The organism is Variovorax paradoxus, from assembly GCF_902712855.1.
Taxonomy (GTDB): Bacteria; Pseudomonadota; Gammaproteobacteria; order Burkholderiales; family Burkholderiaceae_C; genus Variovorax; species Variovorax paradoxus_Q.
This window is the reverse complement of the sequence record NZ_LR743508.1, coordinates 227,504-282,724: the sequence shown is the minus strand read 5'-3', so window position 1 is coordinate 282,724 and position 55,221 is coordinate 227,504. Positions and strand designations below refer to the sequence as shown.

The following is a 55,221-nucleotide window of genomic DNA, read 5'->3' as shown; positions in this document are numbered from 1 at the left end:
GCGGGCAGCAGCACGTTCTCGAGGATGGTGCGCCACTTCAGCAGCAGCGGCTGCTGGAACACCATGCCCACGTCGCGGCCCGGGTTGAAGCCGCGGCCATCGGGGCCTCCGATCTCGAGCGTGCCGCCGTCATGGCCGTGCAGGCCCGAGAGGATCTTCAGCAAGGTCGACTTGCCGCAACCCGAGGGCCCGACCAGCGAGATCATGTCGCCCTCGTTCACGTCCATCGTGACGTCGGACACGGCGAGGAATTCCTGGTTGCGCTTGCGGTAGACCTTGCGCAGCTGGCGCATGCGGATCAGCGGGGGCGCCATCTGCGGGGCGAGCACGGCGCTCATGCCAGCCACCTTGCGAGGTTGCCGCGCACGAAGGCGTCGTCCGCCAGGTCGCCGTGCTGCCGGTAGACGCGATCGATCTCCTCCGACTGCCCCGCGCCCAGGCCTTCGTGCGGGTCGAGGCACCATGTGCCTTCGAGCAGGCCCTGGCGCCGCAGCACCTCGTGGCAGCCGGCGATGCAGCCGTGGAAATTGTTCGCCACGTCGAAGAAGGCGGCGTTGCAGTCCGTCACGCGAGCATCGAGCGCGAGCAGGGCGGGGCTCAGCGTGCCGCCGCCTTCGGCGAGCTCGGCCTTGATGCGGCGCAACTGCGCCACGGCGCTCGAAGTCCACACCGACCAATGGCCCAGCAGGCCGCCTCGAAAACGCACCTGCACCGGCGCGCCGTCGCGCACGGCGGCGAAGGGCAGGGCGAGGTCGAGCACGATGTGGTCGTCGTTGCCGGTGTAGAGGAACACGCGTTCCTCCGCGCGAGCATCCACCAGCCCGCGCACCACGTCGATCGTGCGGTAGCGGTTGAAGGGCGCGACCTTGATGGCCAGTGCGTTGGGAATGAGGGCGAAGCGGCGCCAGAAGTCGCTCGACAGCACCGGGCCGCCGACCACTGTCTGCAGGTAGAAGCCGATCAGCGGCATCTCCTGCGCCACCGCCTCGCAATGCGCGATGAGTTCGTCCTCGCCCGACCCCGCGAGCGCGGCGAGGCTCAGCAGTCCCGCGTGGTAGCCCAGCGAGACGGCGGTGCGCGCCTCGGCACGCGCCTGCGCGGTCGGCCCGCACAGGCCGGCGATCATCGCCACCGGCCGGTCGCTCCAGGCCAGGCGGTCCTGCATGGCCGCTTCGAGCACGGTGGCGTACAGACCGCGTTCGCGGATCGCGAACTGCGTGGTGTGCACGCCAACGGCCAGTCCGCCGGCACCGGCGTCGACGTAGTAGCGCGTGAGCGCGCGCTGCCGCCGGCGATCGAGCTGGCGCGAAGCGTCGAGCGCGAGCGGATGGGCGGGAATCACCGTTCCTTGCGACAGCAGCGCAAGAACATCGGCGGGCAGGTCGGATCGGTTCAATGGCATGGCGGTGTGTTCCTCAGCCGAACTCGGGGCCGGCGATGGCGTGGATGAAGGCGGGTTGTCCGGTGGGAGCGGCTTCGTTTGCGTAGCCTTGCGCTCGCGTGTCCAGGGCCATGCGCACAAAGCCGCGCCGGGGTGTGAAGCCCGCGTCGCGCAAGGCTTGCGCCATCGCGAGGCGGCCGTCGGGCACATCGACGACGATGCGCCCTGCGGTGCCGTGCGCAGCCTGGGCAAGCAGCGTGGCCGCAGCGCGTTCGTCGGCGGCCAGCAACGGCCCGATGTGGTGGGCGACGCGGCCGGCGCGCACGAGCCCGAGCGCAGCGCCGTTGCGCACGCAGCGGCTGCCTTCGCGCTCGAACAGGTCGCCAAGCACGGCGGGTCGGGCGATGCCGAGGGCCTGCGCGTCGAGTGCGGCAAGGCCTTCGAGGCCGCCGCGGTGCTGGTCGTGTCCGTGCACGGCGTCGGCAACGGGCTCGCGTTGCCAGCGCGTGAGCCGCCACAGCGGCACGAAGCCGAAGCTCGCGTACAGCGGCTCGCCTTGGGGCGTGGCGTCGAGCATGGCGACTTGCCCGGCGCGTTTCACCTGATCGAGGCAGTGCGCGAACACCGCACGGCCCAGGCCCCGGCCGCGCGCCTCGGGCATCACAAGGATCATGCCGATCCAGGCCACTCTCTGCATGGGCAGCACCGCGCCGCTGGCGATCGCGGTGCCCGTGCCGTCGCGCACGACGTGCAGCGCGCCGAGCCGCGCGAACAGCTGCCAGTCGCGCGCGGTCTGGTTCCAGCCGCTGGCGGCCACCAGTGCATCGAGCATCGGCGCGACCTGCGGCGTGATCGATGCGAGCGTCTCGACGACGGGCGCGGCCATGATGTCAGTACTTCCCGTCGCGCGACTCGAACTTGGTCGGCTTGCCATACTGGCGCTGCTCGCGCGAGATCCAGTCGGCCACCCAGCGGATCTGCTGCGCCAGCGGCACGCGCGGATAGCCGAAGAGGCGCTCGGCCTCGCCGGTGTTCATCAGCCAGGCGGTCGGCGCCTCCTGCCCGGCGATGGTCACCGGCTTGCCGAACTGCCGCGCGAACTCCTCGGCCAGCCAGCGGATCGACGTGGTCTCCGGCCCGCTCACGTTCAGCGGCGAGGTCGGCACGGTGGCGGCCGCGAGGCAGCGCAGTGCCTGCGAATTGGCATCGCCCTGCCAGATCACGTTGACGTGGCCCATGGTCACGTCCACCGGCTCGCCGCGCCACACCTTCAGGGCCACGTCGGCCAGCACGCCATAGCGCAGGTCGATGGCGTAGCTCAGGCGGAACAGGCGGCCCGGCGTGCCGTGCTGCTGCGAGAAGTACTCGAACATGCGCTCGCGCCCCACGCAGGAATTGGCGTACTCGCCTGGCGGATTGGGGGCGTCGCTCTCGCTGGCGCCCTGGCTGGTCACGGGAACGAAGGGGTACACGCACGCAGTCGAGAAGGCGACGATGCGCGAGCCCTGGAAGTGCTGCGCCACGAGCGCGGGCACGTGCGCGTTCATGGCCCAGGTCAGCGGGTTGTTGGCGTCGGCGCCGAACTTGCGTCCCGCCATGAACACCACGTTGGCGCACTGCGGCAGCGCGGCGATGGCCTGTCGGTCGAGCAGGTCGCAGGCGATGGTCTCGATGCCGTGCGCCTGCAGGGCCTCGCGCACGCCGGCTTCGCTGAAGCGCGCGACAGCGATCACGCGGCGGCCGGGCATGGCGTTCTTCGCCAGGCGTGCGAGCGTCGGGCCCATCTTGCCGCCGACGCCGAGGATCATCAGGTCGCCGTCGAGGCGCGCCATGTCGCGCACGAGGTCGCGCGAGGGCGTGGCGAGATAGTCTTCGAGCGCGGCTTCGGTCTCGAAGCGGTCGGGAAAGGGCAGGTCGTCGAGCACAGCAGGGGTTGTCATTGGATTCTTGCGTCCTGGGTGATGAAGAGGCGCTCCAGCAGCAGCACCAGCAGATAGAGCAGAACGCCCAGGCCGGTGATGAGCAGCACGGCCATGAAGACCGCGGGCGTGTCGAGGGAGGCCTGGACCTGGATCATCAGATAGCCCAGGCCTCGTTCCGAGGCAATGAACTCGCCCACCACCGCGCCCGCCACGGCGAGGATGGTCGCGACCTTCATGCCCGAGAACACATAGGGCAGCGACCCCGGAAGCTGGATGTAGCGAAAGAGCTGCCAGCGCGAGCCCTTGAGCGCGCGCACCAGGTCGAGCAGTTCGGGCTCGGTCTCGTTGAGCCCGCGGATGGTCGTCAGCAGGATCGGGAAGAAGCACAGGCTGAACGTGATGAGGATGTTCGGCCCGATGCCGTAGCTGAACCACACGATCACCAGCGGCCCCATCGCCACCTTGGGAATCATGTTGAGCGTCACCAGCAGCGGAAAGACCAGCAGCATGAGCCGGCGGCTGGTGATGAACAGCAGCGCACAAAGGATGCCCAGCACCAGGCCCAGCGCGTAGCCGCCGAACACCTCGAGCGCGGTGACGCCGGTGTTCTTCAGCCAGCTGTAGTTCGGGTTGGTCAGCGTGGCGAGCACCTTGGACGGCGCGGGCAGGATGAACGGTTGGATCGCAAAGACCCGCACCACTGCTTCCCAGAGCAGCAGACCTGCAAGGTGCACCGCGGCCACGAGGGCCCAGCGATGCCATTCAGGGCGTTCGCCGCTGGCGTGGCCCGCGTTGTCGTTGCGTGCGACTGCCGTTGCGATTGCAGGAGGCGCCAGTGCGCCTTCGGGTGCCGTCATGTCTGTTCCCGGGTGTGAGGAAGCGATGCCATGAATCTTAGGATTCACGGCCACCCGAGTCAACCAACCAGTTGATAAATTTTTTGCGTCAGGGTCGCAGGGCGTTCAGCGCGAACTCGATGACATGGCGGCGCCTCTGCAGCAGCGCGCCGCGCGCGTCGAGCGGCTTGCCAAAGATGGCCGACAGCGTGTGATTGTTGGAGAAGAAGAAGTACGAGATGCCCGCGATCGAGATGTAGAGGTTGATCGCGTCGAAGTCGGGCCGGAATACGCCCGCGGCCACGCCGCGCTCCAGCGTGGCCTCTAGCATCTCGATGAAGGGCGAGTGCATCTTGCGCAGCCGCTCGGACTCGCGCAGGTGCGTGCCGTGGTTGCGGTTCTCGTCGGTCAGCAGCGCGATGAATTCGGGGTGCTCGGCCAGGTAGTCGAAGGAGAAGGCCACCAGCTGCTTCATGGCCTCGAGCGGCGCGAGCTCGCCGAGCGTGAGCCGCTGTTCCTTCTCGCGGATCTCTGCATAGACCGACTCGAGCGCCACCAGGTACAGACCCTGCTTGCTGTCGAAGTAGTGATAGACGAGCTGCTTGTTCACCCCGGCCTCGGCCGCGATCACATCGACGCGCGCACCTGCGAAGCCCTTGGTTGCGAACTCCGCGACAGCGGCGGCGATGAGCGCCTGCTTGGCGGCGGCGGGGTCGCGCTCGCGCTTGGTGGTCGATGCGGCTGCGGCGGAAGAAGTGGATGCGGGCATGGCGGATGGTCCCTGTCGAGGCAAGGCGCGAGTCCAAGGGATCGCGTCGATTGCGTGTCAACCAAACAGTTGGTAATATGAATTTCAGGTTCTGTTTGTACCTTCTTTTGGAATGACCCGCATGAAAAAGCTGTTGTCGGCCGCCGGTGCCGCTGCCTTGCTGATGGCCTCGGCCGCCAGCGCTCCGACGGCCTTCGCGGCCGATGCCATGAGCCTGGTGCTCAACTGGACGCCCACCGCCGACCATGCGCCGCTGTACTACGCCAAGTCGAAAGGCTGGTACGGCGAGGCAGGGATCGACCTGAGCATCGAGGCGGGCAAGGGCTCGGCCGTGTCTGCACAGCGCGTGGGCACGGGCGGCAGCGACCTCGGTATCGCCGACTTGCCCACCACCATCCAGGCCAAAGGCAAGGGCGCCGACGTGAAGGCGGTGATGGTCATCTACGCCAACAGCCCGCAGGGCTTCTACTGGCTGAAGTCATCGGGCATTACCGGCCCGAAGGATTTCGCGGGCCGCAAGATCGGCAACCCGCCCGGCGACGCGGCCCGCCTCATGTGGCCGGCCTTCGCCAAGAAGGTGGGACTCGATCCGGCAAGCGTCACATTCGTGAACGTGAGCCCGCAGGCCAAGGTGGCCGCGCTGAAGAGCAAGTCGGTGGACGTCATCAGCGACTTCTACAACGAGCACGACCTGAAGGCGCGCGAGTTCGGCGCGGATCTCGGCTTCCAGCCATGGCGCGACGTGGGCGTGAACGTCTACGGCAACTCGCTGATCGTGAACGGCCCCTACCTCGCGAAGAACCCGGCGCAGGTGAAGAAGTTCGTGGCCGTGACGCAACGTGCCTACGAGGCCTGCGTGAAGGACTTCGAACCTTGCCTGCAAGCGCTGCAGGCGAGTGTGAGCGGCCTCACGCCCGACAACCAGCGCGACCAGTGGAACCGCATCAAGCAGCTGATGCGCGACGACACCACCACCAAGGTGGCGCTCGGCGCGTTCGATGGCCAGCGCGTGAAGAGCGACTATGACCTTGTCTCTTCGCTCGTCGGCATCGACAAGGCTTACGACCCTGCAACGCTGTTCACGAACGAGTTCCTCGACAAGACGGTGCGCATGTCGGGCAACTGAATACCCGGCGACCCGGCACTGCTGCCTGGGTTCCTGCAGCGCGACAAACGGTCAGCCGGCAAGTTTTGATCGCATGACGCCGGGGCCTCTGCGATGTCCCGGCAGCCCTACCTGCTGTTGACCGCCTGCGGTTCGCAGGGGCGACTTTGCCCCCTTCGCCTTGCCCGTTTCTGCAGCGCACTGCAGTCGATGGTTGCTCATGATGAGCAACATCCCCGTGATCGCTGAATCGCCTCGGCATCGCTGGCGGTTCATCACATGTTGCCGACGCTCGAACGTGTTCACGTGGGTTCGGCTGCTCTTCGCGCAGCCGACCCATCCGTCAGCGCTCCGCTGGGCTTTCAAGGTTCGGGCGCCACGAGCCCGATCTGCGGCTCCTCACAAACCATACCCCGCTATAGGCGTTGCGCTGGGTTCCGAATGCGGGCTTGAGCGTCGAGCGATGCTTTTTCGTCTGTGCAGCGCCTGACGTGCGGCCCATGTTGCAACACAGAGTGCATGTTCGTGCAGCTTGGATAAAGAAATAGGATCACTCCCAAATTTCTTACGAAATTGCGGAAGTGAGGAAAAAATTCACGTCTGCGGCGGATTCGTTCAATTTAGTCCTGGTCTTATTTTGTTTGAACGTATGCATCGGTAAATTTGTCTTAAAGGACCTGCCGATGACCACCATTAACTCAATTTCTCCACAAGATAAATCATTCGATTTGCCGAATTTATTCATACTGATCTACCGTGCTGAAAAATCTGTAGATCTTGAGCCGGAGGCTTCGAAATGACGCCGCGCTCGCAATTCGCGTCGATCTGCTTCATCGGGAAGCGGGACCGCGATCAACGATTGGCCGAGGAATTGACCAGCGCAGGTTACGAAGTATGTACCTTTGCCAATTCAGTGGATGTGGTGGTGCAACTTGCAGGCAACAAGAAATATTCGTTGATTCTGGTGTCGAGCGAGGACGAAGCCGACTTGAAGTTCCTGCCAAAAATATGCGCGGCAGTGAAGATTCCTGTAATTTTCCTGACTCATCGTGGGCAATGGGAAATCTTGACCGCCCCCGAACTTCCTTTCCCCTGGATGGAAGTCATTGCCTTTCAGAATTTGAATCCAGGGGAGTTGTCGTGGCGAGTTCAGACCCTGCTTTTGCGCAGCGCGTCGGCCGGGTTTTGCGCAGAGTCAAGCGACTTCACCTGGGGCGGCTATCGATTCATCAATGGCTCGCGCGCTGTCGTGTTTGACAAAGGGCGAGAGGTTCGCCTTCAGGAACGACAATTTCTTTTTGCTTTGATGCTTTTTAAAAACATGGGTGAATTGGTTTCGCGCGACGATTTCCTGAATTCATTGGGTGAGCCGCCTCAGGCAAAATCGCGCGCCATAGACGTCTGCGCGGCCAATGTCCGGCGGAAGCTCGAGTTGCGTGAGGAAAACGGATTGGTGCTGCGTTCAATTTATCGAAGGGGCTATCTCCTGATCCCGCTCAATTCCCTCGCCGGGTCCGATACGGCGGAAACAGTTCAATCACGCGGATCGTTTCAGCGAGCCGATTTTTCGGGGCAACCGGCTTTGGAGATATGAAGCGCAACAGATTCGGAGATCGACCTATACTGCCCGCTGAAACCATGTTTCGAACGTTGCGCGGGGTGGTCCAGTGCCTATGAAACGCTTACGCATTGCTTTATTGGACGATCATGCGATCGTGCGACACGGGCTCGTCAGTCGGCTTCAGGACGAGCCTGACTTCCTGGTCGTCGGGGTTTTCGGGACGAGCGGCGAGGCGGTGCGCGGACTGGCGGAAACCCCTGCCGAGCTCCTGCTTCTGGACTTCGCGCTGGGCGCCAACGAACTGGATGGTGTTTCGCTCATTCGCGCACTGCGGGCAAAGTTTCCTGAATGCCGCATCCTCGTGCTGTCGGCACACCACGATCCTGCAACCGTTGCGCTGGCGCTCCGCGTCGGCGCTCGCGGGTTCGTTGGCAAGGGCGAGGGCATGGCCGAGCTGATCAAGGCAATACGAACCGTAGCTACAGGTGCTGTCTACCTGAACTCGGACATGTCCTATCGCGTCCCGGAGGCCGCCATCGACGCGGTCAACGACGCGAACAACGCCAGTGCGCTCAAGAGCGCTTCACTGACGGCGCGAGAGCAGGAAGTCATCCGTTGCTATCTTGCCGGCATGACGGTCACCGAGATCGCGGAAAAATTCAATCGCAGCATCAAGACAATCAGCACGCAGAAAGCCGCGGCGTTCCGCAAACTGGGTGTCACCTCTAACAACGGACTGTTCAAGATCAAGCACACCTTGGACTTTCAGTGATCAGCCGCGCGACCGTGCGCGGGCCGCGTCGTCGCTGGCCTTGGTAGCTCCTGCTCGCGCCGAGGCTTGGCAGGCGCTTGTCGCACAGGCTCGGCAATCGAGAAGATGAGCTGTGAAGGTGGCAAGCAGGTCGCCGCAGTAGGTCGGCCCCGTGTCGCAAATCATCTTGAAGATGTCGTTTACGACCGTTGGCCTCACCCCCGGCTGTGCCTAGACTGACCGTTCATCATCGAGCAGGCAGGCAACCAATGAACCAGGTCACGCATCAGGATCGAAGCAGCCTCGACAACCCTGTGTGGGCGGCTCTGACGACCCGGCAGACCGCTCTGGGCTACGCCACGAGCACGGCGGCGCGCTACTTTCCGGACATCGCGCCTTTCGCCGGAGTGGCGCACACGGCCCCCGACGCACTTCTGGAACTCGCAACACTCGTTGTGCCGGGCGGGTATGCATTGATCCTGAACGTCGAGCCGTTGCCGCCGATGGAGGGGCTGCGTGCGGAGCACCTTTTTCTCATTCGCCAGATGGTGGACGAGCACTCGCCATCAAGCGGAACCGGGCATGACGTGATACGCCTGGGCGCAAGCGACGCGTCGGACATGCTCGAGTTGGCCCGTGCGACGCAGCCCGGTCCCTTCGGTGCTCGCACGCACGAGATGGGGAACTACATCGGCATCCGCGACAACGGCCGCCTCGTCGCGATGGCTGGCGAACGGATGCGGCTCGACGGCTTCACCGAGATCAGCGCTGTCTGTGTAGAGGAGGGGTACCGTGGCAGGGGATTCGCCGCGCACCTCATGAACGCCCTGCGCCGTGAGATGCGGGAGCGCGGCGAGACACCTTTTTTGCACGTCCGCGACGACAACGCATCGGCCATCGGTCTCTATCAACGTCTAGGCTTCGAAACGCGGAAGGTGTTTCATCTTTACCGTGTTGCGCGCTGACGAAGGCGCAGACATCGCGCGTCCCATCGGTCGGGCTCGCCGGCGCCGGACCTCGGCACGCTAGAGGAGCTAGGCGGCGGGCGCCTGCGATGACAGCCGCTGTACCGCGCGCGCTGCAACCATGATGGGGCGCACAGGTTCTTTCGCGGGTCGCTTCGTGCCGATGTGGACCACGGTGCTGGTAGGTGCAACGAACTTGCCCTGCAATTCGGCAAAGCGCGCAGCCGCTTCCACGCGCAGCATTGCGATCTTTTCGATCTGCGCAGCAGATGCCTGTTTCCGCCCGCCGCAGGTGAACTGGTGGAGGCTGTGTATGGCGGTGTAGGCGGCCGATTCGGCGGCCACCCATGCCGCGAAAGCGGGATCACGGTTCTCTTGCATCGTGCAGTTCCCAGACGGTGTCCGATAGTGGAGCGACAGTCTCCATTTGTTGCACGACAGGGCTTGTAGGTCGAAGACCCGTCCGGAGGTGCATCGGGCCCCACATCGCTTCGATGCCGGTTCGCACGTGCGCCGGGCTACACGACATGAACGACACGTCGATGACAACGCCCGGGCATCTGCCGTGGAGATGAGGGCACCCATGTGCCAAAAGCTGAATGGACCGATGCGCGCCACGTGGTCGGGCCAACCGCGGAGCGCATCGAGCGCGGCAAGGCGTGCAGCCTGCCGCCCTGTGGCGATGTCGACACTCGCCCAGACGTCCCACCGACTTCGCGGTTTGTCCTTGGAACAGCGGCGTGTCGGTCTGGGCCGTCATCACGCAGGCGCCGAGCGCGACAGGCGGCGCTACCAGGGCGAGCGCTCTCAGCCCTTCCGCACACGCGCAATGCCGCGATCGCCCCGCCAACGGCGGACGTACGGCTGCACGAACAGGCAGAGCCCCGTGAACAGGAGCAGCGCGAGAGGAAGAAGCGGCGCATACGTCACCCACTGCGGGGGCGCGTCGGTTCCTATCGCCATGGCGGCGAAGTTGGCGACGACGGCCAAGGTGAAGACGATCGAAACCCAGCGATGAAACGACCGGACCCAGGTGCCGCCACGCATGTCGGTCATGCCGCTCATGCCTGCCCGGGCGCCTGGATCATCTTCCAGCCGTTGCCCGCCGGATCGCGAAAGCTTGCGTCGACGCTGCCGAACCGGCTCACCGGCTCCTGCGTGAATTCGACGCCGCGCTCGCGCATCTTCAGGTAAGCGGCGTTGCAGTCGGCCACATTCAGCACGAGCGGCGGCATCGCGCCCTTGGCCACCATGCTGCGCAGCGTCTGCGCCGTTGCTTCGTCGTGCACGGGCGGCCCCGGCACGAACAGGCCGAGCTCGAAAGACGGCTGATCGGGATGCTGCACGGTCAGCCAGCGGTAGCTGCCATTGCGCACGTCCGCCTTCACGCGGAAGCCGAGCTTGTCGACATAGAAGGCCAGCGCCTCGTCCTGGTCGTCCACATAGATTCCCACCACACCGATACCCTGGCTCATTGCGTCTCCTTGATTGAAAGAAGCCGATTTGTACCGTTGGCCACGCGGCGGCGCTTCTCCGAAACTGCTTCGACGAGATCGGGGCGTTGCGCGGCCTTGAGAAAACACGGCGGCACCTGCTCGAGCTGCCGCGCCTCGGCCCGCAGGCGCGGGCGCAGCGCGCCGGGGCTTTCGCCAGTCACGTCGCGGAAAGTGCGCCCGAAGGTGCCGAGGCTCTCCCAGCCCGTCGCAAAGGCGATCTCGGTGATGGACAGGTCGGTGTCGCGCAGCAGCGTGGTGGCCTGCTCGATGCGGCGCGTCAGCAGATAGCGGTGCGGCGGAATGCCGAAGGCCTGTTTGAACGAGCGCGCGAAATGCGCCTCGGACACCCCGCTGACCTTCGCCAGCCGCACCACGGGCCATGCCTCGTGCGAAGCGGCGTCCATGCGGTCCTTGGCGCGCAGCAGGCGACGCAGCAATCGGGGGTCCTGTGCGATGGCGCTGTCCGCCGGTTCGACGGGCGCCCTGGAGGCGAGTGGGATGGTGCGAAGGGGCATGGGCGGGAGAGCTTATCCGGGCGTGGGGCTGCTGGACACACGGCGCGGCGCATGCATGTCGATTCGACAATAAAAGTCAAAAAGACTCGAATTTATGCAATGTCAATTTGACGTTCCATAATGCCAAGTCGTTGATTTGAAAAGGATTCCGACGCGGCACGCCTGTTGCAATGCAAATGGCACTTCCAACAACGACCACCGAGGTTCCATGATCACCGCCGCACAACGCGCCATCGTCCTGTCCACCGTGCCCCTGCTCGAACAGGGCGGTGAAGCCCTGACCACCTATTTCTACAAGATGCTACTGGCCGAGCATCCCGAGGTTCGCCCCTTCTTCAACGAAACACACCAGGCCAAGGGCGACCAGCCGCGCGCACTGGCCAACGGCGTGCTGATGTACGCGAAGAACATCGAGCGTCTCGAGGCAATGGGCCCGCTCGCCACCCAGATCGTCAACAAGCACGTGGCGCTGCAGGTGATGCCCGAGCACTATCCGATCGTCGGTGGCTGCCTGTTGCGTGCCATCCGCGACGTGCTGGGCGCAGAGATCGCGACCGACGAAGTGATCGATGCCTGGGCGGCAGCCTACGGCCAGCTGGCCGACATCCTGATCGGCGCCGAGAAGCAGTTGTACGACGCGCAGGCCGCGGCGCCTGGCGGCTGGCGCGGCGCGCGCGAGTTCACCGTGGTGCGCAAGGTACAGGAAAGCGCGGAGATCGCTTCGTTCCACTTCGCGCCCACTGACGGCGGCGCGCTGATGGACTTTGCCCCCGGCCAGTACATCGGCCTGCTGCTGAAGGTGGACGGCAAGGACATCCGCCGCAACTACTCGCTGTCGGCCGCGCCCAATGGCAAGACCTACCGCATCAGCGTGAAGCGCGAGCCCGGCGGCGTGGCGTCGAACTTCCTGCACGACCGCGTGCAGGTTGGCAACACGCTGCAACTGCTGCCGCCCTCGGGCGAGTTCGTGCTTGCCGAGAGCGACCGGCCCGTGGTGCTCATCAGCGGCGGCGTCGGCATCACGCCGACGCTGGCGATGCTCGAGCACGCGCTGGCCACCGACCGCGAGGTGGTGTTCATCCACTGCGCGCGCAATGGCGACGTGCACGCCTTCCGCGAGCAGATCGAGGCGGCCGCCGAGCGGCATCCGCAGCTGCAGCGTTTCTACTGCTACGACGAGGTGAGCGACGAGGCGGCGCCCGCGCCGCATGCGGTCGGCCGGCTCGATCTCGACCGACTGAACGAATGGCTGCCTGCGCACACGCGCGATGTCGATGCCTACTTCCTCGGGCCGAAGCCCTTCATGCAGCAGGTGCGGCGCGGACTGCGCAGCTGGGGCGTGCCGGACGCGCAGTCGCGCTTCGAGTTCTTCGGCCCGGCCTCGGCACTGGAGTGAAAGCGGTGGAAGCGCGAGCGCCTCAGGCTCGCGCGACGCCCAGCCGCTTCGCCATGCGCGCGAGGTTGGCCGGGTCGACCTGCAGCGCGCGCGCGGCGGCGGCCCATTGGTTGTCGTTCTGCGCAAGCGCGTGCAGCACCATGCGGCGCTCGAGGTCGGCCACGGCATCGCGCAGGCCCAGGCCCTTGGCCTGGACGGCGGCCGCGAGGTCCGGACGCGCCTCGCGGGCGGCATCGCTGGCCATGCCGGTGACACCGAGCCCGAGATCGTCGGCGCCCAGGGTCAGGATGCGCGGCCTCTGCGCATGCCGACCCAGTGCCTTCACCACGCTGCGGCCGAGCAGGTGCTCGAGTTCGCGCACGTTGCCCGGCCAGTCGTAGGCCAGCAATGCGGCCTGCGCGCCGGCGTCGAGACGCACCGCGCCCAGGCCCATGCGCGAGCGCGCTTCCTCCAGGAAGAAGCCGCCGATCGGCAGCACGTCGCGTCCGCGTTCCCGCAGCGGCGGCACCTGCAGCGGATAGACGCTGAGCCGGTGATAGAAGTCCGCGCGCAGCCGGCCTGCGCGAACTTCGTCGGCCAGGTTGCGGTTGCTCGCGGCGATCACGCGCACGTCGACGCGGTGCTCGCGGTCGGAACCCAGCCGCTGCAACTGGCCCCCCTGCAGCACCCGCAGCAGCTTGGCCTGCACCTGCAGCGGCAGCTCGGCCACTTCGTCGAGGAACAGCGTGCCGCCGTCGGCAAGCTCGAACTTGCCGCGCCGGTCGCCCACCGCGCCGGTGAAGGCGCCGCGCACGTGGCCGAAGAGTTCGCTCTCGACGAGGCTGTCGGGCAGCGCCGCGCAGTTGATGCTGACCAGCGGCTTCTTCGCGCGCGGCGACGCGGCGTGCAGCGCCTGGGCAACGAGTTCCTTGCCGGTGCCGGTCTCGCCCTGGATCAGCACGCAGAGGTCGGTCGGGCCGGCCAGCGCGATTTCACGGAGCAGGCGCTTGTGCGCTGCGCTGTGGCCGATCAGCTGGCGCGGGCGGTGGCCCGCGGCCTGGGCATAGCTGTCGGCACGCAGGCGCTCGTCTTCCGCGCGTTCGGCGAGTCCGTGCATGCGCGTGGCCAGCGCCACCGTGGCGGCCGCCAGGCTTGCGAAGGCCTGCAGCACGTCGAGTTCCACGCGCGAGAAGCGGCCGATCTCGAGCGCGTCGAGCGTGAGCACGCCCCAGGGCCGGCCGTCGACCTGCAGCGCGCAGCCCATGCAGTCGTGCACCGGCAGGTGACCCTGCACGCCTTCCACCAGGCCGTCGAACGGATCGGGCAGGCCGCAGTCGGCCGCGAAGCGCACAGGTCCCGGGGCTTCGAGCAGCTCGACGAAGCGTGGATGCTCGGCCACGCGGAAGCGCCTGCCGAGCGTGTCGCCGCTCAGGCCGTTGACGGCCAGCGGCACCAGCCAGTCGCCGTCGAGCCGAAGCATGGCGGTGGCGTCGCAGGGCAGCAGCACGCGCAGGGTTTCGAGCAGGCGCCGGTGGCGCTCGGCCTCGGGCAGGTCCTGCGCGAGGTCGGCCATCAGCGGAAGCAGGGCGGCGAGAAGGCTGGGCGGGTTCATCGGGCCGGTCATTCTGACTGCGGCGCAAAGGCCCCGCCGGCGTGCCGGCATCGGGCGGCGGTGATGCGAGGGGGCGGCTTGGTGCCACGCCCTCGCGGGGTGGCTTACCTGGCCGCCACCTTCACGAACACCGGGTTCGAATAGAACCACAGGTCGCTGTAGTTGCGCACGTTGATCGCGTTGAAGCGCGCCACGTGGTCGGTGCCGGTGGTCTGCGCGTCGAACAGCGGCTCGCCGCCCGCGGTCTCGTTGGGCACGTCGGTGCCCAGGTTGGTGCCGCGCAGGCGGAAATACTGGTTGTTGCCTGCCTTCACCGTGTAGCTGACCGCGAAGTAGCCGTCCGCATCGAGCTTCCAGTCGTTGCGGGTGAAGCGCTTGAGCACGCGCGTCGACGGATTGGTGTCGCGCGAGTAGCCCGGCGTGCCCGGCGTTTCTGGGCCGGTAACGTCGCCCGCGATCAGGTCGATGTGATCGACCACCGGCTTCACGTTGGCGAAGTTGCCGCTGCCGAGCTGGTACTCGAAATTGTTGCGCTCGGGGCTCTTGAACCGGATGGTGATCGTCAGGTCTTCACCGGATGTGGCGGCCACTTCCGACCCCATTTCGCCCGCACCCTTGGCGCTCTTCACCTTGAAGTCGAGTGCGTTGATCAGGTCGCCGTTGACCGCGAACAGCTTGCCCGAGCGCATGGCGGCGAGCAGCGACTTCGGATCCTTCACGTCGCCCCACAGGTGGTTCTTGGCGTACTCGCCCGGGGCGTAGCCGCTGCTGTACTGCCCTTGCGAGACGGTGAAGTGGAAGTCGGAGTCGGCCACGTTCCAGATGCGGCGGCCTTCCGACAGCAGCGCGTCCCAGGTGCCGCCGAGCCTGGCGACGAGGTAGTCGACGCCGCCGTAGGTGCGCGAGGGCAGGTTGGCGGCAATGTAGCTGCTGGTGTAGCCGCCCCGGTCGGGTTCCATCTGGTTGCCGACCATGCCCTCGAGCGAGAACACGATGTTCGGCGCGAGGTCGTTCATCTCGCGCAGCTGCGCGGCGGTGTACTTGCCGGGGTTGCGCGAGGGGTGGTTGATCTGCAGGTAGCTGCTGTCGGGATAGTTCTTCTTGAGCCACGCGATGGCCGCCAGCGTCTCGGCATGGGTGGTGTAGGTGGTGCCGGCCTTCGGGCCCCAGGCGGTCACGTCGGCGGCCGGAAACAGGGCGGCCGAACGGTCGGTGAAGAGGTATTCGAACTGGCTCACCGCCTTGAGTACGGCGTCGGACATCGGCTGGTCGGTCAGGATGCCGACGTTGCCGTGGTCGTGCGAGGGCATGTCCCACTCGAACGAGGCGAAGATGGTCTTGTCGGCGTACTTGCCGCCGGCCTGCAGCGCCTTGATGCGCGGCACCTGGTACTTGGCCATGCCTTCCGAGAACGGGATGGCCGCGGCCAGCTTGTTGCCGTCGTTGTCGTAGTTCGACAGGCGAAGGTGGTCGGAGATGGCGGCCCAGTCGAGGCCGAAGGTGTCGAAGGCCTTGGCCAGCACCTTGTCGAGGGTGTTCACTTGCTGGGTGTCGTCCGACTGCATCGTGTGGACGTGCAGGTCGCCGACGGTCCAGCGGCCGGCCGGGGCCACCGGATCGGCCGCGGGCGCCGGGGCGGGTGCCGCGGCCACCGGGGGCGCGGGAGCCGGAGCGGGAGCCACGGGAAGGAAGGCAGCGCCGCTGGAGCCGCCGCCACCGCCGCAGCCGGCGAGCATCAGCGTGCAGACGGCGAGGGAGGAAAAGAGCGAGCGGCGGAAGGGAATGGAGATCTGCAGATGGGACATGACGGACAGGGGAAAGATGACGCGCCTGGGGTGCGCGTCGCAGCAAAGCGGCCGAGTCTGGATTCCGCGGATGACGCCAGCATGAAAGAGAAACGAAAGTTCGTTGTTGCGGGCCGCGAAATTTGCGTCGGGAACACCCGAACCGGGCTGGGAGCGTCGCGCCCTCTATAAACTGTGACCCTTCCATGAACGCCCGCGCATCCACCCCTTCGCTCACCGCTTCCGTCGATGGCGAAGTGCTGTCCCGCATGGTGCGCACCGACCAGCTGGTGGTGGTCCGCCGCAGCGTGCTCACCGCCATTCCGATCAACGTGGCGCTTAGCTTCACCGCGACGCTGGTGGCCCTGAACTCCGGCAAGGCCTTCGAGGGCCTGATCTGGCTCCTGCTGTCGCTGGCCGTGAACGGCCTGCGCAGCTACATCTGCCGCTGGCCCATCGCGCTGGCGCCCGGCGTGGTGACCGAAGAGGGCGTGGCGGTCTCGCCCACGGGCCGGCCGGTCGAATGGCACCTGCGGATGGCTGCCGCGATGGCCGCGGCCTCGGGGCTCGTCTGGGCACTGATCCCGCTGCTGTGCAACGGCTATTCCTCTCCGCAGGCGGTGTTCTACCTGACGGTGGTGTGCGGGATCTGTGCCGGCTCGGTCACCTACGGCATTGCCTACGCCTTCGTGCCCATCAGCTTCATCACGCCGGCGCTGCTGTCGGTGGTCGGTTGCCTGCTCTATGCAGGCGGCTTCGACAACGTCGCCCTGGCCGCGATGGTGCTGCTGTATCTCGGGGCGCTGGCGCGCGGTGCACTGCAGAGCGACAAGGCCTTCCGCGAAGGCAGCCGGCTCAAGAACGAGGCCACGGCACTGGCCTCGCAACTGCGCCAGGTGCATGCACTGTCGCTCGACGCGACGCAGCAACTGGCCTTCCGCGCCTCGCACGACTCGCTCACCGGCCTGCTCAACCGCGAGGGCTTCACCGAGGCCGCCACGCTTCACATCGCCGCGCGAGACGGCCGCCAGCACGGCCTGCTGCTGCTCGACCTGGACGGCTTCAAGGCGGTGAACGACGCCTTCGGCCACAAGATCGGCGACCGCGTGCTGCAGGACGTGGCCGGCTGGCTGCAGCGCGAACTCACCGGCATGCACGCCACGCTCGGACGCTGGGGCGGCGATGAATTCGCGGTGCTCTACACGCTGCGGGCCGACCGGCAGGCGCCCACGGCCATCGCGCAGGCGCTGATCCGCTCCATTTCTTTCGCCACGGCGCACTACGGCGGCCACCTCGGCGTGAGCATCGGCATCTCGGTGGCGGGCGATGCCGACATTGCCGACATGATCAGCTTCGCCGACGAGGCGCTCTACGAAGCCAAGCGCACCGGGCGCAACCGCTTCCAGATGTTCGACAAGGCGCTCAACCATCGCCTGGCCACGCGCCGCGACGTCGAGCGCGACCTGCTGCATGCGATCGAGGCGCGCGCCATCGGCGTGTGGTACCAGCCGATCATGGGTTGCGACGGCAACGAGGTGCACAGCCTCGAGGCGCTCATGCGCTGGCACCACCCGCGCCACGGGCAGATCTCGCCAGAGGAAGTGATCTTCGCAGCCGCGAACACCGGCCTGGCCGAGCCGCTGCTGCGCCATCTGGTCGACGAGGTCTGCCGCGGCATGCGCCAGATGGAGGCGACGGGCTCGAGCCTCGCGGCAGTGCCGGTGGCGATCAACGTGTCGCCGCGCGAGATGGCGCAGCTGGCGGTCGACGACATCGTGCTGGGCATGCTCAAGTCGCGCGGCATCGCGCCGAGGCGGTTGCAGATCGAAATCACCGAAGAGGTGGCGCTCGACACCCATGCCACGCGCAGCCGCCTGAGCGCGCTGTCGGCTGCGGGCGTGGCCATCGTGGTGGACGACTTCGGGGTGGGCTATTCGTCGCTGGCGTCGCTGCGCAGCGAGTATGTGCGGCAGGTGAAGATCGACCGCAGCTTCATCCTGGGGCTGTCGTCGTCACCGGGCAACGTGGTGCTGGTCGATTCCATCGTGCAGCTCGGCCGCTCGCTCAACCTGCAGGTCGTGGCGGAAGGCGTCGAGACGCAGGAAGAACTCGATGCGCTGCGGGCGCTGGGTTGCAAGCTGGTGCAGGGCTACCACCTCGCGCGGCCGGCGCCGCTGGTCGACGTGACGGCATGGGCCTCGTTGCGCGCGGTGGCTGCGGCTGCGCATGCGACCGCTCCGGCCGCCGCCGGTGCGGCCTGAGCCGCACCGCCAACCGTCCGTCCAGAAATCGGTCGATCGAAGAAGAAGCTCAGGCCAGCAGGTCGCTGAGCGTGCGCGCAATCACCTTGGTCGCGCGGCGCAGGTCTTCGAGCACCACGCGCTCGTCGCTGCGCTTGGCGTGCGATTCGAGCACGGTGCGCGGGCCGGCGCCGTAGATCACGCCCGGGATGCCGGCCTCGCCGTACAGGCGCACGTCGGTGTACAGCGGCGTGCCCATGGCCTTGATGGGCTCGCCGAACAGTTCGCCGCCGTGCTTCTGGATGGCGTCCACCAGGGGCCTGTTGCCCGCCAGCGGCTTCATCGAATTGGCCAGCAGCATGCGCTTGATGTCCACCGTGATGCCTTCGCTCTCGGCGGCGGCATCGGCGATCACCTTGCGGATGGTGGCTTCCACTTCCACCGGGTTTTCCTCGGGGATCATGCGGCGGTCGAGCTTGAACACCACCTTGCCCGGAACCACGTTGGTGTTGGTGCCGCCCTCGATGCGGCCCACGTTCAGGTACGGGTGCGTGATGCCCTCGACCTTCGACGTGACCTGCTTGTAGAGCGTGTTCTGCGCGTACAGCGCGTTCAGGATCTTCACCGCGCCCTGCAGCGCGTCGATGCCGGTGGCCGGAATGGCCGCGTGGGCCATCTTGCCGTGCACCGTCACTTCCATCTGCAGGCAGCCGTTGTGGGCCGTGACCACTTCGTAACTGAAGCCGGCCGCGATCATCAGGTCTGGCTTGGTCAGCCCCTTCTCGAGCAGCCAGCCCGGGCCCAGGATGCCGCCGAATTCCTCGTCGTAGGTGAAGTGCAGCTCGATGCTGCCCTTGGCGGGCTTGGCCACCGCTTCGAGAGCGCGCAGCGCGAAGGTGAAGCTGGCGAAGTCGCTCTTGCTCACGGCTGCGGCACGGCCGTAGAGGCTGCCGTCGGCAATCTCTCCACCGTAGGGGTCGTGCGTCCAGCCTTCGCCCGGAGGCACCACGTCGCCATGTGCGTTCAGCGCCACCGTGCGGCCGCCGTTGCCGTACTTGCGGCGCACGATCAGGTTGGTGATCGACTCGAGGCCGTAGTCCTTCACGTCCTGCGCGGGCACGGCGTGCTTCTCGGCCTCGAGTCCGAAGTCGTTCAGCAACTCGGCGGTGCGCTCGGCGTGCGGCGCGTTGTTGCCCGGCGGGGTGTCGGTGGGCACCTGCACCAGTTGCTGCAGGAATTTCACTTCCTCGTCGAAGTGGGCGTCGATCCAGGCGTCGAGCTTTGCGTAGTCGGTCATGATTTTTCTTCTGTGAATCAGTGGGCTTGTTCGGTGGCGAGGTTGTCCAGCAGCAACTGGAAGGCCTGTACCGCGAGCTGGATATCGTCGTTCGTGCTCGATTCGAGCGGGTTGTGGCTGATGCCCGAGTTGATGCCGCGCACGAACAGCATGGCTTGCGGCATGACTTCGTGCAGCTTCATGGCGTCGTGGCCGGCGCCGCTGGGCATGCGGAAGAGCGGAATGCCCAGCGCATCGACTGCCTTCTCCCAGCGCTGCTGCCAGGCAGGTGCGCTGGGGGCGGCGGCTGCGCGCATGGTTTCCTCGAGCTCGTAGCGCACGCCGCGGCGCTCGCAGATGTCCTTCAGCGCGGCGACAACGTCGGTGGCCAGCGCATCGCGCTGCGCGTTGTTGGGCGCGCGCAGGTCGAGGCTGAACTTGCAGCGTCCCGGCACCACGTTGATGGAGCCGCTCGGCACCTCGAGCATGCCCACGGTGCCTACCGAGTCGCCGTCCTTCGCGGCGCGCTGCTCGGTGTAGAGGATGAGTTCGGCCACGGCGGCGGCCGCGTCGCGCCGGCGGTCCATGGGCGTGGTGCCCGCATGGCTGGCCATGCCGATGACCTCTCCCACATAGCGCACGCTGCCGTTGATGGAGGTGACGATGCCCAGCGGCAGGTCGAGCTCCGTCAGCACCGGGCCCTGCTCGATGTGCACCTCGACGAAGCCCAGGTAGCGGACCGGGTCGCGCTGGATCTTGGGAATGTCTTCCTGCCTGAGGCCGGCGTGCTGCATGGCCTCGCGCATGGTGACGCCGTCGGCGTCCTTCTGATCGAGCCAGCGCGCATCGAAGTGACCGATCAGCGCGCCCGAGCCCAGGAAGGTGGCCTTGTAGCGCTGGCCTTCTTCCTCTGCGAAGCCCACCACCTCGAAGGCGAAGGGCAGGCGGCGGTTCTGCCTCTTGAGCTCGCGCACGCAGGCCATCGGCACGAAGATGCCCAGGCGGCCGTCGTACTTGCCGCCGTTGCGTACGGTGTCGTAGTGCGAGCCGGTCAGCAGCGTCTTCGCATCGGGTGTCGAGCCTTCATAGCGGCCCACCACGTTGCCCACGGCGTCGATGTGCACGGAGTCGAAGCCCACGTCGCGCATCAGCGCGCTGATCTGCGCGGCGCAGGCGCGGTGCGCGTCGGTCAGGTAGGTGACGGTGAGCTGGCCCTTCTCCGCATAGCCCGGGTCGGTGTGCACCGACAGCTGTTCCTGCCAGTCCCACACATCGTTGCCGAGCGTGACGTCGGCGGCGAACTTGTCGTCCAGGCGGATCTCGGCAATGCGGTGGATGTTGCGCAACGCCTCGCCGAGCTCGAAGCCGGGATGGTTGTGCAGCCGGCGCGCGAAGGTGTCGATGATCTCGCGCTTGGCCAGGCCCGTGCCGCGCGGCCCGCGCACCGCCAGGATGAACGGAAAGCCGAACTTCGCGTTGTAGTCGGCGTTGAGCTGCTGGATCCTCGCGAACTCCTCGGGCGTGCAGTCGGTCAGGCCGGCCTTGCTCTGCTCGTTGGTCGATTCGGCGGTCAGCGTCTTGCTGACCATGGCCTTGCCTGCGAGCTCGGGGTGGGCGCGGATCAGTCCGATCTGCTCACCGGCGGTGGACGCGGCCAGCGCCTGCACCAGCGCGTGCTTCAGGTGAGGCAGCGACCGGAACGGCCGCGCGGGCAGCGCGCGTTCGGCGATCCATGGCGAGTGCTCGTAGATGCCGTCGAGCAGGGCGACGGCTTCGGCGGCCGTGGCCGCATTGAGTTGGGCGATGGTGAGGCTCATGCTGCGGCTCCGGCGTCAGATGGGTGCATAGGGATGCGCTTGCTTCCAGTGGCGCGCGATGTCGACACGTCGGCAGACCCACACCTTGTCATGCGCTGCGATGTGGTCGAGGAAGCGCTGCAGCGCGGTGATGCGTCCCGGGCGTCCGAGCAGGCGGCAGTGCATGCCGATGCTCATCATCTTCGGGCTGTTGTCGCCCGACGGGTCGCCTTCGGCGTAGAGCGCGTCGAAGGCGTCCTTCATGTACTGGAAGAACGGGTCGGCGTGCGAGTAGCCCTGCGGCAGCGCGAAGCGCATGTCGTTGACGTCGAGCGTGTAGGGCACGATGAGCTGCGGCACCACGCTGCCGTCGGTCTTCTGCACCTTCATCCAGAAAGGCAGGTCGTCGCCGTAGTAGTCGCTGTCGTACTCGAAGCCGCCGTAGTCGGCCACGAGGCGGCGCGTGCGCGGGCTGTCGCGGCCGGTGTACCAGCCCAGCGCGCGCTCGCCGGTGAGCTTCTCGATGGCTTCCATGCCCAGGCGCATGTGCTCGCGCTCGGTGGCTTCGTCGATGCCCTGGTAGTGGATCCAGCGCCAGCCGTGGCATGCGATCTCGTGGCCCAGTTCTTTGAAGGCCGCGGTGAGCTCCGGGTAGCGCTCGAGCGCCATGCCCACGCCGAACACGGTGAGCGGCAGGCCGCGTTTCTCGAACTCGCGCAGGATGCGCCACACGCCGGCGCGCGAGCCGTACTCGTAGATGCCTTCCATGCTGATGTGCCGGTCGGGAAAGCTCGCCGGATTGAACATCTCCGAGAGGAACTGCTCGGAGCCCGCGTCGCCGTGCAGCGTGGCGTTCTCTCCGCCTTCCTCGTAGTTGAGTACGAACTGCACCGCCACGCGCGCGCCGCCGGGCCATTGCGCATGCGGCGGGTTGCGGCCGTAGCCGACGAGGTCGCGGGGGTAGATCCGGGTGGAGTCGTAGACGGTCATATCAAGAACGATCCTGTCAGTGGTCGCGGCTCATGCCAGCGCGAGCGAGATGTCGTTGGTCGGGACCTTGCGGTCGAACGTGAGGTTGGCCTCGACGTGCTCGAGGTGCTCGGTCATGAGGCGCACGGCGCGCTCCTCGTCGCGCGCGGCCAGCGCCTTCACGATGTCGGCGTGCTCGTCGTTGGAATGCTCGGCCGCGCTGGTGCTCTGGTACATGAGCGTGATGAGCGCGCAGCGAGAGATGAGCTCGCCCAGTATCTGCGCCAGCACCGCATTGCCCATGAGCTCGGCCATGCGCACGTGGAAGTCGCCGAGCAGCTCGGTGCGCCCGGAGACGTCCTCGCCCGACACGGCGGATTTCTCGAGCGCCACGTGCTCCTTCAGCGCCTTGATCTTCGCGGGCGTGACGGTGCGCACGAACTCGCGCGTCATCTCGGCCTCGAGCATGCGGCGCACCTTGAACACCTGCTTGGCCTCGTCGACCGCGGGTGCCGCAACGAAGGCGCCGCGCGCCGGTTCCAGGCGGATGAGCTTGTTCTGCGACAACTGGAACAGGGCCTGCCGCACCAGCGTGCGCGACACGCCGAAGTGGTCGGCCAGCTTCTGCTCGGCCAGCTTGGTGCCGGGTTGAAGCCGGTGCTCGACGATGGCCTTGGTGAGGGCATCGACGATCGAACGGGTGGTGGAGGACTCCATGTTTTTCATGATAGACCCAAAGGCGTGAACTGTATACACTTTTGTCCACCGGAATATCCCGCACCCCCGATCCGAGCTTTCGGACTTTCAAGGAGCGCCCCATGGGCCTGAGCACTCACGTACTGGACACGATGCATGGCAGCCCTGCCGCGGGCATGGAGGTGGCGCTGTACACCACCGACGGCGAGGCCGCGACGCTGGTGAAGCGCTTCACGCTGAATTCGGACGGCCGCAGCGACGGGCCGCTCTACGACAACAACTCGCTGAAGGCCGGCACCTACCGCCTGGTGTTCGACGTGGCCGGTTATTTCAAGGCCCGCGGCGTGACGCTGCCGGAGCCGAACTTCCTGAACCGGGTGTCGCTGGACTTCGGCGTGGCGCACACCGACCAGCACTACCACGTGCCCCTGCTCGTGAGCCCGTGGAGCTACTCGACCTATCGCGGCTCCTGATATGTCAGTCGCCCTGCTGCTGACCTTCGGTCAGCGTATCGAGCTGGAAGCGCCCGCTCTTGTCCCACAGCCAGGTGTCGGTCCAGGTGACCGCGCCCAGGCGGGTGGCGGCCGGGAAGGGCGCCGCCTGCAACACGGCGCGCTCGATCTCGGCAATGACTTCGGGGGCGTGCTGGGGCGCGCGCAGCCAGTGCATCGAGACCACCTTGCCGCCCGCGTCGAGGTTCACCTGCAGCGTGCCGACTGCGTAAAGGATCGGCGGCAGTTGTCCGCCGTAGATGCGCGCGCGGTTGATCTCGTAGATGTGGCGCGCTGCGTCGCGGCGGTAGTCGCGCGGCGTGGCAGCGCTGGAAGCCCTTGGCACGCGGCCCGATGCGCCGCCGCTCGGCGCGGACGCGCTGCTCAGCTGCCCGGGTACGGCGCCGGGGCCGGTGCTGCCGCAGCCGGCGAGCCACAGGGCGGAAAGAACGGAGGCGGTCAGGGCAAGGCGGCGGGGCGTAAGCTGGCGATTCATCATCGCCGGGTTTATACCGTGAGTCATCGCGAGCCGGGCAACCGAAGGTATCGACAACCGGGCGCCGTGCCGGCCGGCCCAAGGCAGGCCAGCACCGTGGCGCCAGGCGCGGAGCCGATTCGTCCATGAGCGGCGCAGTCGACCAATTGCTGGCGCGTCTTCGTCATGAAGACGGCGTGCTGGTGCGCGTCGAATCGACTCAGGGCTCGGCGCCGCGCGAGGCCGGCACGTGGATGGCGGTGTGGGCCGACGGCCTCACCGCCACTATCGGCGGCGGGCAGCTCGAGTTCCAGGCCACGAAGGAGGCGCGCGACCTGCTTGCCGGCACGCGCGCACCGTTCGACGGCATCCAGCGCTACCCGCTCGGCCCCAGCCTGGGGCAATGCTGCGGCGGCGTGATGTTCCTGTCGTACGAGCGCATCGCGGCGGCCGATGCACCGAGATTGCAGCGCGAGCTGGTCGCGCAGTTGAAGCCGGTGGCGCTGTTCGGCGGCGGCCATGTGGGTGCTGCGCTGGCACGCCTGCTGGCCGCGCTGCCGTTCGCCGTGCGCTGGATCGACAGCCGCGACGGCGTCTTCCCCGACGCGCTGCCCGCGCAGATCGACACCGAGCATTCCGAGCCCGTGCAGGACGCCGTGGCCGCGCTCGCACCCGGCAGCCGCGTGCTCATCATGAGCTTCAGCCATGCCGAAGACCTCGACATCGTCATTGCCTGCCTCAGGCGCCTGCGCGAGCGGAACGACCTGCCTTACATCGGGCTGATCGGCAGCAAGACCAAGTGGGCCACCTTCAGCCACAGGCTCGAGGCGCGCGGCTTCATGGCCGGCGAACTGGCGCGCATCACCTGCCCGATCGGCGTGCCCGGCATCACCGGGAAAGAACCCGAGGTGATCGCCGTGGCCGTGGCGGCACAGTTGTTGCAATCGCTGGGTTGAACAGGGTTTTCCCGGCGATGCCGCCGCAAAAAATCGTCCCGCTTTTCACTAAAACTGTATACACTTTCGGTCCACAACCAGCCGCAGCGGAGCGAGGCCCACTTCACGGAGCCTGCGTTCGCGGCACTTTCTCTGCTTACAGTGCCCGCGGTGGTGAGCAGGCTGAAACCCCTCCTTGGTGCCCCACGCGCCAATGGGGTTGAGAGAGAAGTACATGGAAAGCTACTACCTCGACTGGGCCAACCTGCTGCTGCGCTGGGTCCACGTCATCACCGCCATCGCCTGGATCGGCGCCTCGTTCTACTTCGTGATGCTGGACAACAGCCTCGAGAAGCCGCAAGACGCCGAATCGCTCGACAAGGGCGTGGGCGGCGAGCAGTGGGCCGTGCACGGCGGCGGCTTCTACAACATGCAGAAGTACGCGCTGGCGCCCAAGAAGCTGCCGGACCACCTGCACTGGTCGTACTGGGAAAGCTACAGCACCTGGATCACCGGGTTTTCGCTGTTCACCATGTCGTACCTCTGGAACGCGAGCACCTACCTCATCGACAAGTCGAAGATGGACTGGCAGCCCGGCGCCGCCATCGCCGTGGCGCTGGCCTTCTTCGTGGTGTTCTGGATGGTGTACGACGGCATCTGCCAGATCTTCGGCCGACGCAAGAACGGCGACACCATCGTCGGCGTGCTGATCGCGCTGTTCATCGTGTTCGCGACCTGGCTGGCCTGCCAGTGGTTCGCGGGCCGCGCAGCGTTCCTGCTGGTGGGCGCCATGATGGCCACCACCATGAGCGGCAATGTGTTCTTCTGGATCATTCCCGGCCAGCGCAAGAACGTGCAGGCACTGCGCGAAGGCCGTCCGGTCGACCCGGTGCACGGCCAGCGCGGCAAGCAGCGCAGCGTGCACAACACCTACTTCACGCTGCCGGTGCTGTTCGCGATGCTGAGCAACCACTACAGCTTCACGTACACGCACAAGTACAACTGGATCGTGCTGCTGCTGATCATGCTCGGCGGCGCGGCCATCCGGCAGTTCTTCGTGGTGCGCCACCGCTTCAAGCTGGGCAACGCTGGAAACCCGCTGCCCTATGCGCTGGTCGGCATCGTGGTGCTGGGCCTGACCATCGTCTGGATGAAGCCCGAGCCGGCCGCCGCGCCCGCGGTGGCCGCTGCCGCGGCACCTGCCGTGCCCTTCGCCGACGTGCAGAAGGTGCTGGAGCAACGCTGCTACATGTGCCACGGCACGGCCATGCAGATGAAGAACGTGCGCGTCGACTCGCCCGAGCAGGTGGCTGCACATGCGCAGGCGATCTACCAGCAGGTGGTCGTCACGAAGATCATGCCGATGAACAACGCGACCGGCATCACCGACGAAGAGCGCGCGCTCATCGGCCGGTGGTTTCAGGCCGGCGCCAAGACGAACTGAGCACCGGGGCTCGCCCCGCGCCGGGCGGCCGCCGGCTCCTGCAGCGGGAGATGCCGGCCGCCCGGCGAAACCGGTCCGCGGTATTCCTCGCACAATTGACTTCGGAGACAAACCAAGCAATGACCGCATCACCCCCCGCCCTCGGCCCCGTGCCCGATCCGCGCGAAGCACCGCGCGCCTTCCTCGAACATCTCTACCGCGTGGCGGTGGACCGCGCGCTGCCGCTGTCCACGCTGGGCGCCCATCTGCCCAAACCGCCCAAGGGCCGCACGCTGGTGCTGGGGGCCGGCAAGGCGGGCGGCTCGATGGTGCAGGCGCTCGAGGCCCTGTGGCCAGCGGACGCGCCGCTGTCGGGGCTCGTCGTCACGCGCTACGACCACATTCCGCCGCGTCCCGAAGGCGTTCCGCAGCGCATCGAGATCGTCGAGGCCGCGCACCCCGTGCCCGATGCGGCAGGTCAACAGGCGGCGGAGCGCATCCTGGCGCTCGCGCAGGGCCTCACGGCCGACGACCTGGTGCTGTGCCTGATCTCGGGCGGCGGCTCGTCGCTGCTGGTACTGCCTGCCGATGGGCTCACGCTGGCCGACAAGCAGCGCATCAACAAGCAGCTGCTCGAAAGCGGGGCCGGCATCGGCGAGATGAACTGCGTGCGCAAGCACCTGTCGCGCATCAAGGGTGGCCGCCTGGCGGCGGCCTGCGCTCCGGCCCGCGTGGTCACGCTGACGATCAGCGACGTGCCCGGCGACGACCCGGCCGTCATTGCCAGCGGCCCGACCGTGCCCGACGCCACGACCTGCGCCGACGCGCTCGCCATCCTCGACCGCTACGGCATCGACGTGCCGGCGCCGGTGCGCGCCCGGCTCGAAAGCGGCGAGCTCGAGACCCCCAAGCCCGGCGACGCGGTGTTCGAGGGCCACGAGACGCACCTGATCGCCACGCCCCAGCAGTCGCTGGAGGCCGCCGCCCAGGCGGCGCGCGACGCGGGCATCGCGGTGCACATCCTCAGCGACGAGATCGAAGGCGAATCGCGCGAGGTCGGCAAGGTGCATGCCGCGCTGGCGCGTGGCGCGGCGCATCGCGGCCAGCCTTTCGCGCGGCCCTGCGTGATCCTTTCCGGCGGCGAGACCACGGTCACGATCCGTCCGCGCCAGCCGGGCCAGGCCAAGGGACGGGGCGGTCGCGCCGGCGAGTTCTGCATGGGGCTGGCGGGCGCGCTCATGAGCCAGCCGGAGGTCTGGGCCCTGGCCGCCGACACCGATGGCATCGACGGCGTCGAAGACAACGCGGGCGCCTTCGTCACGCCCGACACGCTGGCGCGCGCCACGGCGGCCGGCCGCAAGCTGTCGGACCATCTCGACCGCAACGACGCCTACGGCTACTTCGACGCCATCGGCGACCTGTTCGTGACGGGGCCGACGAACACCAACGTCAACGACTTCCGCGCACTGCTGGTGCTGTAGGGCCTGCGCCGGTGGAAACGGCGGCGGCCCATCGCCGCCGCACAGTCACTCCTTGAGGACCATGTCGATGCACATCACCGCCGCCACGATCAGCAGGCGGCGTGCATCGCTGGCCGGTACGCCAGGGTCGATCGACAGCATGTAGTTGTCGGCCGTGGTGAACAACTCCTTGCCCAGGCCGGCCCATTTCTTGGATACGGCCGCCAGCTCGGTGCTGTTCTGCACGAAGCGGAAATCCCAGCTGGTCCACTTGCCCTTGAGCGTGCACGCCAGGCGCTCCTGCGCGTCGAGCACGTCGAACTTGCCGCCGATCGAGAAGAGCTTCTGCTTGAAGTAGCCGACCACCCGGTCGTTGCCGTCGAGCACTTCGACCTTCGACAGGAAGATGGACACGCCGCGCTTCACAGACAGCACTTTCTGCCCTTCGGGCGTCGACACCACCACGTCGAACGGCGTGAAGCGCTTGTAGTCGGTGAAGCGCAGCAGCTTGCTGAAGAAGCCGAGGTTCGGCTCCCGGCATTCCAGGATCTTCTGTTGCGAATGCGGTTCGAAGATGTCGTAATTGTTGGCCGCCTTGAAGATGCCCACGTGTTCTTTCACGAAGAACAGGTTGTTGCTGAGCGCTGCGTGCATGGATTTCCCTCGGTCCTCTGTTGGTGTTGGTTTGGCGGGGATTATGTTCGGCGCGCATGACCTTCCCGCGTGCCCGAACCGTGCCCGTAACCGGCAGCCGGCGGGGTTTGCGAACTCGGGTTAACCTATGCCCCCGGCGGCCGGTGCCGCCTTGACCGCCGTTGTCGCCAGCGCACCCCCGGGTGCCGCAGCCGTACACCCAGATTCCCCTTTTCATCCCCCCAGTCTCGAAGGAAAAAGTTCGCCATGACCGCCACCTACACCGACACCCGCCTGCTGATCGACAACGAATGGGTCGAAGCCACCGGCGGCAAGACGCTGGACGTCCTGAACCCCGCCACCGGCAAGGCCATCGGCAAGGTGGCGCATGCCAGCATCGCCGACCTCGACCGCGCCCTGGCCGCCGCCCAGCGCGGCTTCGACACCTGGCGCAATACCCCCGCCAACGAGCGTGCCGCCGTCATGCGCCACGCCGCCGGCCTGATCCGCGAACGCGCCGGCGATATCGCCAAGCTGCTGACGCAGGAACAGGGCAAGCCGCTGGTCGAAGCCAAGGGCGAGACCCTGGCCGCCGCAGATATCATCGAATGGTTCGCCGACGAAGGCCGCCGCGTCTATGGCCGCATCGTGCCGTCGCGCAACCTGGCCGCGCAGCAGCTCGTGCTGAAGGAGCCGCTGGGCCCCGTCGCCGCGTTCACGCCGTGGAACTTCCCGATCAACCAGATCGTGCGCAAGCTCGGCGCCGCACTGGCCACCGGCTGCTCGTTCCTGGTGAAGGCGCCTGAAGAAACCCCCGCATCGCCCGCCGCGCTGCTGCAGGCCTTCGTCGACGCCGGCATCCCGCCCGGCACCGTGGGCCTGGTGTTCGGCAACCCCGCCGAAATCTCCAACTACCTGATCGCCCACCCGATCATCCGCAAGGTCACCTTCACCGGTTCGACCCCGGTGGGCAAGCAGCTTGCCGCGCTGGCCGGCCAGCACATGAAGCGCGTGACCATGGAACTCGGCGGCCATGCCCCCGTGATCGTGGCCGAGGACGCCGATGTTGCGCTGGCCGTCAAGGCCGCCGGTGCGGCCAAGTTCCGCAATGCGGGCCAGGTCTGCATCTCGCCGACCCGCTTCCTGGTCCACAACAGCCTGCGCGAGGAATTCGCCCGCTCGCTGGTGAAGTACACCGAAGGCCTGAAGCTGGGCGACGGCCTGGCCGAAGGCACGACCATCGGCCCGCTGGCCAATGCCCGCCGCCTGACGGCGATGGCGCACGTGCTGGAAGATGCGCGCAAGAAGGGCGCCACCGTGGCCGCAGGCGGCGATCGCGTGGGCGACACCGGCAACTTCTTCGCCCCGACCGTGCTGACCGATGTGCCGCTGGACGCCGACGTGTTCAACAACGAGCCCTTCGGCCCCATCGCCGCCATCCGCGGTTTCGACAAGCTCGAGGAAGCCATCGCCGAAGCCAACCGCCTGCCGTTCGGCCTGGCCGGCTATGCGTTCACCAAGTCGATCAAGAACGCGCACCTGCTGAGCCAGAAGCTCGAACTGGGCATGCTCTGGATCAACCAGCCCGCCACGCCGTCGCCGGAAATGCCTTTCGGCGGCGTGAAGGATTCGGGCTACGGCTCCGAAGGCGGCCCGGAAGCCCTCGAGGCCTACCTGAACACCAAGGCAGTGTCGATCCTGGGCGTTTGAGTTCCTTCGCTCGTTCACTCCTCGGCGGCAGCATTCCAGAAGGCCTGCTGCACGCCGTCGAGCGATTCGAGTTCCTCGATGACGCGGTCGAGCTCCTCGGGCTCGACCGCCGTTGCATAGAGCGTCGCACCGATTTCGGTGTCGGCCGGTCCGAACGGATGCTGGTCGACATCGCGCACCGGGTAGTTCGCGGCCTCGAGCAACAGCAGCAGTTGGTCCATCACCTCGGGCCGCGCCGCGCGTGAACAGATCACGCGCACCACGTAGGTCGCTTCGCTCGCCCCTTCGCTGATCGGCTGCCGGTTGATGCGGTTCACCACCGGCCGCAGCAGCGTGTTGCTGGCCAGCACGAACAGCGCTGCAATCACCGCCTCTCCCAGCAGGTCCGCGCCCGCACAGGCGCCCACCGCGGCCGACCCCCACAACGTGGCTGCCGTGTTCAGCCCCGTGACGTTGGCGCCTTCCTTCATGATCGCGCCCGCGCCCAGGAAGCCGATACCCGACACCACATAGGCCACCACGCGCACCGCGCCGCCGCTGCCGTCGAGCCGGTTGGCCATGTCGACGAACACCGCCGCGCCCACCGCCACCAGCGTGTTGGTGCGCAGGCCCGCCGTGCGCTGCCTGACCTGTCGTTCCAGGCCGATCAGCGAGCCGAGGATGAAGGCGGCCGCCACGCTGATGAAAGTGTCGAGCAGCGACAGCAGGTGAATGTTCTGGATGGATTGCATCGAATCTTCACTCCTCATTCATGCCATGGTGGTGCCCAGTCTGTGTGGCCTGGGTGTCATCCTCGTGTCATGAGCCGCGGCAATCACTGCCACCCATACCGCCGCGCATACCACCCCTTCACCGCCTGCGTGAGCAACGCATAGCCGGCGAGCATCGCCACCAGCCACGGGAAGTACATCAGCGGCAGCGCCTGCAGCTTGAAGTAGTGCGCCAGCGGCCCCATCGGAAGCCAGATGCCCACTGCCGCAATGGCGCCGCCCATGATCAGCAGCGGCCAGGCCGCGCGGCTTTGCAGGAACGGGATCTTGCGCGTGCGGATGAGGTGCACGATCAAGGTCTGCGACAGCAGGCCTTCGACGAACCAGCCCGACTGGAACAGCGTCTGGTGCTCCACAGAGTTGGCCGCGAACACGAACCACATCACCGTGAACGTGAGGATGTCGAACACCGAGCTCAGCGGCCCGAAGAACACCATGAAGCGGGCCAGATCCGCCGGGTTCCAGCGCTGCGGGCTCTTCAGGAACTCGTCGTCCACGTTGTCGAACGGGATCGCGATCTGCGACACGTCGTACAGCAGGTTCTGCACCAGCAGGTGCAGCGGAAGCATCGGCAGGAACGGCAGGAACGCGCTGGCCACCAGCACCGAGAACACATTGCCGAAGTTGGAACTGGCCGTGAGCTTGATGTACTTGAGCATGTTCGCGAAGGTGCGTCGACCCTGAACGACGCCCTGCTCCAGCACCATCAGGCTCTTCTCGAGCAGGATGATGTCGGCCGACTCCTTGGCCACGTCCACTGCGCCGTCCACCGAGATGCCGATGTCCGCCGCGCGCAGCGCCGGCGCGTCGTTGATGCCGTCGCCCATGAAGCCCACCACGTGGCCGTTGGCGTGCAGCGCCTGCACGATGCGCTCCTTGTGCGCGGGGGTCAGCTTGGCGAAGACCTGGTGCTCTTCCACCACGCGCCGCAGTTCGGCGTCGTCCATGCCCTCGACATCGCGCCCGAGCACCATGCGGCCAGCCTCCAGACCCACGTCCGCGCACACCTTGCGCGTGACCAGTTCGTTGTCGCCCGTCAGCACCTTCACCGCCACGCCGTGCTCGGCCAGCGCGCGCAGCGCGGGCGCGGTCGATTCCTTCGGCGGATCGAGGAACGCCACGTAGCCCAGCAGCGTGAGGCCCGATTCGTCCGCCACGCCGTATGCCGGTTTCTGCGCTTCGGTCTTCAGCGCACGGCTCGCCACGGCCACCACGCGCAGGCCCAGCGCATTGAGTTCCGACGCCACGCGATGGATGCGCGCCAGCACCTCGGTGTCGAGTGCGAGCACCTCGGCGCCGCGCTCGACCGCGGTGCACACCGACAGGATCTCCTCGAGCGCGCCCTTGCAGATCAGCAGGTGTTCGCTGCCGCCGTTGGCCACCACCACCGACATGCGGCGGCGCGAGAAGTCGAAGGGCACTTCGTCGATCTTGCGGTAGGCCGTCTGCAGCCGCGTCTCGAGCTGCATCTCGGCGTGGCTCAGCACCGCCTTGTCGAGCAGGTTCTTCAGGCCGGTCTGGTGGAAGCTGTTGAGGTATGCGAACTGCAGCACATGGTCGGAGTCCTCGCCCCAGGCGTTGGTGTGGCGCTCGAGCACGATGCGGTCCTGCGTCAGCGTGCCGGTCTTGTCGGTGCACAGCACGTCCATCGCGCCGAAGTTGTGGATGGCCTCCAGCCGCTTCACGATCACCTTCTGGCGCGACATCACCACCGCGCCCTTGGCCAGCGTGGCCGTCACGATCATCGGCAACATCTCGGGCGTGAGGCCGACCGCGATCGACAGCGCGAACAGCGCCGCTTCCCACCAGTCGCCCTTGGCCACGCCGTTGATCACCAGCACCAGCGGCGCCATCACCAGCATGAAGCGGATCAGCACCCAGCTCACGCGGTTGATGCCCGCCTGGAACGCGCTGGTGCCGCGGTCGGTGGCTGTCACGCGCTGCGCCAGCGCCCCGAAGAAGGTTCGGTCGCCCGTGTGCACGACGAGCGCGGTGGCCGTGCCGCTGATCACGTTGGTGCCCATGAAGAGCAGGTTCTCGCGCTCGAGCACGCCCGCGTCGTGCTCGCCGCGGTCGGTCACGAACTTCTCGACCGGCATGGCCTCGCCCGTCAGCGCGGACTGGCTGATGAACAGATCCTTCGCGGTGAGCAGGCGGCAGTCGGCCGGGATCATGTCGCCCGCCGACAGCGCGATCACGTCGCCCGGCACCAGGTCGCGCATCGGCACCTCGACGCGCACCGTGCCGGTGTGCGCGGTGTCGAAGCCTTCGTCGCCGGCGGCGCCGGCCTTCTGGCCGGGCGCGGGCCGCAGCACCGTCGAGGTGTTGCTCACCATCGCCTTGAGCCGGTCGGCCGCCTTGTTGGAGCGCGACTCCTGCAGGAAGCGCAGCACCGTCGACAGCACCACCATGCTGCCGATCACCAGCGTGGCCTTCATGTCCTCGGTCACGTACGAGACCAGTGCCAGCACCGTCAGCAGCAGGTTGAAGGGGTTGCGGTAGCACTGCCACAGGTGCTGCCACCAGGGCAGCGGCTGCTCGTGGCGCACCTCGTTGCTGCCGAGACGCTTGCGCAGCACCTGGGCGTGGCCCTCGCTCAGGCCGCGCGGCGAGCTGTCGAGCCTGACGAGCATCTCGCCGGCATCGGTGCGCGACGCAGCGGCCAATGCCTTCGCGATGTCCGCCGGCATGCTGGCCGAGCCGGCGGCGATGGGCTTCGAGCCCAGCAGTGTCTGCCATCGCTCGAAGTGATGCAGCATGTGGCGGCTGCGCAGGAAGCCTTCGAAGAAAGACTTGAGGGCGTTTTTCATGGGGTTCTCCTTCGGGGCGGCCGCCGCCCGCCCAGGGAGAACCACCGGGCCTCAACAGGCCGGGCTCAACCCTTTGCGAAGCGCGGCGGCGGGCCGCGGTGTTGCTGCAATCGATCCAGACGAAGGGGGCGCGCTACGGCGCCAACAAGAGGCGGGGTCCATGGTGTGCTCCTGGTCGATCGAAGGTTCAGGCGGAACGAGCGGCGCCGGGCGCGGCTCAGCGGCGGGGCGTGCAGCTTGGCTGCAGCACGAGGAAGCTGCGGATGCGGCGCGTGGTCCACAGCGCGGCGGCCTGGTCGAGCGCGGCATCGACGGCCGGCACGGCCTGCGCCGCCGCAGCGGCCGGAACGGGCGCGTGCGTGGACGGACGAACACGCGGTTCGTGCGGCTGACGACGAAGATGAAAGTGACGCATGACAAGGCTCCTTCGCGTTGAAGGGCCTCGCGCACGGACACGCCAGGCTGACTGAAAAAGCCAGCGACGAGAACGATGTGAATCGGGAGGAGGGGAGCCGCTTGCCTTGAGGGCAAAGGCTCGCGCTGTGTGCACACCGGCACGCAGCGCGGGGAAGCCTGCGCTAGAGAGCCGGGTGTGTCACGCCTGCCGAGGCACGCGTCTTGTCACTGATCCAACTGGCACTGTCCACGCACGAGGCTCCGAAATGAAGATTGCCGATTGTTGCACCGCCGCATGAAATGCGTCAACCCTTGGATTGCGCTTCCACGCTGGCAGTGGGGAGGTTATCGCCTCGTTGTTGCGATTGCGGTGCGACATGACGTTGCAACGCCACACGCGCAAAGCAGCGGCTCAGCGCTGGGGACGGACCGGCGGCACCAGCTCTTCGCGCAGCGCCTTCCTCTGTGCCAGCACGTCCGACAGGTTGGCGTGGAAGACCTCCACGTCGGGCATGCGAAAGCCGATCCACCCCAATCCCGGGTGCCGCATGTTCAGGATCAGGCTGCCGTCAGCTTGCATCGTCCATTGCCAGCCGGGGCCGTCGACCTGCGGCGGTTCCTTCACGAGCATCGGGAGCTTCTCCGCGATTGCAGGCTCCATCGTCCGGCGCGTCTCGGCCAGCACGCGGATGAGACGGTCGAAGGCTTCGGCCGGTGGTATCTCGCGGAAGGTCGACCAGCTCGCGCGATCGATCCCGTCCGCGTGGGTCAGTTCTGCGGTCATCAGCTTCATGCGCGGCTCCTCAACAGGCTGCGTCATTTCGACGTGGGCGGGCTGCCGTTGTCCTGCAGGGGCGTCGCGGCGCCCGTGGCAGGCACATTGCCCGGGCCCTTTGCCGGCTCGCGCAGACCATAGACCAGGAGCACCACCACCACGCAGACGGCGATGAAGGCCAGCAGGCCGGCCATCAGCTGTCGGGCGAAGGCGCTTCGCTTCTGTTCCTGTCGGGTATCCATGGGTTCCTCCTTGATCCAGGCGGCCGATCCAACCTGCGCGGCGCTCGTGTTGTCACGTCTGCAGCAGCAGCGAGCCCGGTGCATCGACAATGTCGGGCCGCCCGGCCATCGCGTATGAGCCTTTGCCGACTCTTCATGACGGACTTTCGCCTACCCGCCCGACGCGGCGCCGGTGCGTCGTCGATGCAACCAGATCGTTGAAAAAGATGAAAAGAACGTCCGTCTTGTTCGTGTGCACCGGCAATATTTGCAGGTCACCGACAGCCCACACCCTGCTCATGCACAAGGCCCGGGCGGCAGGCTTCGACCTCGAGGTCGACAGCGCCGCGATCTCCAACGAAGAGCGCGGCAACCCGCCGGATCGGCGATCCGTGGCAGAGGCCAGGCGGCGCGGTATCGAGATGCACGCCCACGCCGCGCGGCAGATCCGCAAGGCCGACTTCGCGCATTTCGACCTGGTCATCGGCATGACGGCCCAGCATTGCGCCGCACTGCGCAGGCTCGCGCCCGAAGGCGCGGCCGACAGGATTCACCTCTTCACCGAATTTGCCGACGGGATCGAGGGCGATGTGCCCGACCCGTGGTACGGCGGCGAGCAGGACTTCATCGAAGTCTTCGACCTCATCGACCACGGTGTCGATGGCCTGCTCGCGAAGCTGCAGGCCGACGCACGCTGAAGGCCTACTCGCAGAGCGCGCGGATCGACGGCGGAATCTGCACCGCGCGGATGCCGCCGCCCTCGCGCTTCGCGCCGAAGATGCGCACCTCCTCGCACTCGAGGATCAGGTCGTCGCCCCGCGTCACGCGATAGGTCTGCACGAAGCTCTTCTCGCGCCACTCGGTGATGCGCACCGCGATCTGCAGCGTATCGCCGTAGCTCGCGGCCTTCACGAAGCGCGTGTGCGTGTCGACCAGCGGCGTGCCGATCACGCCCAGCGTCTCGGTGGTCTCTTCCCAGCGCGGCACGCCGCATTCCGCGAAGAAGTGCCGCGAGGCCGCATCGATCCAGCGGAAGAAGTTGGGAAACCAGACAATGCCGGCGGGGTCGCAGTCGCCGAACTCGACGCGCGCGGTGTAGACGACTTCCTTGATGGCGGTGGTGTTGCTCATCAGCCCATTCTCGTCGGCAGCCACAGGGCGATGACGGGGAACGCGATCAATATCACCAGCCGGACGATGTCGGTCGCGATGAACGGCAGCACGCCCTTGAAGATGGTGGTGAAGCTCACGTCCTTCACCACGCTCTTGATGACGAACACGTTCATGCCCACCGGTGGATGGATCAGCCCCAGTTCCACCGTCATCACGATGATCACGCCGAACCAGATGGGATCGAACCCGAGGTGCACGATCACCGGGTAGATGATGGGCACGGTGAGGATGATCATGGCCATCGCATCCATCAGGCAGCCCAGCACCAGGTACATGACCATGATGAGCGCGAGCACGCCGTAGCGACCGATGCCCAGCCCGGTGAGGAACTCGGTGAGCTTCTGCGGGCTTTGCGTGATGGTGAGGAAGTAGCCGAACAGCAGCGCGCCGATGAGCACCGTGAACACCGCCGCCGCCGTGCGCGTGGCAGACAGCAGCGCTTCGCGGATCTTCGGGCCATCGAGCTTGCGCCGCACCAGCCCCAGGATGAACGCGCCGCTCGCGCCCACGCCGCCCGCTTCCGTCGGCGTGAAGAAGCCGCCATAGAGCCCGCCGATGACGAACACGAACAGCACCAGCGGCGCCCACACGTTCTTCAGGTCCTTGAAGCGTTCAGACCAGGGCTTGACCTCGCCGCCGGGCAGCCAGTCGGGTCTGAGCTTGACGATGATCGCGATGGTCAGCACGTACATGGCCATCGCGAGAATGCCCGGCACGATGCCGGCCATGAAGAGCTTGCCGATGTCCTGCTGCGTGAGGATGGCGTACACCGCGAGCACGGTCGACGGCGGCAATATCGCACCCAGCGTGCCGCCTGCGGCGATCACGCCGGTCGAGAACGACTGCGGGTAGTTGAAGCGCCGCATCTCCGGGTAGGCCACCGCGGAGAAGGTCGCGGCCGTGGCCACCGACGAGCCGCAGATGGCAGCGAAGCCGCCGCAGGCCACCACGGTGGCCACGCCGAGGCCGCCGCGCAGGTGGCCGATCATCGAGTTCGCGGCCTTGAAGAGCTCGCGGCTCACGCCCGATACCGACACCAGCGCGCCCATCAGCATGAACATCGGGATCACGCCGAAGGTGTAGTCGGTCACGGTGCGCATCGAGGTCTGGCCCACCAGCTTCAGCGCCGGGCCGGGCCCGACGAGGTAGCTGTAGCCCACCACGCCCACCAGCCCCATCGCCATGCCGACCGGCACGCGAAGGAGCATCAATACGAATAGGGCGACGAAGCCCAAAACTGCCACTGCATCGGGTGTCATCGAAATACCTCCGTGCTTCGCACTGCGGTGCGAGCTTGCTTGGGGCGGCCCAGCGCGGCGCTCATTCGTCGGCCTTCTGTTCTGCGTGAACTTCTTCGAGTTGTTCGGGGTGGAAGATGAGGCGGTACGTGCGGATCGCGATGAGCAGCACGGCGCACACGTCGCCGGCCCAGGCCACGGCGTAGAACGGCCAGGTGGGAATGTTCAGGTCGTAGGTCTGCACGTTGTCCACGTAGGTGCCGCGCACCTTGTCGAACAGCATGGCCGTCTGCACGGCGACCACGAACAGCAGCACCAGCGTGGCGAACACGTCGATCACGCGCTTCATGCGCGGGCCCGCCGCGGTCCACACGAGGTCGACCGTGATGTGCCCGCCGCGGTAGCTGGTGGCCGCGATGCCCCAGAAGATCAGGATGCCCAGCAGCATGCGGCCGAAGTCGTACGCGTCGGGAATCGAGGTGTCGAAGAACTTGCGCAGCACCACGGCCACGAAGATGTTGAGCGCGACGATCCCCACGAAGATGGCGGCGAGCCATTCAATCGTATTGATCGCGCGGTCCATGAGATTGGCTGAGCGTCGAGCCATGGGTCTACGTTCTTTCTTTCAATGGGCCGCTGCGCACGGCCGCCCGAAGCGGCCGGCCCGCCCCCTGGGCAGGGGGGAAGGAGAAGCGACACGAAGTGCGCGCGGCCTGGGGCTGGCAACAGTCAGAGTGCGGACTTGTATTTGGCGAGGCTGGCCTTGAGCGCATCCATCACCGCCTTCGGGTCTTCGCCGACCTTCTTCACGCTCTCTGCCCACTGCGCTTCCGACGGCGCAGCCGCCTTGCGCCAAGCATCGAGCTGCTCCGGCGTGAGCTTGTAGATCTCGTGGCCGCCCAGCGCGGCCATCTTGGCGTGGCCCGCGAACTCGAAGTCGGCCCATGGCCCGGCCACCTTCTGTGCCCACTCGCTGGTGCAGTGGTCGTCGATCACCTTCTTCTGCGCGGTCGACATGGCGTCGTACTTGCTCTTGTTCATGACCCACACGAAGGGCGTGACGTACAGCGGCGCATCCATGTGGTACTTCACCACCTTGTCGATGCCGAACAGGCCGATGGAGCCCCACGGGAAGGTGATGGCATCGGCCACGCCGCGCTCGAGCATGTCGCGCGACTCGGGCGCCGAGGCCTGCACGTTGGTGCCGCCGAGCGAAGTGATGAGCTGGCCCACGGTGCTGGTGGCCGGCCGCACCTTCATGCCCTTGACGTCGCCGGGCACGGTGATCTTCTTGCGCGAGTGGAAGGTGCCGGGGTCGTGCACGAACGCGAAGCAGTACTTCACGTCCTTCATCTCCTTGGCCGCGTAGTTGCGGTACCAGGCGTCGATGGCGGCCGAGCCTTCTTTGCCGTTGGCGAACAGGAAGGGCAGCGACGCACCCGCCATCACCGGGAAGCGGCCCGGCTGGTAGCCGGGGTTCACGTACGAGAAGTCGGCGATGCCGTCGCGTGCCATGTCGTAGTGGTCGAAGGCCTTGCCGAGCTGCTCGGAGGGAAACAGGATGGCGGTGATGGTGCCGCCCGATTCCTTCTTGATGTCGTCGGCCCACGCCTGCAGCGCAGGGTTCAGCGGATGCTGCGCGGGCACCCAGCTAGACAGCTTGAGCTGCACGGGTTTGTCCTGCGCCTGCACGGCGGTGGTGCCGAGTGCGAGCGCGGCGCTGGTTGCTGCGAGCGCGAGGGCCAGCGCGGCCGGTTGGGTGTGGCGGGTGGTTTTCATGGTCTCCTTCGTTGTGTCTTCTTGAACTGGTTGCGCAATCTAGGCAGTCGCGTGCGTGGGGTAAATGGAGGCTTTCCCGTGCGTGTTTTCCTTGAGCTGCGACGCTTCCTGACCGTGTTCGACGGGCGAACGGATTTCGGGCCGGTCCACATGGCGCGGGCCGAGTTCGCGCGGGTGCCTGGCGCCCAGCAGCGTCATCGTGCGTTCGGTTTCCTGCGCGAGCAGCTGCAGCACCGCCAGCGCGCCTTGTTCGCCGCCGCAGGCCAGGCCATAGAGGGGCGCGCGGCCGACCAGCGCGGCATGCGCGCCGAGCGCCAGCGCCTTCACGACGTCGCTGCCGCGCCGCACGCCGCCGTCCACCAGCACCGGCATGCGGCCGTTCACCGCCTCGACGATCGCGGGCAGCGCGGCAATGCTGGCCGGTGCCGCGTCGAGCTGGCGGCCGCCATGGTTGGACACCACGATCGCGTCGGCGCCGCAGCGCACCGCGCGCTTCGCGTCCTCCGCGCCCAGCAGGCCCTTGATGAGCAACGGGCCGTCCCACAGCCGGCGCAGCCAGCCGATGCTGTCCCACGTGAGCGTACGGTCCATGGTGCGCGAGAGCAGCGCCGCCTGCGCCTGCGCGGAGACCGGAGGCTCGTCGTCGCCGGGCATCAGGTTGGCGAACGACGGCATGCCGCTGCTCGCCAGCCGCCACAGCCAGGCGGGGTGGCTTGCCATGTCGAGCACGGTGCCGGGCGTGAGCCGCATCGGTACGCGGAAGCCGTGCCGCAGGTCGCGCTCGCGCAGGCCGCTGACGGGCACGTCCACCGTGAGCACCAGCGCCTCGAAGCCGGCGGCGCGCGCGCGGCGCACGATGCGCTCGGCGATGGTGCGTTCGCCCATCACGTAGAGCTGCATCCACAGTTGCGCATCGGGCGCGGCGGCGCGCACGTGCTCGATGCGCGTGTTCGATGCGGTCGACAGGATGAAGGGCACGCGCGCGGCCTGTGCCGCGGCGGCCAGCAAGGCATCGGCACGCGGGCGTACCAGGCCGGCGAGCCCGATCGGGGCGATGGCGAAGGGCGCGTTCCAGCGGCGCCCGAAAAGCTCGATGCCGGTGTCGACCACGCTGGTGTCGCGCAGGCATTCCGGCACGAGCGGCAATGCCTCGAGCGCATCGCGGTTGCGCCGCAGGCAGCGCTCGTCCTCCGCGCCGCCGTCGACATAGTCGAACACCAGCCGCGGCAGCAGGCGCCGCGCGCGGCGCCGGTGGTCTTCGACGTTGAGCAGGAGTGCCATGGCGGTGCTCGCTGCTCAGGCGCCGCCGGTGGGCTTGCGCTTCATCCAGCGGATGGGCTGGGCCTTGACGGGGCGTGCCGGCGCGCCGTGCGCGAGCAGCGCGGCGTCGAGCGCACGGCCGGCATCGTCGGCCAGCGCCGCCGTGCGCGCGGCGGCCACGGCCTGCGCGCGCACGGCTGGCGGCACACCGGCCTGCGTTGCCAGGTGGTCGGTCACGTGCAGCAGGTTCTCCTTGCCGCGCTCGTTGGTGCTGCCGTAGCCCTTGATGAGCCGCCCGCACAGCGCCAGCTCGTGGCCCAGCGCCCATGCCTCGCGCGCGCCGGCCTCCACCGCGGCGAGCCAGCGTCCGATCAGCGCCTGCTCCTCGGCGAACCGGCTGCCACGGCGCCGCAGCCAGCGCAGCGAAGACAGCAGCCGCAGCGCGGCCATGCCCATGACCGAATGGCTGCCCACCTTCAGCGGCAGCGCCCAGGGCGCGCGGCCACGGGCCTGCCGCTTGCGGTCCCAGGCCGTCACGCGGTGCGCGAGCGAGGGCGGCAGCAGGGCCGCGAACTCGGCGGCGCCGGGCTTGAAGTGGTCGTAGACCTTCACGATGTCTTCCTCGCCGGCGCGCACTTCCTGCCGCACGCGCTGCCCGCGGCTCGCGCGGCCCTTCAGCGCCGCCACGCGCACGATGTCGTCGAAGGCCATCCACAGCGCGAGCCAGCGCGCGGCCTCGCGGGTGATGGCGAACCCCTGCACGCCGGCCGGGTCGGCGGCGCGCTCGGCGTCGAGCACGCGGCCCAGGCGATCGGCGTACAGCACGGCATACGCAGCGTCCTGATAGTCGAGCACGCGCGCGTGGCCGAGTGCGAGCATATCGTGCACCGCGGGCGGAAAGCGCTGCGAGAGGTCGGCGGGCAGCGCTGCGGCGGCCGGTGCGTCGCGGTCGTCGCCCGCCAGCACGCTGCTGACGAAAGCGGCCTGCGCACGCGGCGCGCTCACCGCGTCGAACGCGGCGGCAAAGCCGCGCAGGCTGGCCGCAGCCATCTTGCCCAGCTTCTCCGGCGCGCTGGTGTTGCCGCCGCGCACCACGTGTTCATAGGCCTCGCGGGGAAACGGGAGCAACCCGCTGCCGGCGATGGCGCCCAGCATCACCGCGCTGACCACCGTGCCGCTGTCGCGCGCGATGGCGTTCATGTCGAACACATGGTGCTCGCGGCTGAACGCCTTCACCACGTCGAGCAGGCGCTGGGAATCGGCGCGGCCGTCGCCGGGCTCCATGCGTTCCGCCGTGGTGAAGATGCGCGCCGACGAGCTGATGACCAGCGTGCGCTGTGGGGCGCTCATGCCGTTGCCGATCTGGCGCGTGGTCTCCAGCAGCTCGGACGACACGATCGCGTCGAGAGCACCCGGCACCGGGCTCAGGCTGAACACCGGCCGGCGCGCGCCGAGCTGCGCGAGCGGCACCGGGAACACCTCGAGGTAGTAGGTGGTCGCGCCCGTGCGCTGCGCCACGCCGGGAATCGACGTGCTCTGCGCGGCGTAGCCGGCATGGCGCGCGATGTCGACCAGCCATTCGGTCAGCACGCCGCCGCCTTCGCCGCCGAGGGCGCAGACGAGGAGGGTGAGGGGGCGGGTGTGGTCCATGGTCGGTTTCATTGGCATTGGCTCCCTCTCCCCACGGGGAGAGGATTGGGGTGAAGGCCGGCGGCGGCAAGGGAGGCGGTGCGCGTGCGAATGCCCATGCCCGCGCCCCCACCCCCTTCCCACGCGGAGAGGGAACAGGACAGCGCGCTCATGTCGGCTGCAGCGCCCGCACCACCGCGCCCCTCATGCCATGCAGCAGCCGCTCGTGCCACTTCGGGTTCTGCACCACTTCGGCGCGGTAGAAGCTCGGGCACAGCGTGGCGGCATGCGCGTTGGCGCCGCACAGGCCGCAGCCCACGCAGCCATCGATCACCGTGGCCACCGGGTCCACCTTGAGCGGATCGGGGTTGTCCTTGAGCGTGAGCGTGGGACAGCCCGACAGGCGGATGCAGGCGTGGTCGCCGTTGCACACGTCCTCGTCCACGCCGTACTTCACGCGCACCACGCGCTCGCCCTTCTTCAGCAGGCTGGCGAGCCACGGCTTGATGCGGCGCTGGCGCTCCAGCTGGCATTCGCCTTCTGCGATCACCACCTTCAGGCCGTTGAAGTCGCTGGTGAGCGCTTCGGTCAACGTCCTGCGCATGCGCTCCACGTCGTAGGTGGTCACGGTGCGCATCCATTGAACGCCCAGGCCCTTGAGCGTGGCCTCGATGGTCTGGTTCTTGTCGACCAGGCTCTGCTGCTTGTCGACTGCGCGCTCCTTGATCTCGTCGTCGGGCGTCGAGATGATGTCCTGCGTGCCGGTGGCCGAGGTGTAGCCGTTCTTGAAGATCAGCAGCACCGCGTCGTCGCCGTTGAACAGCGCGCTCTGCACGCCCGTGAGCAGCCCGTTGTGCCAGAAGCCGCCGTCGCCCATGATCGACAGCGTGCGCCGGTTCATCATGGGCGCCACGCCCGCGCGGCTCGCGAGGCTCATGCCGTAGCCGAGGATCGAGTGGCCCATCGAGAACGGCTCGAAGGTGCCGAAGGCATGGCAGCCGATGTCGGCCGCGACGTGCACCGGCCCGGTTTCCTGCTGCGCGAGCTTGAGCGCCGAGAACACCGGCCGCTCGGGACAGCCGATGCAGAAGCTCGGCGGCCGGTTGGGCAGCGGCCCGCTCAGCTGGTGCGCCACCGCTTCGCGGCGCTCGCGGTTGCCGGCCAGCCAGGCCTGCGCCGAAGCGGCGGCATCGCCCGTCGCGAGGTACTTCGCGGCAAAGGCCGCGATGCCGCCGGCCAGCACTTCCACGCCGTATTCGCCCGCCGACGGCAGCATGTCCTTGCCGTGCAGCGGCGTCTGGATGTCGCGGCGGCGCAGCAGCGTGGCCATGTCCTGCTCGATGTACTCGGGCTGGCCTTCTTCCACCACCAGCACCGCGCGCCTGCCGATGCAGAAATCGGCAATCTGGTCCGGCACCAGCGGGCAGGTCACGTTGAGCACCAGGATCGGGATGTCCGTCTCGCCGAAGGCATCGGCCAGGCCGTGCTGCTGCAGGCTGCGCACCAGCGCGTTGTACAGGCCGCCCTGCACCACGATGCCCAGGTCGGCGTGGCGCTGGCCCGGCATCAGCTCGTTGAGGCCGCGCTCGACGATATGGCGCCGCGCCGCCGGAATGCGCTGCTCGCCCTTGAGCTTCTCGTGGCGGAAGGTGACGGGCGGGTGCGCGAGGCGCATGTAGTCGAAGCCGGCCGGCTCGTTCATCAGCGCGCGCGTCGACACGGCCGGCGCCACGTTGTCCTTGCATTCGAAGCTGCCGCGCACGTGGCAGGTGCGGATGCGCAGTTCCATCAGGCAGGGCATGTTCGAGGCCTCCGAGAGGCGGAAGCCTTCCTCCACCATGCGCACCATCACGCCCAGGTCGGGCCGGGGGTCGAGCAGGCACATGCTCGACTTCAGCGCATAGGCGTGCGTGCGTTCCTGGATCACGCTGGCGCCTTCGCCGTAGTCCTCGCCCACCACCACCAGCACGCCGCCGGTCACGCCCGGCGACGAAAGGTTCGACAGCGCATCGGCCGCCACGTTGGTGCCGACGATCGACTTCCACGTCACCGCGCCCCGCAGCGGGTAGTGGATGGACGCGCCGAGCATCGCCGCGGCCGAGGCCTCGTTGGAGCAGGCTTCGACGTGCACGCCAAGTTCGTCCATGTAGGCCTTGCCCTGGACCATCACGTCGAGCAGGTGCGACACCGGCGCGCCCTGGTAGCCGCCGACATAGGCCACGCCCGACTGCAGCAGGCCCTTGGTGATCGCGAGGATGCCCTCGCCGTGGAAGGTGTCGCCGGCGCCGAGGCGCAGCATTTCCACTTCCTTGCTGAATGAAACTTCCAAGAGATTCGGCTCCGGTGTATGTGGGGATGGGTGAAGTGCGCTGCGCCTGCTGCCATCGGGCACGGGCGTCGGCTCAGGCCTGCGCTCTCTGCTATCTGGGTGCCGCCTTCGCGGCGCCGCCGGGGAAGCGCGCCACGTAGTACGCGAGGGTGTCGAGGTCTTCGGGCGGCATGCGGCCCACCGCCTCGGTCATCGCCTGCGTGTAGCCGGGGCGCTTGCCGGTGCGGAAGCCCTGCAGCGTGAGCTGCAGGTAGTCCTCGTGCTGCTGCGCGATGCGCGGCACCTGCTGGCCGCCGGCCAGGTCCGCGCCGTGGCACAGCACGCAGCGGTTCTCCTGGGCGAGCGCCTGGCCGCGTGCCATGCGGGCCGCGTCGGGCGCCGTGGCGGCGGGCGGCGCGGGCACCGGCGCCAGCGTTCCGATGAAATCGGAGAAGCCGCGCAGGTCTTCGTCCTTCATTCCTTTTGCGATGGTCGACATCGCCGGGTTGTCGCGCCGGCCTTCGCGGAACAGGAACAGCTGCGTGATCGCGTAGAACGAATGCTGCCCCGCGAGCACCGGCGTGCCCGCCATGTCGCTGCGGCCGTTGGCGCCGTGGCAGGACGCGCACAGCTCGGCATAGCGTTGCGCATAGACGCTGCCCTTGGCGGCCGGCGCGGTCTTCGTGCCCTGGGCGCCGGCCGAACACGCCGCTGCCATGACGATCGCCGCCAGCGCACACCGCACCACGATGAGATGCGCGCCCTTCATCGGCCGCCGTAGCTGATGCGGTAGATCGCGCCGGCGTGATCGTCGCTCACGAGCATCGAGCCGTCCTTGAGCACGAGGAAGTCCACCGGCCGGCCGAGGTAGTTGTTGTTCTCGACGAAGCCCGTCATGAAGGGTTCGACTTTCGCGCCGCCCTTGCCGTCGGGCCAGGCCACCGCGATGTCCGCGTACTTGACGGTGCGGTTCCAAGGGCCGTGGCGTGCGATGAACATCGCGCCGCGGTACTTCGCCGGGAACATCGTTCCCTTGTAGAAGGTGAGCCCCAGTGCGGCGGCGTGCGGACCCAGCAGGGCGGCGGGCTTCACGTAGTCGTTGCAGCTCTTGCCCCAGCCGAACTCGGAGTCGGCGATGTTGCCCTGGTGGCAGTACGGGTAGCCGAAATGCTGGTCGGGCCTGGTCACCACGTTCAGCTCGTCGTTCGGCAGGTCCTCGCTGAGCCAGTCGCGGCCGTTGTCGGTGAACCAGAGGTTGCCGGTCTTGGGGTCGAAGTCGAAGCCCACCGTGTTGCGCACGCCGCGCGCCACGGTCTCGATGCCGCTGCCGTCGGGGTTCATGCGGAAGATGCGCGCATGCGCGTCGTCGGGCTCGCACAGGTTGCAGGGCGCGCCGACCGCGTAGTAGAGCTTGCCGCCATGCATGCGCAGGTAGCGCCAGCTGTGGTCCTGGCCGCCGGGCAGCTTGTCGTTGAGCACCACCGGCGCGCCGGGGTTGTCGAGCTTGTCCTCGATGCCGTCGTAGCGAACGATCTGCTTGTGGGTCGCCAGGTAGAGCGCGCCCTTGTCGAACTCGATGCCGGTGGCGAACTCGGTCTTGTCGATCACCGTCTTCGGCTTGCGGTCGCCTTTCTCGGGGATCGCGTAGACCTTGTTGCCCACGAAGAGCGTGCTCACGAACACCGTGCCCTTGGCACCCTGGCGCAGCTCGCGCGCGTCGAGCACGCCCGAGGCCCAGGTCTCGACCTTGAATCCGGGCGGCAGCTTGAACTTGGCCGTCGGCAGCTGGTCGGCCGCGGTGGCGATGGGGAACGACGGCACCGGCGCCATGCGCGTGGCGGCCTCGCTCTTGGGCCGGCCCTTGGCCCAGCCCGGCTCCTCGGCCGGGGGCTGCTGCGCCCATGCGGTGACGGTGGCGCAAAGCAGGGCGGCGAACGCCGCATGCGCGCGGAAAGGACGAAGTGCACGAAGCATGGCCATGTCTTGTCTCCTTCTTGTCGTGGGGGTGCGCTTGCAGCGCCCGGCAGGCAGGCTTGCCGCCGGCCGCCCGCCAGTGTGCGTGGCACCGCCCGCGCGCTCAATAAAATAATCGAGCTAAGCAATATGAATGGCATGCATATGGAAACGCTCGACCTCAATCTGCTGCGCCTGTTCGACGCGGTCTACCGCGAACGCAACGTGAGCCGCGCGGCGGAGTCGCTGGGCCTCACGCAGCCGGCGGCCAGCCACGGGCTGGGGCGGCTGCGGCTGCTGCTGGCCGACGCGCTCTTCACCCGCGCTCCCGGCGGCGTGGCGCCCACGCCGCGCGCCGACCGGCTGGCGGTGGCGGTGCAGGCGGCATTGAGCACGCTGGAGGAGGCGCTGCACGAGTCCGACCACTTCGAACCGCTGGTGTCGCGCAAGGCCTTCCGCATCCACATGAGCGACATCGGCGAAGGCCGGTTCCTGCCGGCGCTGATGGCGCGGCTGCGCGAGCTGGCGCCGGGCGTGCGGCTCGAGACCATGCCGCTGGCGCCGGGCGACATCGCCACCGCGCTGGACAGCGGCAAGGTCGACTTCGCCTTCGGCTTCCTGCCGCGCGTGAAGGACACCCAGCGCGCCCAGTTGCTGCGGGACCGCTACATCGTGCTGCTGCGCCACGACCACCCCTTCGTGAAGCGCCGGCGCAGCGGCCAGGCGCTGCTCGAGGCGCTGCAGGAGCTCGACTACGTGGCCGTGCGCACCCATGCCGACACGCTGCGCATCCTGCAGCTGCTGAACCTCGAGGACCGGCTGCGGCTGACGACCGAGCACTTCATGGTCCTGCCCGCCATCGTGCGCGCCACCGACCTGGCGGTGGTGATGCCGCGCAACATCGCGCGCGGCTTCGCGGCCGAGGGCGGCTATGCCATCGTCGAGCCGCCGTTCCCGCTGCGCGACTTCACCGTGTCGCTGCACTGGAGCAAGCGCTTCGAGGCCGATCCGGGCAACCGGTGGCTGCGGCAGGTGATCGTGGCGCTGTTCTCCGAGCGGCAATGAAGTTGCGCGCAGTTCATGTGGAGGTCAGGCTCGGCATGCCACCATCCGCGCGCACATGAAAAAACGAATTCCCTCCTTCCTGCGCCACGTGGGCCCCGGCGTCGTCACCGGCGCGGCCGACGACGACCCGTCGGGCATCGCCACCTACACGCAGGCCGGCGCCCAGTTCGGCACCGGTCTGCTGTGGACGGTGTTCCTGTCGCTGCCTTTCATGGTGGCCATCCAGCTGGTGTCGGCGCGCATCGGCCGGGTCACGGGCAAGGGCGTGGCGGCCAACCTGCGCGAGCACATGCCGCGCGGCCTGCTGGTCGCGCTGGTGGCGCTGCTGGTGGTGGCCAACACCATCAACATCGCCGCGGACATCGCGGCGATGGGCGAGGCGCTGCAACTGGTGGCGGGCGGCGGGGCGCACTTCCATGCGCTGGTCTTCGGCGTGGTCACGGTGCTGCTGCAGGTGTTCGTGCCGTACCGCAAGCTGGCCCACATCCTCAAATGGCTGACGCTCACGCTCTTCGCCTACGTGGCGGCGGTGTTCGTGGTGCAGGTGGAGTGGCGCCACGTGCTGCACGACCTGGTGGTGCCGAAGCTGCAGTGGAACGGCGACTACTGGATGATGATCGTCGCGCTGCTGGGCACCACCATCTCGCCCTACCTGTTCTTCTGGCAGGCCTCGCAGGAAGTGGAGGAGCTGCGCCTGAAGGGCGGGCGGCGCGGCACCGACGAGCAGGTGCGCCACGACCTGAAGCGCGTGCGGATCGACACCTGGGTGGGCATGACCTTCTCCAACCTCATCGCCTTCTTCGTGATGGTGGTGGGCGCGTCGGTGCTGTACGCGGCCGGCGTGCACGACGTGACCTCCGCCGCGCAGGCCGCCGAGGCGCTGCGCCCGCTGGCCGGCGACTTCGCCTTCTGGCTCTTTGCCGGCGGCATCATCGCGACCGGCCTGCTGGCGGTGCCGGTGCTGGCCTCGTCGGCGGCCTATGCGGTGGCCGAGGCCTTCGGCTGGGAGGAAGGGCTGGAGCGGCACTGGCGCGAGGCCAAGGAGTTCTACGCCATCATCGCGGTAGCCACGCTGGTGGGCACCGCGCTCGACTTCACGCCCATCGATCCGATGAAGGCGCTCTACTGGAGCGCCGTCATCAATGGCGTGGTGGCCGTGCCGATCATGGCCGCCATGATGGTCCTGGTCACGCGCGAGAAGGTCATGGGCGTGTTCACCTCGGCGCGGCGCACGCGCTGGCTCGGCTGGGGCGGCACCGCGCTGATGGGCTTCGCCGCGCTGATGATGGGGTGGGACATGGTGCGCTGAGGGCCAAGGCCTCCGTAGCCCTCGTGGCCCCGACCGCTCCCGCGTTCTTCTTCTTCCCCGCTCAGGCCGCGACCGCTTCCGCTTCGGATTCCCTGCGCAACGCCAGCTCGTTCGCGTCGAAGAAGTGCAGCGCCTCGGGCGAGAGCGACAGTTGCAGGTCGCGCGGCAGCGTGGTCTCCGCGCCGGGCGTCAGCAGCACGAGGTCGCCGAGCGACGAACGCAGATAGCAGAACGCGCGGTCGCCGAGCTGTTCCACGGCCAGTGTCTCGCAGTCGCGCAGCTCGAGCGCCACCTGCCCCGGCTGCGGCGCGCCGATGCGCAGCTGCTCGGCGCGAAAGCCCAGCGTGCGCACCTCGCCGTTCAGCCGCTGCGGCACCTGCAGCGAGGTCGCGCCGATGCGCAGGCGCGTGCCGGCGGCATTCTGCTCGGTGGCGTCCACCCGGAACAGGTTCATGCGCGGCGTGCCGATGAAGCCCGCCACGAACAGGTTGGCCGGCGAGCGGTAGAGCGCCAGCGGCGAGCCGACCTGCTCGATGCGGCCCTTTCGCAGCACCACGATCTGGTCGGCCAGCGTCATGGCCTCCGTCTGGTCGTGCGTCACGTAGACCGCGGTGGCCTTCGACGCCCGCTGCATGCGCGCGATCTCCAGGCGCAGCTTCACGCGCAGCTCGAGGTCGAGGTTCGACAGCGGCTCGTCGTACAGGAACACCTCGGGCCGGCGGATCATGGCGCGGCCCATGGCCACGCGCTGGCGCTGGCCGCCCGAAAGCTGTCGCGGATAGCGGTCGAGCAGCGGCGTGAGCTCGAGGGTGCTGGCGATCTCGTCCACGCTGCGCTGCTGCTCGGCTGCATCGACCTTGGCCATGCGCAGCGGAAAGGCCAGGTTCTGCCGCACCGTCTTGTGCGGGTACAGCGCATAGTTCTGGAACACCAGCGCGCAGCCGCGCTCGGCCGGCGGCACGTCGTTCACCACGCGCCCGCCCACGATCACCTCGCCGCCGCTGGGCGTCTCCAGCCCCGCGATCATGCGCAGCAGCGTCGACTTGCCGCAGCCCGAAGGGCCGAGCAGCACCGTCACCTGGCCGTCGGGCATCGTGAGGTCGAGGCCGGGGATCACCTCGACCTCGCCGAAGCGCTTGCTGATGGATTGAAGCCGGATCTCTGCCATGGTGCGGGGTTCCTGTTCCTTTGTCGGGAGTGCGGTGGGGTCAGGGGGAGGGCGCGGCGGCCGCCCTGGCCACGCCGCGCTGGATGTTCGACTCGGTCAGGCCGAGCAGTTCTTCCATCGCGCGGCGCGCCTCGGCGGGTTTGCGCGCCCAGATCTGGTCGAGCACGGCGCGGTGCAGCGGCAGGCTCTTGCGCGGCGCGCCGGGCTGGCGCGTCGAGAGTTCGAACGAAGTGCGCAGCGCGGCCTCGATGGTGGCGCCGAAGGCCACGAGAAAGGGGTTGCCCGTGGCGCTGAGGATGGCGCGGTGGAACTCCAGGTCGGGCCCGGCATAGGCCACGGCGTCCATGCCGGCCGCGTCCATCATCCGGTAGGCGCGCTCGATGGCCGCAATGGACGCGTCGGGTGCCGAGGCGGCCGCGATCTCGCAGGCCGCGGGCTCGACGATGCGGCGCAGCTGCATCAGGTGCCGCGCCATCTGCGCACGGTCGTTGCCCGACCAGGCCCAGCGCAGCACGTCCTCGTCGAGCATGTTCCATTGGTCGCGCGGAAGCACGCGCGTGCCGGCCTTCTGGCGCGACGCGATCAGGCCCTTGGCCTTGAGCCGGGTCAGCGCCTCGCGCACCGAGGTGCGCGCCACGCCGAGCTGCTCGGCCAGCTCCATTTCCGTCGGCAGCGCCGCGCCGTCCCCCCATTCGCCCGCCACCACGCGGCGGGCCAGCGCCTCGGTCACGGCCAGCGGGCCGCGCCTCGAAACGGCCGGCTGGGCATCGATGTTCTCTTTATGGTCGGACATATTAGTTATGGAAATAAGGTTATCCCAAGTGAATACGCCGTAAATTTCGGGTTTTCCATGAGAAATTGAAATCTATTTGTCTGTCATATTCAAGTCCAGACGCCACACGGATGATCCGGAAGAAAGAGCCACGACCATGAGCCTCATGCCCTCCCTCGACATCAACCCGCAGCGCCGCAGCCTCCTGAAGGCAGCGGCCGCAAGCGTAGCGGTCGGCGCAGGCGGCACGCTGGCATTCCCCGCCATCGCACAGGCCAAGCCCTTCGCCGGCGTGAAGCTGCGCGGCGCGGCCTACCAGCACGGCTTCTTCAACATCCTGCGCAAGTACATCCCCGAGTTCGAGCAGCAGACCGGCATGACGGTCGACCTGCAGCTCTCGGCCTTCCCGGTCTACAACCAGCAGGCCGACCTGGAGCTGTCGTCCGGCGGCAGCGCCTGGGACTTCTGCAACGTCACCTTCATCCTGGCCGCGCGCTGGGTGGCGGCCGGGCTGCTGGCCAACCTGAGCGACTTCGCGGCCGACCGCAAGCTCACGCCCGCCAGCTGGAACCCCGACGACTTCGTGAAGGGCGCGCAGCTGCCCTACCTCGACAAGGCCGGCAAGGCCTACGGCTTCGCCTGGGAGGGCGGGGCGATGCTCATGGGCATCAGCCGCACCGACCTCATGAAGAAGCGCGGCGTCGAAGCGCCCCGGACCTTCGACGAACTCATGAAGGTCGCCGAGGCCATCCACGGCCAGGACGGCGGCAGCGGGCCGGTGACCGGCTTCGTCAGCTCCAACCTGCATCACTGGTTCCTGCCACCTTACGTGCAGGGCTTCGGCGGCGACTTCTTCGTGAACCCGCCCACCGACATCAAGCCCGCGCTCGACTCCGCCGCCTCGGTGCAGGCGACCGAGTTCTATGCCAGGCTGTTGTCCAGGTACAGCCCGCAAGGCGTGCTGGGCTACACCGAAGACCAGGCGCGCGCGGCGCTCATCGGCGGGCGGTCGAACATCTTCATCCACTCCAGCTCGTGGGTCAGCGCGATGCTGACCTCGCCCGACAGCAAGGTGAAGGACACGGCGCGCGTCATGCGCATGCCGGCCGGCCCCAAGGGCGACTTCCCGGCGTCGAACAGCCAGGGCCTGGGCATTCCGAAGAATGCGAAGAACAAGGAAGCCGCCTGGGAGTTCATCAAGTGGACGCTGAGCCCAGAGCTCTGCGCGCGCATCGTGAAGGACACGGGCCACCCGTCGATCTGCCGCCGCTCGGTCATCGAGAGCGCCGAGTACAAGCGCATCAACACCATCAACGGGCAGGACCTGGGCAAGCTCTACCTGGAGGTGCTGGAGCAGCCGGGCAAGACGCACAACTACATGGCCTATCGCACGGTGAAGGAGTTCCCGCTCGTGGGCGACGTGGTCAACAAGGCGGTCGAGCGCGTGGTGTCGGGCCAGCAGCCGGCGGCCGAGTCGATGAAGGCCGCGCAGGACGCCGCGCTCAACGCGCTGCGCCGCGCCGGCGCCAAGGTCTGACGCACGGCCGACGATGCCTGCCGCTTCCTACGAAGGCCAGCGCCGCCGCTTCGTGCGGCTGGCGATCGCACCCAGCCTCGTGTTCCTGCTGGTGGTGGCGGGCCTGCCCACGCTGTTCCTGCTGGTCACCAGCCTCACGCCCGGCGCGCTGGTCAACCCCGGCTCGCTCGGCGACTTCTCGGAGCCGCTGCGCAACTACAAGCTGCTGGGCGGCGACGAGCGCTTCGTCGGCTCGCTCGTTGTGCAGGCGCGGCTGTCGCTCTACACGGTGGTGCTGCAGGTGCTGCTGGGCACGGGGCTCGCGCTGCTGGTGCACTCGGGGCAGGACCGCTGGAAGTCGCTGCGCCACCTGTTCGTGATCCCGATGGTGCTGCCGCCGATCGTGGTGGCGGTGATCTGGAAGCTGGTCTACACGCCCGACATCAGCCCCATCTACCAGGCCGCCCGGGCGCTCGGCTTCGCGCTGCCGGCGCTCACCACGCACGTCGACTTCGCGCTGTGGGCCATTGTGATCGCCGACACCTGGGAATGGGCGCCGTTCACCTTCCTGATGGTGCTGGCCGCGCTGCAGACGCTGCCGGCCGAGTACGTCGAGGCCGCGCGCATGGACGGGGCCGACGCCTGGCGCGTGTTCGGCCACATCGTGCTGCCGTACATCGCCCCGGTGCTGCTGGTGTGCACGCTGTTCCGGCTCATCGACAGCATCAAGGCCTTTCCGCTGATCTTCCTGCTGACCGGCGGCGGCCCCGGTTCGGTGACCGAGGTGACCAACTACTACGCCTACCTGGTGGCCTTCAACTTCGGCGAGCTCGGCTACTCGAGCGCCATCACGGTGGTGCTGCTGGTGGCCACCGTGCTCATCAGCTGGGGCGCGATGCGCCTGAGCCGCAACGCGGGAGCCGCGGAATGACGACTGCAACCTCATCGCCGCGCAAGTCCTCGTGGCGCAAGCGCTGGCCGCTCGCGCGCTGGGCCGTGCCGCTGATCCTGGTGCTCATGCTGCTGCCCTTCCTGTGGCTGCTGCAGATGTCGTTCAAGCCGACGCCGTTCATCCTGGAGTTTCCGCCGCGCGTGTTCTTCATGCCCACGCTGGAGCACTACGTCGGGCTGTGGCAGGCCGGGTTTCCGGAGTCGTTCGTCAACAGCCTGGTCACCAGCATCGTGTCGACGGTGCTGGCGCTGCTGTTCGGCATTCCGGCGGCCTATGCGCTGTCGCGATGGACCGGGCGCGGGCGCTTCGGGCTGGGCCTGGGCATCCTGCTGACGCGCATGGCGCCGCCCATCGCGTTCACCATCCCGTTCTTCCTGGCGTACCGCTGGCTCGGGCTGCTCGACACGCGCACCGGGCTCATCATGATCTACATGACCTTCAACCTGCCGCTGGTCATCTGGATGATGCAGCCCTTCTTCGACGCCGTGCCCGCGTCGCTCGAAGAGGCCGCGCTGATGGACGGCGCCGGCTTCGGCACCGTGTTCCTCGAGATCGTGATGCCGATGGCCACAGCCGGCATCGCGGCCACGGCCATCCTGTGCTTCCTCTATGCGTGGAACGACTTCTTCTTCGCGCTCATCCTCACGCGCACCGATGCCCGCACCGCGCCGGTGGCGGTGGTGAACTTCATGAACTACGAGGGCTGGGAGTGGGGCAAGATCGCCGCCGGCGGCTCGCTGGTGATGGCACCGGTGCTCGTGTTCTCGATGCTGGTGCGGCGCTACCTCGTGAGCGGCCTGACGGCCGGCGCGGTGAAGGGCTGACGCCATGGTGCCCACCGGCCTCAGCGGTGCCACGCGGCTCGTGCCCATCCTTGCGCACCCGGTCGACCATGTGCGCGCGCCGCGCATCTACAACCCGGCCTTCGCGGCCGCCGGCCTCGACTGGTGCCTGGTGCCGATGGGCGTACACCCCGACGACTTCGCGACCACGGTGGCGCAGCTCGCGCGCGTGCGCAACCTGCAGGGACTCAACCTCACCATTCCGCACAAAGCTGCGGCGCATGCGCTGTGCGCGCGGCGCGGGCCCGAGGCGCGGCGCACGGGGGTGGTCAACACCATGCGCATCGACGCCGACGGCCAGTGGTCGGGCGAGAGCTTCGACGGCGTGGGCTTCGTCGAGGCGGCACGTGCGCATGGCGTGCTGGGACTCGAGCGGCCGGACCGGCCGGTGGTGCTGGTGGGCGCGGGCGGCGCGGGCACGGCCATCGCCTTCGCGCTGGCGGCGGCCGGCGTGCGCGAGCTGCATGTGTTCAACCGCGAGCCCGAGCAGGCCGCGCAGGTGGTGGCCGGGCTGCGCAAGGCCTTCCCCGGCATCGATGCGCGCACGCCGCCCGAGGCGGCGCGCGGCGACAGCCTGCGTGCGGCAGGCCTGGCGGTCAACGCCACCTCGCTCGGCCTGCACGAAGGCGACCCGATGCCGTTCGACCCTGCGCAGCTCGCGCCGGACGCGGCGCTGTTCGACATCATCGCCGCGCGCGACACCGAGCTCATGGCCGCGTGCAGCGCGCGCGGGCTGCGTGTGGTCGGCGGCAAACCCATGATCGACCACCAGGTCGCCGCGCAGATCGCGTTCTGGCGCGGCGGCGGTGCATGAACACATGAACCAGGAGACGAGATGAAGAAGTCTGCAACCGCCGCGCTCGCGGCCTGCGTGCTGGCACTGGGCGCAATGCCCGCGCAGGCCCAGCAGAAGGCCGAATACCCGCAAAAGCCCATCGTGCTCGTGGTGCCGCAGCCTGCGGGCGGTGCGGCCGACCAGTTCGCGCGGCCCTTCGGGCAGGCGCTGTCGCAGCGGCTCGGGCAGCCGGTGATCATCGACAACCGGCCGGGCGCCAACGGCAACATCGCGGCCGCCTATGTGGCGCGCAACCAGCCGGCCGACGGCTACA

53 protein-coding genes (2 of these 53 only partly in view) are annotated in these 55,221 nt (G+C 67.7%); 19 read left to right on the top strand and 34 right to left on the bottom strand.

Annotated features, from left to right (window positions below; translation table 11 throughout):
* From AACL56_RS27775 to AACL56_RS27750, 6 genes are all read right to left on the bottom strand, one after another.
* Positions 1-338, bottom strand: partial view of an ABC transporter ATP-binding protein gene (locus AACL56_RS27775; protein ID WP_339093209.1) — the 5' end (the start) only. 454 nt of this gene lie to the left of the window's left edge; the window shows 338 of its 792 coding nt (coding positions 1-338); the start codon lies at positions 336-338; the stop codon falls past the left edge of the window.
* The gene (locus AACL56_RS27770) at positions 335-1,402 is read right to left on the bottom strand and encodes a dihydrodipicolinate synthase family protein (protein ID WP_339093207.1); all 1,068 of its coding nucleotides are present in this window, start codon (positions 1,400-1,402) and stop codon (positions 335-337) included. The genes AACL56_RS27775 and AACL56_RS27770 overlap by 4 nt, the downstream gene beginning before the upstream one ends.
* 13 nt (positions 1,403-1,415) lie before the next feature.
* Positions 1,416-2,267 (bottom strand): GNAT family N-acetyltransferase, encoded by an 852-nt coding sequence (locus tag AACL56_RS27765; protein WP_339093206.1) that lies wholly within the window; start codon positions 2,265-2,267, stop codon positions 1,416-1,418.
* Between the two features lie 4 nt (positions 2,268-2,271).
* Complete coding sequence (locus tag AACL56_RS27760) at positions 2,272-3,321, bottom strand: NAD-dependent epimerase/dehydratase family protein (protein WP_339093205.1); 1,050 nt, start codon at positions 3,319-3,321, stop codon at positions 2,272-2,274.
* Complete coding sequence (locus AACL56_RS27755; protein ID WP_339093204.1) at positions 3,318-4,160, bottom strand: ABC transporter permease; 843 nt, start codon at positions 4,158-4,160, stop codon at positions 3,318-3,320. The genes AACL56_RS27760 and AACL56_RS27755 overlap by 4 nt, the downstream gene beginning before the upstream one ends.
* 88 nt (positions 4,161-4,248) lie before the next feature.
* Positions 4,249-4,908, bottom strand: coding sequence for a TetR family transcriptional regulator (locus AACL56_RS27750; protein WP_339093203.1), 660 nt, complete (start codon positions 4,906-4,908; stop codon positions 4,249-4,251).
* A 121-nt stretch (positions 4,909-5,029) separates the two neighbouring features.
* Between AACL56_RS27750 and AACL56_RS27745 the strand changes: the two genes are divergently transcribed.
* The 4 genes from AACL56_RS27745 to AACL56_RS27730 all read left to right on the top strand — a co-directional run bounded on the left by AACL56_RS27745 (position 5,030) and on the right by AACL56_RS27730 (position 9,290).
* Positions 5,030-6,034, top strand: a complete 1,005-nt coding sequence (locus AACL56_RS27745; protein WP_339093202.1) for an ABC transporter substrate-binding protein — start codon at positions 5,030-5,032, stop codon at positions 6,032-6,034.
* A 775-nt stretch (positions 6,035-6,809) separates the two neighbouring features.
* Complete coding sequence (locus tag AACL56_RS27740) at positions 6,810-7,607, top strand: response regulator transcription factor (protein ID WP_339093201.1); 798 nt, start codon at positions 6,810-6,812, stop codon at positions 7,605-7,607.
* Between the two features lie 79 nt (positions 7,608-7,686).
* Positions 7,687-8,346, top strand: coding sequence for a response regulator transcription factor (locus tag AACL56_RS27735; protein WP_339093200.1), 660 nt, complete (start codon positions 7,687-7,689; stop codon positions 8,344-8,346).
* A gap of 248 nt (positions 8,347-8,594) precedes the next feature.
* Entirely contained in the window at positions 8,595-9,290 is a 696-nt protein-coding gene (locus AACL56_RS27730) for a GNAT family N-acetyltransferase (RefSeq protein WP_339093199.1), read from the top strand.
* Positions 9,291-9,359: 69 nt separating this feature from the next.
* Here AACL56_RS27730 and AACL56_RS27725 read toward each other — a convergent pair whose 3' ends face one another.
* The 4 genes from AACL56_RS27725 to AACL56_RS27710 form a co-directional block, all read right to left on the bottom strand.
* The gene (locus AACL56_RS27725; RefSeq protein ID WP_339093198.1) at positions 9,360-9,671 is read right to left on the bottom strand and encodes a hypothetical protein; all 312 of its coding nucleotides are present in this window, start codon (positions 9,669-9,671) and stop codon (positions 9,360-9,362) included.
* A gap of 426 nt (positions 9,672-10,097) precedes the next feature.
* Positions 10,098-10,355, bottom strand: a complete 258-nt coding sequence (locus AACL56_RS27720) for a hypothetical protein (RefSeq protein WP_339093197.1) — start codon at positions 10,353-10,355, stop codon at positions 10,098-10,100.
* Positions 10,352-10,765: a VOC family protein gene (locus AACL56_RS27715; protein WP_339093196.1), complete on the bottom strand. Its 414-nt coding sequence runs from the start codon at positions 10,763-10,765 to the stop codon at positions 10,352-10,354. The genes AACL56_RS27720 and AACL56_RS27715 overlap by 4 nt, the downstream gene beginning before the upstream one ends.
* Positions 10,762-11,301, bottom strand: a complete 540-nt coding sequence (locus AACL56_RS27710) for a helix-turn-helix transcriptional regulator (protein WP_339093195.1) — start codon at positions 11,299-11,301, stop codon at positions 10,762-10,764. Before AACL56_RS27710 ends, AACL56_RS27715 begins: the two co-directional genes overlap by 4 nt.
* Before the next feature lie 208 nt (positions 11,302-11,509).
* Here AACL56_RS27710 and hmpA point away from each other — a divergent pair, with 208 nt between their 5' ends.
* On the top strand, positions 11,510-12,697 hold the full coding sequence (gene hmpA, locus AACL56_RS27705) for an NO-inducible flavohemoprotein (protein ID WP_339093194.1): 1,188 nt from the start codon (positions 11,510-11,512) through the stop codon (positions 12,695-12,697).
* 22 nt (positions 12,698-12,719) lie between these two features.
* On the opposite strand, the gene norR is transcribed toward hmpA, so the two are convergent.
* Positions 12,720-14,288 (bottom strand): nitric oxide reductase transcriptional regulator NorR, encoded by a 1,569-nt coding sequence (gene norR / locus AACL56_RS27700; protein WP_339093193.1) that lies wholly within the window; start codon positions 14,286-14,288, stop codon positions 12,720-12,722.
* A gap of 104 nt (positions 14,289-14,392) precedes the next feature.
* Positions 14,393-16,093 carry an S-layer protein gene (locus tag AACL56_RS27695; RefSeq protein WP_339093192.1) on the bottom strand — a complete coding sequence of 567 codons (1,701 nt, stop codon included), beginning with the start codon at positions 16,091-16,093 and terminating at the stop codon, positions 14,393-14,395.
* Between the two features lie 185 nt (positions 16,094-16,278).
* Between AACL56_RS27695 and AACL56_RS27690 the strand changes: the two genes are divergently transcribed.
* On the top strand, positions 16,279-18,333 hold the full coding sequence (locus tag AACL56_RS27690) for a putative bifunctional diguanylate cyclase/phosphodiesterase (protein ID WP_339093191.1): 2,055 nt from the start codon (positions 16,279-16,281) through the stop codon (positions 18,331-18,333).
* 49 nt (positions 18,334-18,382) lie between these two features.
* On the opposite strand, the gene AACL56_RS27685 is transcribed toward AACL56_RS27690, so the two are convergent.
* Genes AACL56_RS27685 through AACL56_RS27670 form a run of 4 tightly spaced genes read right to left on the bottom strand, consistent with a single transcriptional unit; the run spans position 18,383 to position 23,079 of the window.
* Positions 18,383-19,609 carry a M20 family metallopeptidase gene (locus AACL56_RS27685; protein WP_339093190.1) on the bottom strand — a complete coding sequence of 409 codons (1,227 nt, stop codon included), beginning with the start codon at positions 19,607-19,609 and terminating at the stop codon, positions 18,383-18,385.
* Positions 19,610-19,626: 17 nt separating this feature from the next.
* Entirely contained in the window at positions 19,627-21,405 is a 1,779-nt protein-coding gene (gene uraD, locus AACL56_RS27680) for a 2-oxo-4-hydroxy-4-carboxy-5-ureidoimidazoline decarboxylase (protein WP_339093189.1), read from the bottom strand.
* 15 nt (positions 21,406-21,420) lie between these two features.
* Positions 21,421-22,374, bottom strand: a complete 954-nt coding sequence (puuE, locus tag AACL56_RS27675) for an allantoinase PuuE (protein WP_339093188.1) — start codon at positions 22,372-22,374, stop codon at positions 21,421-21,423.
* 30 nt (positions 22,375-22,404) lie between these two features.
* Complete coding sequence (locus tag AACL56_RS27670; protein ID WP_339093187.1) at positions 22,405-23,079, bottom strand: GntR family transcriptional regulator; 675 nt, start codon at positions 23,077-23,079, stop codon at positions 22,405-22,407.
* A 92-nt stretch (positions 23,080-23,171) separates the two neighbouring features.
* Here AACL56_RS27670 and uraH point away from each other — a divergent pair, with 92 nt between their 5' ends.
* Positions 23,172-23,522 carry a hydroxyisourate hydrolase gene (uraH, locus tag AACL56_RS27665; protein ID WP_339093186.1) on the top strand — a complete coding sequence of 117 codons (351 nt, stop codon included), beginning with the start codon at positions 23,172-23,174 and terminating at the stop codon, positions 23,520-23,522.
* Between the two features lie 4 nt (positions 23,523-23,526).
* On the opposite strand, the gene AACL56_RS27660 is transcribed toward uraH, so the two are convergent.
* Positions 23,527-24,036 (bottom strand): hypothetical protein, encoded by a 510-nt coding sequence (locus tag AACL56_RS27660; RefSeq protein WP_339093185.1) that lies wholly within the window; start codon positions 24,034-24,036, stop codon positions 23,527-23,529.
* Between the two features lie 125 nt (positions 24,037-24,161).
* Here AACL56_RS27660 and xdhC point away from each other — a divergent pair, with 125 nt between their 5' ends.
* From xdhC to AACL56_RS27645, 3 genes are all read left to right on the top strand, one after another.
* Complete coding sequence (gene xdhC / locus AACL56_RS27655) at positions 24,162-24,971, top strand: xanthine dehydrogenase accessory protein XdhC (RefSeq protein WP_339093184.1); 810 nt, start codon at positions 24,162-24,164, stop codon at positions 24,969-24,971.
* Positions 24,972-25,185: 214 nt separating this feature from the next.
* Positions 25,186-26,394: a urate hydroxylase PuuD gene (locus AACL56_RS27650; protein WP_339093183.1), complete on the top strand. Its 1,209-nt coding sequence runs from the start codon at positions 25,186-25,188 to the stop codon at positions 26,392-26,394.
* A gap of 119 nt (positions 26,395-26,513) precedes the next feature.
* On the top strand, positions 26,514-27,854 hold the full coding sequence (locus tag AACL56_RS27645) for a glycerate kinase type-2 family protein (RefSeq protein WP_339093182.1): 1,341 nt from the start codon (positions 26,514-26,516) through the stop codon (positions 27,852-27,854).
* Positions 27,855-27,899: 45 nt separating this feature from the next.
* On the opposite strand, the gene AACL56_RS27640 is transcribed toward AACL56_RS27645, so the two are convergent.
* Entirely contained in the window at positions 27,900-28,487 is a 588-nt protein-coding gene (locus AACL56_RS27640; RefSeq protein ID WP_339093181.1) for a phospholipid scramblase-related protein, read from the bottom strand.
* A gap of 246 nt (positions 28,488-28,733) precedes the next feature.
* Here AACL56_RS27640 and AACL56_RS27635 point away from each other — a divergent pair, with 246 nt between their 5' ends.
* The gene (locus tag AACL56_RS27635; protein WP_339093180.1) at positions 28,734-30,176 is read left to right on the top strand and encodes an NAD-dependent succinate-semialdehyde dehydrogenase; all 1,443 of its coding nucleotides are present in this window, start codon (positions 28,734-28,736) and stop codon (positions 30,174-30,176) included.
* Between the two features lie 14 nt (positions 30,177-30,190).
* Here the strand turns inward: AACL56_RS27635 and AACL56_RS27630 are convergent, their stop codons facing one another.
* The 5 genes from AACL56_RS27630 to AACL56_RS27610 all read right to left on the bottom strand — a co-directional run bounded on the left by AACL56_RS27630 (position 30,191) and on the right by AACL56_RS27610 (position 35,169).
* Positions 30,191-30,907, bottom strand: a complete 717-nt coding sequence (locus tag AACL56_RS27630) for an MgtC/SapB family protein (protein WP_339093179.1) — start codon at positions 30,905-30,907, stop codon at positions 30,191-30,193.
* Positions 30,908-30,990: 83 nt separating this feature from the next.
* Entirely contained in the window at positions 30,991-33,756 is a 2,766-nt protein-coding gene (mgtA, locus tag AACL56_RS27625; protein ID WP_339093178.1) for a magnesium-translocating P-type ATPase, read from the bottom strand.
* A gap of 217 nt (positions 33,757-33,973) precedes the next feature.
* Positions 33,974-34,171, bottom strand: a complete 198-nt coding sequence (locus tag AACL56_RS27620) for a hypothetical protein (RefSeq protein WP_339093177.1) — start codon at positions 34,169-34,171, stop codon at positions 33,974-33,976.
* 393 nt (positions 34,172-34,564) lie between these two features.
* Positions 34,565-34,945 carry a hypothetical protein gene (locus AACL56_RS27615; protein WP_339093176.1) on the bottom strand — a complete coding sequence of 127 codons (381 nt, stop codon included), beginning with the start codon at positions 34,943-34,945 and terminating at the stop codon, positions 34,565-34,567.
* A gap of 23 nt (positions 34,946-34,968) precedes the next feature.
* Entirely contained in the window at positions 34,969-35,169 is a 201-nt protein-coding gene (locus AACL56_RS27610) for a hypothetical protein (protein WP_339093175.1), read from the bottom strand.
* A 206-nt stretch (positions 35,170-35,375) separates the two neighbouring features.
* Here AACL56_RS27610 and AACL56_RS27605 point away from each other — a divergent pair, with 206 nt between their 5' ends.
* The gene (locus AACL56_RS27605; RefSeq protein ID WP_339093174.1) at positions 35,376-35,846 is read left to right on the top strand and encodes a low molecular weight protein-tyrosine-phosphatase; all 471 of its coding nucleotides are present in this window, start codon (positions 35,376-35,378) and stop codon (positions 35,844-35,846) included.
* A 4-nt stretch (positions 35,847-35,850) separates the two neighbouring features.
* Here the strand turns inward: AACL56_RS27605 and AACL56_RS27600 are convergent, their stop codons facing one another.
* From AACL56_RS27600 to AACL56_RS27560, 9 genes are all read right to left on the bottom strand, one after another.
* Complete coding sequence (locus tag AACL56_RS27600; RefSeq protein ID WP_093129325.1) at positions 35,851-36,279, bottom strand: acyl-CoA thioesterase; 429 nt, start codon at positions 36,277-36,279, stop codon at positions 35,851-35,853.
* A complete protein-coding gene (locus AACL56_RS27595) occupies positions 36,279-37,580 on the bottom strand; it encodes a TRAP transporter large permease (protein ID WP_339093173.1) in 1,302 nt (433 codons plus the stop codon). The genes AACL56_RS27600 and AACL56_RS27595 overlap by 1 nt, the downstream gene beginning before the upstream one ends.
* A 61-nt stretch (positions 37,581-37,641) precedes the next feature.
* Entirely contained in the window at positions 37,642-38,166 is a 525-nt protein-coding gene (locus tag AACL56_RS27590) for a TRAP transporter small permease (RefSeq protein ID WP_339093172.1), read from the bottom strand.
* Between the two features lie 122 nt (positions 38,167-38,288).
* On the bottom strand, positions 38,289-39,338 hold the full coding sequence (locus AACL56_RS27585; RefSeq protein WP_339093171.1) for a TRAP transporter substrate-binding protein: 1,050 nt from the start codon (positions 39,336-39,338) through the stop codon (positions 38,289-38,291).
* 39 nt (positions 39,339-39,377) lie between these two features.
* Positions 39,378-40,619, bottom strand: coding sequence for an alpha-hydroxy acid oxidase (locus AACL56_RS27580; protein ID WP_339093169.1), 1,242 nt, complete (start codon positions 40,617-40,619; stop codon positions 39,378-39,380).
* 15 nt (positions 40,620-40,634) lie between these two features.
* A complete protein-coding gene (locus AACL56_RS27575) occupies positions 40,635-42,248 on the bottom strand; it encodes an indolepyruvate oxidoreductase subunit beta family protein (protein WP_339093168.1) in 1,614 nt (537 codons plus the stop codon).
* Positions 42,249-42,396: 148 nt separating this feature from the next.
* Positions 42,397-44,556: an indolepyruvate ferredoxin oxidoreductase subunit alpha gene (locus AACL56_RS27570; RefSeq protein ID WP_339093167.1), complete on the bottom strand. Its 2,160-nt coding sequence runs from the start codon at positions 44,554-44,556 to the stop codon at positions 42,397-42,399.
* A 91-nt stretch (positions 44,557-44,647) separates the two neighbouring features.
* Positions 44,648-45,304 carry a c-type cytochrome gene (locus AACL56_RS27565; protein ID WP_339093166.1) on the bottom strand — a complete coding sequence of 219 codons (657 nt, stop codon included), beginning with the start codon at positions 45,302-45,304 and terminating at the stop codon, positions 44,648-44,650.
* Positions 45,301-46,515, bottom strand: coding sequence for a PQQ-dependent sugar dehydrogenase (locus AACL56_RS27560; RefSeq protein WP_339093165.1), 1,215 nt, complete (start codon positions 46,513-46,515; stop codon positions 45,301-45,303). Before AACL56_RS27560 ends, AACL56_RS27565 begins: the two co-directional genes overlap by 4 nt.
* A gap of 132 nt (positions 46,516-46,647) precedes the next feature.
* Between AACL56_RS27560 and AACL56_RS27555 the strand changes: the two genes are divergently transcribed.
* Both AACL56_RS27555 and AACL56_RS27550 read left to right on the top strand, forming a co-directional pair.
* On the top strand, positions 46,648-47,553 hold the full coding sequence (locus tag AACL56_RS27555; protein ID WP_339095255.1) for a LysR family transcriptional regulator: 906 nt from the start codon (positions 46,648-46,650) through the stop codon (positions 47,551-47,553).
* Positions 47,554-47,608: 55 nt separating this feature from the next.
* Positions 47,609-48,862 carry an NRAMP family divalent metal transporter gene (locus AACL56_RS27550; protein ID WP_339093164.1) on the top strand — a complete coding sequence of 418 codons (1,254 nt, stop codon included), beginning with the start codon at positions 47,609-47,611 and terminating at the stop codon, positions 48,860-48,862.
* Between the two features lie 61 nt (positions 48,863-48,923).
* Here the strand turns inward: AACL56_RS27550 and AACL56_RS27545 are convergent, their stop codons facing one another.
* Together AACL56_RS27545 and AACL56_RS27540 are read right to left on the bottom strand one after the other, a co-directional pair.
* Positions 48,924-50,030 (bottom strand): ABC transporter ATP-binding protein, encoded by a 1,107-nt coding sequence (locus AACL56_RS27545; protein WP_339093163.1) that lies wholly within the window; start codon positions 50,028-50,030, stop codon positions 48,924-48,926.
* Positions 50,031-50,070: 40 nt separating this feature from the next.
* Positions 50,071-50,823, bottom strand: a complete 753-nt coding sequence (locus AACL56_RS27540) for a FadR/GntR family transcriptional regulator (RefSeq protein ID WP_339093162.1) — start codon at positions 50,821-50,823, stop codon at positions 50,071-50,073.
* A 136-nt stretch (positions 50,824-50,959) separates the two neighbouring features.
* Between AACL56_RS27540 and AACL56_RS27535 the strand changes: the two genes are divergently transcribed.
* The 5 genes in view from AACL56_RS27535 to AACL56_RS27515 are tightly spaced (at most 21 nt apart) and all read left to right on the top strand, a layout consistent with a single transcriptional unit that may run on beyond the window.
* Positions 50,960-52,339 (top strand): ABC transporter substrate-binding protein, encoded by a 1,380-nt coding sequence (locus AACL56_RS27535; RefSeq protein ID WP_339093161.1) that lies wholly within the window; start codon positions 50,960-50,962, stop codon positions 52,337-52,339.
* Positions 52,340-52,352: 13 nt separating this feature from the next.
* Positions 52,353-53,249, top strand: a complete 897-nt coding sequence (locus AACL56_RS27530; RefSeq protein ID WP_339093160.1) for a carbohydrate ABC transporter permease — start codon at positions 52,353-52,355, stop codon at positions 53,247-53,249.
* Complete coding sequence (locus AACL56_RS27525; protein ID WP_339093159.1) at positions 53,246-54,094, top strand: carbohydrate ABC transporter permease; 849 nt, start codon at positions 53,246-53,248, stop codon at positions 54,092-54,094. Before AACL56_RS27530 ends, AACL56_RS27525 begins: the two co-directional genes overlap by 4 nt.
* 4 nt (positions 54,095-54,098) lie before the next feature.
* Positions 54,099-54,926 carry a shikimate dehydrogenase family protein gene (locus AACL56_RS27520; RefSeq protein ID WP_339093158.1) on the top strand — a complete coding sequence of 276 codons (828 nt, stop codon included), beginning with the start codon at positions 54,099-54,101 and terminating at the stop codon, positions 54,924-54,926.
* Between the two features lie 21 nt (positions 54,927-54,947).
* Positions 54,948-55,221, top strand: partial view of a Bug family tripartite tricarboxylate transporter substrate binding protein gene (locus AACL56_RS27515; RefSeq protein ID WP_339093157.1) — the 5' portion only. Its footprint extends 710 nt past the window's final position; the window shows 274 of its 984 coding nt (coding positions 1-274); it begins with the start codon at positions 54,948-54,950; its stop codon lies off the right edge, out of view.

Excerpts from the sequence above, each read along its gene's own strand:
- AACL56_RS27770 (WP_339093207.1), bottom strand. The coding sequence starts at position 1,402 with ATGCCATTGAACCGATCCGACCTGCCCGCCGATGTTCTTGCGCTGCTG.
- AACL56_RS27765 (WP_339093206.1), bottom strand. The coding sequence starts at position 2,267 with ATGGCCGCGCCCGTCGTCGAGACGCTCGCATCGATCACGCCGCAGGTC.
- AACL56_RS27760 (WP_339093205.1), bottom strand. The coding sequence starts at position 3,321 with ATGACAACCCCTGCTGTGCTCGACGACCTGCCCTTTCCCGACCGCTTC.
- AACL56_RS27755 (WP_339093204.1), bottom strand. The coding sequence starts at position 4,160 with ATGACGGCACCCGAAGGCGCACTGGCGCCTCCTGCAATCGCAACGGCA.
- AACL56_RS27750 (WP_339093203.1), bottom strand. The coding sequence starts at position 4,908 with ATGCCCGCATCCACTTCTTCCGCCGCAGCCGCATCGACCACCAAGCGC.
- AACL56_RS27745 (WP_339093202.1), top strand. The coding sequence starts at position 5,030 with ATGAAAAAGCTGTTGTCGGCCGCCGGTGCCGCTGCCTTGCTGATGGCC.
- AACL56_RS27740 (WP_339093201.1), top strand. The coding sequence starts at position 6,810 with ATGACGCCGCGCTCGCAATTCGCGTCGATCTGCTTCATCGGGAAGCGG.
- AACL56_RS27735 (WP_339093200.1), top strand. The coding sequence starts at position 7,687 with ATGAAACGCTTACGCATTGCTTTATTGGACGATCATGCGATCGTGCGA.
- AACL56_RS27730 (WP_339093199.1), top strand. The coding sequence starts at position 8,595 with ATGAACCAGGTCACGCATCAGGATCGAAGCAGCCTCGACAACCCTGTG.
- AACL56_RS27725 (WP_339093198.1), bottom strand. The coding sequence starts at position 9,671 with ATGCAAGAGAACCGTGATCCCGCTTTCGCGGCATGGGTGGCCGCCGAA.
- AACL56_RS27720 (WP_339093197.1), bottom strand. The coding sequence starts at position 10,355 with ATGAGCGGCATGACCGACATGCGTGGCGGCACCTGGGTCCGGTCGTTT.
- AACL56_RS27715 (WP_339093196.1), bottom strand. The coding sequence starts at position 10,765 with ATGAGCCAGGGTATCGGTGTGGTGGGAATCTATGTGGACGACCAGGAC.
- AACL56_RS27710 (WP_339093195.1), bottom strand. The coding sequence starts at position 11,301 with ATGCCCCTTCGCACCATCCCACTCGCCTCCAGGGCGCCCGTCGAACCG.
- hmpA (WP_339093194.1), top strand. The coding sequence starts at position 11,510 with ATGATCACCGCCGCACAACGCGCCATCGTCCTGTCCACCGTGCCCCTG.
- norR (WP_339093193.1), bottom strand. The coding sequence starts at position 14,288 with ATGAACCCGCCCAGCCTTCTCGCCGCCCTGCTTCCGCTGATGGCCGAC.
- AACL56_RS27695 (WP_339093192.1), bottom strand. The coding sequence starts at position 16,093 with ATGTCCCATCTGCAGATCTCCATTCCCTTCCGCCGCTCGCTCTTTTCC.
- AACL56_RS27690 (WP_339093191.1), top strand. The coding sequence starts at position 16,279 with ATGAACGCCCGCGCATCCACCCCTTCGCTCACCGCTTCCGTCGATGGC.
- AACL56_RS27685 (WP_339093190.1), bottom strand. The coding sequence starts at position 19,609 with ATGACCGACTACGCAAAGCTCGACGCCTGGATCGACGCCCACTTCGAC.
- uraD (WP_339093189.1), bottom strand. The coding sequence starts at position 21,405 with ATGAGCCTCACCATCGCCCAACTCAATGCGGCCACGGCCGCCGAAGCC.
- puuE (WP_339093188.1), bottom strand. The coding sequence starts at position 22,374 with ATGACCGTCTACGACTCCACCCGGATCTACCCCCGCGACCTCGTCGGC.
- AACL56_RS27670 (WP_339093187.1), bottom strand. The coding sequence starts at position 23,079 with ATGAAAAACATGGAGTCCTCCACCACCCGTTCGATCGTCGATGCCCTC.
- uraH (WP_339093186.1), top strand. The coding sequence starts at position 23,172 with ATGGGCCTGAGCACTCACGTACTGGACACGATGCATGGCAGCCCTGCC.
- AACL56_RS27660 (WP_339093185.1), bottom strand. The coding sequence starts at position 24,036 with ATGAATCGCCAGCTTACGCCCCGCCGCCTTGCCCTGACCGCCTCCGTT.
- xdhC (WP_339093184.1), top strand. The coding sequence starts at position 24,162 with ATGAGCGGCGCAGTCGACCAATTGCTGGCGCGTCTTCGTCATGAAGAC.
- AACL56_RS27650 (WP_339093183.1), top strand. The coding sequence starts at position 25,186 with ATGGAAAGCTACTACCTCGACTGGGCCAACCTGCTGCTGCGCTGGGTC.
- AACL56_RS27645 (WP_339093182.1), top strand. The coding sequence starts at position 26,514 with ATGACCGCATCACCCCCCGCCCTCGGCCCCGTGCCCGATCCGCGCGAA.
- AACL56_RS27640 (WP_339093181.1), bottom strand. The coding sequence starts at position 28,487 with ATGCACGCAGCGCTCAGCAACAACCTGTTCTTCGTGAAAGAACACGTG.
- AACL56_RS27635 (WP_339093180.1), top strand. The coding sequence starts at position 28,734 with ATGACCGCCACCTACACCGACACCCGCCTGCTGATCGACAACGAATGG.
- AACL56_RS27630 (WP_339093179.1), bottom strand. The coding sequence starts at position 30,907 with ATGCAATCCATCCAGAACATTCACCTGCTGTCGCTGCTCGACACTTTC.
- mgtA (WP_339093178.1), bottom strand. The coding sequence starts at position 33,756 with ATGAAAAACGCCCTCAAGTCTTTCTTCGAAGGCTTCCTGCGCAGCCGC.
- AACL56_RS27620 (WP_339093177.1), bottom strand. The coding sequence starts at position 34,171 with ATGCGTCACTTTCATCTTCGTCGTCAGCCGCACGAACCGCGTGTTCGT.
- AACL56_RS27615 (WP_339093176.1), bottom strand. The coding sequence starts at position 34,945 with ATGAAGCTGATGACCGCAGAACTGACCCACGCGGACGGGATCGATCGC.
- AACL56_RS27610 (WP_339093175.1), bottom strand. The coding sequence starts at position 35,169 with ATGGATACCCGACAGGAACAGAAGCGAAGCGCCTTCGCCCGACAGCTG.
- AACL56_RS27605 (WP_339093174.1), top strand. The coding sequence starts at position 35,376 with ATGAAAAGAACGTCCGTCTTGTTCGTGTGCACCGGCAATATTTGCAGG.
- AACL56_RS27600 (WP_093129325.1), bottom strand. The coding sequence starts at position 36,279 with ATGAGCAACACCACCGCCATCAAGGAAGTCGTCTACACCGCGCGCGTC.
- AACL56_RS27595 (WP_339093173.1), bottom strand. The coding sequence starts at position 37,580 with ATGACACCCGATGCAGTGGCAGTTTTGGGCTTCGTCGCCCTATTCGTA.
- AACL56_RS27590 (WP_339093172.1), bottom strand. The coding sequence starts at position 38,166 with ATGGCTCGACGCTCAGCCAATCTCATGGACCGCGCGATCAATACGATT.
- AACL56_RS27585 (WP_339093171.1), bottom strand. The coding sequence starts at position 39,338 with ATGAAAACCACCCGCCACACCCAACCGGCCGCGCTGGCCCTCGCGCTC.
- AACL56_RS27580 (WP_339093169.1), bottom strand. The coding sequence starts at position 40,619 with ATGGCACTCCTGCTCAACGTCGAAGACCACCGGCGCCGCGCGCGGCGC.
- AACL56_RS27575 (WP_339093168.1), bottom strand. The coding sequence starts at position 42,248 with ATGGACCACACCCGCCCCCTCACCCTCCTCGTCTGCGCCCTCGGCGGC.
- AACL56_RS27565 (WP_339093166.1), bottom strand. The coding sequence starts at position 45,304 with ATGAAGGGCGCGCATCTCATCGTGGTGCGGTGTGCGCTGGCGGCGATC.
- AACL56_RS27560 (WP_339093165.1), bottom strand. The coding sequence starts at position 46,515 with ATGGCCATGCTTCGTGCACTTCGTCCTTTCCGCGCGCATGCGGCGTTC.
- AACL56_RS27555 (WP_339095255.1), top strand. The coding sequence starts at position 46,648 with ATGCATATGGAAACGCTCGACCTCAATCTGCTGCGCCTGTTCGACGCG.
- AACL56_RS27550 (WP_339093164.1), top strand. The coding sequence starts at position 47,609 with ATGAAAAAACGAATTCCCTCCTTCCTGCGCCACGTGGGCCCCGGCGTC.
- AACL56_RS27545 (WP_339093163.1), bottom strand. The coding sequence starts at position 50,030 with ATGGCAGAGATCCGGCTTCAATCCATCAGCAAGCGCTTCGGCGAGGTC.
- AACL56_RS27540 (WP_339093162.1), bottom strand. The coding sequence starts at position 50,823 with ATGTCCGACCATAAAGAGAACATCGATGCCCAGCCGGCCGTTTCGAGG.
- AACL56_RS27535 (WP_339093161.1), top strand. The coding sequence starts at position 50,960 with ATGAGCCTCATGCCCTCCCTCGACATCAACCCGCAGCGCCGCAGCCTC.
- AACL56_RS27530 (WP_339093160.1), top strand. The coding sequence starts at position 52,353 with ATGCCTGCCGCTTCCTACGAAGGCCAGCGCCGCCGCTTCGTGCGGCTG.
- AACL56_RS27525 (WP_339093159.1), top strand. The coding sequence starts at position 53,246 with ATGACGACTGCAACCTCATCGCCGCGCAAGTCCTCGTGGCGCAAGCGC.
- AACL56_RS27520 (WP_339093158.1), top strand. The coding sequence starts at position 54,099 with ATGGTGCCCACCGGCCTCAGCGGTGCCACGCGGCTCGTGCCCATCCTT.